General features: G+C 73.4%; 52 protein-coding genes and 2 tRNA genes (2 of these 54 running past the window's edge). 33 read left to right on the top strand and 21 right to left on the bottom strand.

Annotated features, from left to right (window positions below):
- The 3 genes from M8C11_RS22000 to M8C11_RS21990 form a co-directional block, all read right to left on the bottom strand.
- Positions 1-1,451, bottom strand: partial view of a nitrate- and nitrite sensing domain-containing protein gene (locus tag M8C11_RS22000; protein ID WP_252452610.1) — the 5' portion only. It extends 904 nt beyond the left edge of the window; the window shows 1,451 of its 2,355 coding nt (coding positions 1-1,451); it begins with the start codon at positions 1,449-1,451; its stop codon lies beyond the left edge, outside the window.
- A gap of 64 nt (positions 1,452-1,515) precedes the next feature.
- Positions 1,516-2,535: a TAXI family TRAP transporter solute-binding subunit gene (locus M8C11_RS21995; protein ID WP_252452607.1), complete on the bottom strand. Its 1,020-nt coding sequence runs from the start codon at positions 2,533-2,535 to the stop codon at positions 1,516-1,518.
- The gene (locus M8C11_RS21990; protein WP_252452604.1) at positions 2,511-4,817 is read right to left on the bottom strand and encodes a TRAP transporter fused permease subunit; all 2,307 of its coding nucleotides are present in this window, start codon (positions 4,815-4,817) and stop codon (positions 2,511-2,513) included. The genes M8C11_RS21995 and M8C11_RS21990 overlap by 25 nt, the downstream gene beginning before the upstream one ends.
- Before the next feature lie 1,013 nt (positions 4,818-5,830).
- On the opposite strand from M8C11_RS21990, the gene M8C11_RS21985 reads away from it, so the two are divergent.
- From M8C11_RS21985 to M8C11_RS21905, 17 genes are all read left to right on the top strand, one after another.
- A complete protein-coding gene (locus M8C11_RS21985; RefSeq protein WP_252452601.1) occupies positions 5,831-6,913 on the top strand; it encodes a YihY/virulence factor BrkB family protein in 1,083 nt (360 codons plus the stop codon).
- 238 nt (positions 6,914-7,151) lie between these two features.
- Entirely contained in the window at positions 7,152-8,330 is a 1,179-nt protein-coding gene (locus tag M8C11_RS21980; protein WP_252452598.1) for an ROK family protein, read from the top strand.
- A gap of 127 nt (positions 8,331-8,457) precedes the next feature.
- Entirely contained in the window at positions 8,458-10,017 is a 1,560-nt protein-coding gene (locus M8C11_RS21975; RefSeq protein WP_252452596.1) for a sugar ABC transporter ATP-binding protein, read from the top strand.
- A 76-nt stretch (positions 10,018-10,093) separates the two neighbouring features.
- Positions 10,094-11,182 (top strand): ABC transporter permease, encoded by a 1,089-nt coding sequence (locus M8C11_RS21970; protein ID WP_252452594.1) that lies wholly within the window; start codon positions 10,094-10,096, stop codon positions 11,180-11,182.
- 92 nt (positions 11,183-11,274) lie between these two features.
- A complete protein-coding gene (locus M8C11_RS21965; RefSeq protein WP_252452592.1) occupies positions 11,275-12,327 on the top strand; it encodes a substrate-binding domain-containing protein in 1,053 nt (350 codons plus the stop codon).
- A gap of 53 nt (positions 12,328-12,380) precedes the next feature.
- Entirely contained in the window at positions 12,381-13,553 is a 1,173-nt protein-coding gene (locus M8C11_RS21960; RefSeq protein WP_374668897.1) for a Gfo/Idh/MocA family protein, read from the top strand.
- A 210-nt stretch (positions 13,554-13,763) separates the two neighbouring features.
- Positions 13,764-14,912, top strand: coding sequence for an inositol-3-phosphate synthase (locus M8C11_RS21955; RefSeq protein WP_252452587.1), 1,149 nt, complete (start codon positions 13,764-13,766; stop codon positions 14,910-14,912).
- Positions 14,909-15,802 carry an SCO3242 family prenyltransferase gene (locus tag M8C11_RS21950; protein ID WP_252452585.1) on the top strand — a complete coding sequence of 298 codons (894 nt, stop codon included), beginning with the start codon at positions 14,909-14,911 and terminating at the stop codon, positions 15,800-15,802. Before M8C11_RS21955 ends, M8C11_RS21950 begins: the two co-directional genes overlap by 4 nt.
- Positions 15,799-16,692 (top strand): sugar phosphate isomerase/epimerase, encoded by an 894-nt coding sequence (locus M8C11_RS21945; RefSeq protein WP_252452583.1) that lies wholly within the window; start codon positions 15,799-15,801, stop codon positions 16,690-16,692. The genes M8C11_RS21950 and M8C11_RS21945 overlap by 4 nt, the downstream gene beginning before the upstream one ends.
- A 34-nt stretch (positions 16,693-16,726) precedes the next feature.
- On the top strand, positions 16,727-17,332 hold the full coding sequence (locus tag M8C11_RS21940; RefSeq protein ID WP_252452581.1) for an EboA domain-containing protein: 606 nt from the start codon (positions 16,727-16,729) through the stop codon (positions 17,330-17,332).
- A 1-nt stretch (position 17,333) separates the two neighbouring features.
- Positions 17,334-18,185 carry a TatD family hydrolase gene (locus M8C11_RS21935; protein ID WP_252452579.1) on the top strand — a complete coding sequence of 284 codons (852 nt, stop codon included), beginning with the start codon at positions 17,334-17,336 and terminating at the stop codon, positions 18,183-18,185.
- Positions 18,185-19,405 carry a metabolite traffic protein EboE gene (eboE, locus tag M8C11_RS21930; protein ID WP_252452577.1) on the top strand — a complete coding sequence of 407 codons (1,221 nt, stop codon included), beginning with the start codon at positions 18,185-18,187 and terminating at the stop codon, positions 19,403-19,405. The genes M8C11_RS21935 and eboE overlap by 1 nt, the downstream gene beginning before the upstream one ends.
- On the top strand, positions 19,402-20,796 hold the full coding sequence (locus M8C11_RS21925) for an alkaline phosphatase family protein (RefSeq protein WP_252452575.1): 1,395 nt from the start codon (positions 19,402-19,404) through the stop codon (positions 20,794-20,796). Before eboE ends, M8C11_RS21925 begins: the two co-directional genes overlap by 4 nt.
- Positions 20,793-21,860 carry a polyprenyl synthetase family protein gene (locus tag M8C11_RS21920; protein ID WP_252452573.1) on the top strand — a complete coding sequence of 356 codons (1,068 nt, stop codon included), beginning with the start codon at positions 20,793-20,795 and terminating at the stop codon, positions 21,858-21,860. Before M8C11_RS21925 ends, M8C11_RS21920 begins: the two co-directional genes overlap by 4 nt.
- Before the next feature lie 289 nt (positions 21,861-22,149).
- The gene (locus M8C11_RS21915; RefSeq protein ID WP_252452571.1) at positions 22,150-24,987 is read left to right on the top strand and encodes an RICIN domain-containing protein; all 2,838 of its coding nucleotides are present in this window, start codon (positions 22,150-22,152) and stop codon (positions 24,985-24,987) included.
- Positions 24,988-25,004: 17 nt separating this feature from the next.
- Positions 25,005-27,113, top strand: a complete 2,109-nt coding sequence (locus M8C11_RS21910) for a ThuA domain-containing protein (protein ID WP_252452568.1) — start codon at positions 25,005-25,007, stop codon at positions 27,111-27,113.
- A 173-nt stretch (positions 27,114-27,286) separates the two neighbouring features.
- Positions 27,287-28,294, top strand: a complete 1,008-nt coding sequence (locus tag M8C11_RS21905; protein ID WP_252452566.1) for a sugar phosphate isomerase/epimerase — start codon at positions 27,287-27,289, stop codon at positions 28,292-28,294.
- Between the two features lie 130 nt (positions 28,295-28,424).
- On the opposite strand, the gene M8C11_RS21900 is transcribed toward M8C11_RS21905, so the two are convergent.
- Both M8C11_RS21900 and M8C11_RS21895 read right to left on the bottom strand, forming a co-directional pair.
- Positions 28,425-29,609 (bottom strand): ROK family transcriptional regulator, encoded by a 1,185-nt coding sequence (locus M8C11_RS21900; RefSeq protein ID WP_252452564.1) that lies wholly within the window; start codon positions 29,607-29,609, stop codon positions 28,425-28,427.
- A gap of 96 nt (positions 29,610-29,705) precedes the next feature.
- Positions 29,706-30,101 carry a hypothetical protein gene (locus M8C11_RS21895; protein WP_252452562.1) on the bottom strand — a complete coding sequence of 132 codons (396 nt, stop codon included), beginning with the start codon at positions 30,099-30,101 and terminating at the stop codon, positions 29,706-29,708.
- 268 nt (positions 30,102-30,369) lie between these two features.
- Between M8C11_RS21895 and M8C11_RS21890 the strand changes: the two genes are divergently transcribed.
- The 5 genes from M8C11_RS21890 (at position 30,370) to M8C11_RS21870 (ending at position 34,747) form a co-directional block, all read left to right on the top strand.
- A tRNA-Asn gene (locus tag M8C11_RS21890) sits at positions 30,370-30,442 on the top strand.
- Between the two features lie 175 nt (positions 30,443-30,617).
- Positions 30,618-32,753, top strand: coding sequence for an MMPL family transporter (locus M8C11_RS21885; RefSeq protein ID WP_252452560.1), 2,136 nt, complete (start codon positions 30,618-30,620; stop codon positions 32,751-32,753).
- Complete coding sequence (locus M8C11_RS21880; RefSeq protein WP_252452558.1) at positions 32,746-33,981, top strand: NAD(P)/FAD-dependent oxidoreductase; 1,236 nt, start codon at positions 32,746-32,748, stop codon at positions 33,979-33,981. The genes M8C11_RS21885 and M8C11_RS21880 overlap by 8 nt, the downstream gene beginning before the upstream one ends.
- A gap of 120 nt (positions 33,982-34,101) precedes the next feature.
- Positions 34,102-34,178, top strand: a tRNA-Ile gene (locus tag M8C11_RS21875).
- A gap of 206 nt (positions 34,179-34,384) precedes the next feature.
- Positions 34,385-34,747 carry a hypothetical protein gene (locus M8C11_RS21870; protein WP_252452556.1) on the top strand — a complete coding sequence of 121 codons (363 nt, stop codon included), beginning with the start codon at positions 34,385-34,387 and terminating at the stop codon, positions 34,745-34,747.
- Here M8C11_RS21870 and M8C11_RS21865 read toward each other — a convergent pair.
- Both M8C11_RS21865 and M8C11_RS21860 read right to left on the bottom strand, forming a co-directional pair.
- Positions 34,744-35,418 carry an HAD family hydrolase gene (locus M8C11_RS21865; protein WP_252452554.1) on the bottom strand — a complete coding sequence of 225 codons (675 nt, stop codon included), beginning with the start codon at positions 35,416-35,418 and terminating at the stop codon, positions 34,744-34,746. The two genes, M8C11_RS21870 and M8C11_RS21865, sit on opposite strands and share 4 nt — an antisense overlap.
- A 164-nt stretch (positions 35,419-35,582) precedes the next feature.
- Complete coding sequence (locus M8C11_RS21860; protein ID WP_252452552.1) at positions 35,583-36,374, bottom strand: aminoglycoside N(3)-acetyltransferase; 792 nt, start codon at positions 36,372-36,374, stop codon at positions 35,583-35,585.
- Positions 36,375-36,510: 136 nt separating this feature from the next.
- Here M8C11_RS21860 and M8C11_RS21855 point away from each other — a divergent pair, with 136 nt between their 5' ends.
- Positions 36,511-37,017, top strand: coding sequence for a SigE family RNA polymerase sigma factor (locus M8C11_RS21855; protein WP_252452550.1), 507 nt, complete (start codon positions 36,511-36,513; stop codon positions 37,015-37,017).
- A gap of 175 nt (positions 37,018-37,192) precedes the next feature.
- Here M8C11_RS21855 and M8C11_RS21850 read toward each other — a convergent pair whose 3' ends face one another.
- Positions 37,193-37,462 carry a hypothetical protein gene (locus M8C11_RS21850; protein ID WP_252452547.1) on the bottom strand — a complete coding sequence of 90 codons (270 nt, stop codon included), beginning with the start codon at positions 37,460-37,462 and terminating at the stop codon, positions 37,193-37,195.
- Between the two features lie 226 nt (positions 37,463-37,688).
- Positions 37,689-38,123, bottom strand: a complete 435-nt coding sequence (locus tag M8C11_RS21845) for a hypothetical protein (protein ID WP_252452544.1) — start codon at positions 38,121-38,123, stop codon at positions 37,689-37,691.
- Positions 38,124-38,187: 64 nt separating this feature from the next.
- Between M8C11_RS21845 and M8C11_RS21840 the strand changes: the two genes are divergently transcribed.
- Entirely contained in the window at positions 38,188-38,772 is a 585-nt protein-coding gene (locus tag M8C11_RS21840) for a GNAT family N-acetyltransferase (protein ID WP_252452541.1), read from the top strand.
- Positions 38,773-38,777: 5 nt separating this feature from the next.
- On the opposite strand, the gene M8C11_RS21835 is transcribed toward M8C11_RS21840, so the two are convergent.
- A complete protein-coding gene (locus M8C11_RS21835) occupies positions 38,778-39,965 on the bottom strand; it encodes an aromatic acid exporter family protein (protein ID WP_252452538.1) in 1,188 nt (395 codons plus the stop codon).
- A 50-nt stretch (positions 39,966-40,015) separates the two neighbouring features.
- Positions 40,016-40,483, bottom strand: a complete 468-nt coding sequence (locus M8C11_RS21830; protein WP_252452535.1) for an SRPBCC family protein — start codon at positions 40,481-40,483, stop codon at positions 40,016-40,018.
- A 183-nt stretch (positions 40,484-40,666) separates the two neighbouring features.
- On the opposite strand from M8C11_RS21830, the gene M8C11_RS21825 reads away from it, so the two are divergent.
- Entirely contained in the window at positions 40,667-41,437 is a 771-nt protein-coding gene (locus M8C11_RS21825) for a GNAT family N-acetyltransferase (protein WP_252452533.1), read from the top strand.
- Between the two features lie 27 nt (positions 41,438-41,464).
- On the opposite strand, the gene M8C11_RS21820 is transcribed toward M8C11_RS21825, so the two are convergent.
- Positions 41,465-42,157, bottom strand: coding sequence for a hypothetical protein (locus tag M8C11_RS21820; RefSeq protein WP_374668881.1), 693 nt, complete (start codon positions 42,155-42,157; stop codon positions 41,465-41,467).
- Between the two features lie 50 nt (positions 42,158-42,207).
- On the opposite strand from M8C11_RS21820, the gene M8C11_RS21815 reads away from it, so the two are divergent.
- Entirely contained in the window at positions 42,208-45,348 is a 3,141-nt protein-coding gene (locus M8C11_RS21815; protein WP_252452531.1) for a BTAD domain-containing putative transcriptional regulator, read from the top strand.
- Between the two features lie 36 nt (positions 45,349-45,384).
- Here the strand turns inward: M8C11_RS21815 and M8C11_RS21810 are convergent, their stop codons facing one another.
- Complete coding sequence (locus M8C11_RS21810) at positions 45,385-46,212, bottom strand: ABC transporter permease (protein WP_252452530.1); 828 nt, start codon at positions 46,210-46,212, stop codon at positions 45,385-45,387.
- On the bottom strand, positions 46,209-47,165 hold the full coding sequence (locus M8C11_RS21805) for an ATP-binding cassette domain-containing protein (RefSeq protein WP_252452528.1): 957 nt from the start codon (positions 47,163-47,165) through the stop codon (positions 46,209-46,211). The genes M8C11_RS21810 and M8C11_RS21805 overlap by 4 nt, the downstream gene beginning before the upstream one ends.
- Before the next feature lie 132 nt (positions 47,166-47,297).
- Between M8C11_RS21805 and M8C11_RS21800 the strand changes: the two genes are divergently transcribed.
- Entirely contained in the window at positions 47,298-47,675 is a 378-nt protein-coding gene (locus M8C11_RS21800) for a hypothetical protein (RefSeq protein WP_252452650.1), read from the top strand.
- A gap of 47 nt (positions 47,676-47,722) precedes the next feature.
- Positions 47,723-48,280, top strand: coding sequence for a Uma2 family endonuclease (locus M8C11_RS21795; protein WP_252452526.1), 558 nt, complete (start codon positions 47,723-47,725; stop codon positions 48,278-48,280).
- Between the two features lie 20 nt (positions 48,281-48,300).
- Here M8C11_RS21795 and M8C11_RS21790 read toward each other — a convergent pair whose 3' ends face one another.
- Together M8C11_RS21790 and M8C11_RS21785 are read right to left on the bottom strand one after the other, a co-directional pair.
- Positions 48,301-48,822, bottom strand: a complete 522-nt coding sequence (locus M8C11_RS21790) for an SRPBCC family protein (protein ID WP_252452524.1) — start codon at positions 48,820-48,822, stop codon at positions 48,301-48,303.
- A 3-nt stretch (positions 48,823-48,825) separates the two neighbouring features.
- Positions 48,826-49,134: a metalloregulator ArsR/SmtB family transcription factor gene (locus tag M8C11_RS21785; protein ID WP_252452521.1), complete on the bottom strand. Its 309-nt coding sequence runs from the start codon at positions 49,132-49,134 to the stop codon at positions 48,826-48,828.
- Between the two features lie 87 nt (positions 49,135-49,221).
- Between M8C11_RS21785 and M8C11_RS21780 the strand changes: the two genes are divergently transcribed.
- Positions 49,222-50,151: an LLM class F420-dependent oxidoreductase gene (locus M8C11_RS21780; protein WP_252452518.1), complete on the top strand. Its 930-nt coding sequence runs from the start codon at positions 49,222-49,224 to the stop codon at positions 50,149-50,151.
- 213 nt (positions 50,152-50,364) lie between these two features.
- On the opposite strand, the gene M8C11_RS21775 is transcribed toward M8C11_RS21780, so the two are convergent.
- On the bottom strand, positions 50,365-50,778 hold the full coding sequence (locus tag M8C11_RS21775) for a hypothetical protein (protein ID WP_252452515.1): 414 nt from the start codon (positions 50,776-50,778) through the stop codon (positions 50,365-50,367).
- A 67-nt stretch (positions 50,779-50,845) separates the two neighbouring features.
- Here M8C11_RS21775 and M8C11_RS21770 point away from each other — a divergent pair, with 67 nt between their 5' ends.
- On the top strand, positions 50,846-52,072 hold the full coding sequence (locus M8C11_RS21770) for an FAD-binding protein (RefSeq protein ID WP_305884555.1): 1,227 nt from the start codon (positions 50,846-50,848) through the stop codon (positions 52,070-52,072).
- 58 nt (positions 52,073-52,130) lie between these two features.
- Here M8C11_RS21770 and M8C11_RS21765 read toward each other — a convergent pair whose 3' ends face one another.
- From M8C11_RS21765 to M8C11_RS21755, 3 genes are all read right to left on the bottom strand, one after another.
- Positions 52,131-53,270: a site-2 protease family protein gene (locus M8C11_RS21765; RefSeq protein WP_252452509.1), complete on the bottom strand. Its 1,140-nt coding sequence runs from the start codon at positions 53,268-53,270 to the stop codon at positions 52,131-52,133.
- A gap of 83 nt (positions 53,271-53,353) precedes the next feature.
- Positions 53,354-53,560: a DUF397 domain-containing protein gene (locus tag M8C11_RS21760; RefSeq protein ID WP_252452506.1), complete on the bottom strand. Its 207-nt coding sequence runs from the start codon at positions 53,558-53,560 to the stop codon at positions 53,354-53,356.
- Between the two features lie 13 nt (positions 53,561-53,573).
- A complete protein-coding gene (locus tag M8C11_RS21755; protein ID WP_252452503.1) occupies positions 53,574-54,410 on the bottom strand; it encodes a helix-turn-helix transcriptional regulator in 837 nt (278 codons plus the stop codon).
- 273 nt (positions 54,411-54,683) lie between these two features.
- On the opposite strand from M8C11_RS21755, the gene M8C11_RS21750 reads away from it, so the two are divergent.
- Together M8C11_RS21750 and M8C11_RS21745 are read left to right on the top strand one after the other, a co-directional pair.
- Positions 54,684-54,998: a DivIVA domain-containing protein gene (locus tag M8C11_RS21750; RefSeq protein WP_252452500.1), complete on the top strand. Its 315-nt coding sequence runs from the start codon at positions 54,684-54,686 to the stop codon at positions 54,996-54,998.
- The gene (locus M8C11_RS21745) at positions 54,995-55,249 is read left to right on the top strand and encodes a hypothetical protein (RefSeq protein WP_013287870.1); all 255 of its coding nucleotides are present in this window, start codon (positions 54,995-54,997) and stop codon (positions 55,247-55,249) included. Before M8C11_RS21750 ends, M8C11_RS21745 begins: the two co-directional genes overlap by 4 nt.
- 13 nt (positions 55,250-55,262) lie before the next feature.
- Here M8C11_RS21745 and M8C11_RS21740 read toward each other — a convergent pair whose 3' ends face one another.
- Positions 55,263-56,114, bottom strand: a complete 852-nt coding sequence (locus tag M8C11_RS21740) for an alpha/beta hydrolase (RefSeq protein ID WP_252452497.1) — start codon at positions 56,112-56,114, stop codon at positions 55,263-55,265.
- Positions 56,115-56,254: 140 nt separating this feature from the next.
- Between M8C11_RS21740 and M8C11_RS21735 the strand changes: the two genes are divergently transcribed.
- Positions 56,255-56,662, top strand: partial view of an SDR family NAD(P)-dependent oxidoreductase gene (locus M8C11_RS21735; protein WP_252452495.1) — the 5' portion only. Its footprint extends 336 nt past the window's final position; 408 of the gene's 744 nt are visible here — the first part of the coding sequence; it begins with the start codon at positions 56,255-56,257; the stop codon falls past the right edge of the window.

Below are 56,662 nucleotides of genomic sequence, written 5' to 3'. Positions count from 1 at the left end.
ACCAGCAGGTTCTCGCCGTTGCGGCGCAACCGGGCGGCGAGGTGGTCCAGCGCGAACAGACGGGCCAGCGCGTCCGGGTCGGTCTCCTCGCGCTCGAAGTCGTCGAGCAGCCGCAGCTGCCGGGTGATGAGCGTACGGATGCGCCGGGCCAGCGCCTCCGCCATCCGGGTCACGTCCAGCCGCAACTCGGCCTGCTGCCCGGCCAGCCGCAACGCCGCCCGGTTCACCGTGTCGAACGCCTCGGCGACCTGCGCCACCTCGTCCCGGCCCCGGCGGATCCCGTCGGTCATCCGGGTCGCCGGGCCCTCCGCCGGGGCCCGCTCACCCGCCGCGATCGCGGTGATCCGCTCCGGCAGTTCCCGGTTGGCCATGGTGAGCGCGGCCACCCGCAACCGGCGCAACCGGCGGCTGGTGCGGACCGCCAGCAGCACGGCGGTGACGAGCGAGCCGAGCGCGACTGTGCTCGTCGCCCCGGCGGTGAGCACCGCACGCAGCCGGGCCGCCCCGGCCAGGTCAGCCGCGTCCCGGTCCAGCCCGTCGGTCAGGTCCCGGCCGAGCAGGTTGTACCGGCGGATCGCGCCGCTCTGCGCCACGTACCAGGCGTCACCGTCGGTCTTCACCGTGCCCGGCGCGCCGTCGGAGTCGAGCACGGCGTCACGTATCCGGCGGGCAGTGGTCACGTCGGTGCCGTCGACCAGCCGGTACCAGGCCCTGTTCGCCGGTGCGGAGGCGATCCGCAGGAACTCGGCCTGCCGCTGCTCCCGGGCACCCCGCAGCCGGCCCAGCCGGGCCAGTTCGCCACTCTGCAGTCCACCCCGGACGAACACCGCCCGCAGCAGGTCGCGCTCCAGGGCGGACAGGTGCTCCTGGGCGGCCACCGCGGCCACCTCGCGCGCCTGGTTGGCCAGCTCGGCGTCGCGGAGCTGGCTCGGCAGCGCGTCCGCGACCGCGAGCAGCGACTCCACCAGCGACACGTACGCCGGGTCGCCGCGCTCACCGGCCAGCGCCAGGTCCCGGGTCGGCGCGAGCTGCTCCAGGCGCCCCCGCGCGTCGTCCAGCACCCCGGCCAGATTCGGCGCGGCCCGGCGCGCGTCACCCTGCGCCGAGCGGTAGCGGTCCACCGCCGTGTCCACCCGGCGGCGCTGCGCGTCCACGAGCGGGCGGCCGGACGTACCGCCGCGCTGGCGCAACGCGGCCGTCTCGCCCAGTTCGCGCTCCAGCTCGTGCACCAGCCGTACGGTGGCGGTGGCGGTGCCGGCCAGCACGCGGGCCCGGTCGGCGTCGGCGGACGCGTCGAGCGCGGCGTCGGTCTGCGCCGCCCCCAGCACGACCAGGCCGGCGGTGGCCACCAGGATCGGCGCCAGCAGTTGGACGCGGACCGAGCGGAGGCGTCCGGTGCGGTCCGCGGAGCGGTGATGCCGGCGTACGCGGGCCGGGTGGGGCAGCGGCACGGGGGTCTCCGGGTCGGGTCGGTGGGCCGGGCCCGGACGCGCGTCCGGGCCCGGCCCGTTCGGGTCAGCTCGCGCCGAGGTCGCTCAGCGCCCGCTCCGCGCCCCGGTGCAGCGGCACCGGATCGGTCTTGCGGGCGTTGCCCAGCTCGATGCCCTTCGCCGCCGGGTTCGCCTGGGCCAGGGCATCCTTCTTGTCAAAGACCGTCCGGGTGATCGCGCATGCCACGTCGGCGTCGAGGTTGTCCCGCACCAGCAGCACGTTCGGCACCACGATGGTGGGCACGTCGGCCGGGGTCCGGTAGACGTCCTTGCCGATGGTGCCCGCCTGGTACGCCGGGTTCAGCTCGGCCATCTTCGGCAGCAGCGGGCTGATGTCGACGAACTTCACCTTGTCGCCGGACGTGGTGAACAGGTCGGTGACCCCGCCGGTCGGCACGCCGCCGGACCAGAAGAAGCCGTCGATGCTGCCGTCCTTCATGCCGTCGACGGTCTTGGTGAGGTCCAGCCGCTGCGCCTGGATGTCCTTGGCCGGGTCCAGCCCGGCGGCGGTGAGCAGCCGGTTGGCGATGACCTCGGTACCGGACTTGGGCGAGCCGGTGGAGATCTTCTTGCCCTTCATGTCGGCCACCGACGTGATCCCCGCGTCGGCGCGGACCACCACCTGCGTGTAGTTGTCGTAGATCCGGGCCAGCGCCTTGACCGGCTGCGGCGCGGTGAAGCTCCCCTTGCCCTGCACCGCGTTGACAGCGGTGTCGAACAGCGAGAACGCCACGTCGTACTGGCCGGCGACGAGCTGCTCCACGTTCTGCACCGAGGCGCCGGTCTCGGCGGCCGTCCCGGTGAGCTTCCCGTCGGTGGTCTTGCTCAGCTCACCGGCGAGCGCGTTGCCGACCACGTAGTAGACGCCCGTGGCGTTGCCGGTGGCGATGCCGACCCGGGTGTCCTTGGTGACCTTGCAGCTGACCTCGCGGGCGGCGTCGTCCTTCGCCGCGCCGTCCTGACGGCCCCCGCAGCCGGCGGCACCGGCGGCGACCAGGACGAGTGCCCCGACACCCGCCACTATCCTCGCGTCGATCCGTCCCACTCTCTCTCCTCCCCAAGGTCCACGGATTCTTCGACCGCCGGGCGGCCGGCGTGCCCGGCGGCGCCACGTCGGACGTACACGCCCGCGACCGCGAGCGCGGCGAGCGCCGCGCCGATCGCCATGGGCAGCGGTTCCAGCCAGAGCAGCACCAGCCCGGCGATCGCGCCGACGATCCGCTCCGGCACGCCGGCCGGGCCCACACCCGGCAGCCAGCCGCCGGCCGCGACCGCCAGCACTGCCACGCCCAGCGCCGACACCAGGGCGGCCGTGACGATCCGCCCGGGCCCGCCGATGCCGAGCAGCCCGAGACCGGTCGGCGTGATCACGAAGGCCAGCGGGATCAGGTACGCCGGCAGCGCGTACCGCAGGGTCTGCCACATGGTCGGCACCAGCCGGCCGCCGGTGACGGCGGCGGCGGCGACCGCGGCCAGCGCGGTCGGCGGCGAGACCTCGGACAGCACCGCGAAGTAGAAGACGAACATGGCCGCGGCGGGCGCCTCGACCCCCAGGTTGAGCAGCGCCGGGCCGATGATCACCCAGCCGATGACGAACGAGGCGGTGACCGGCACCGCGAGACCGAGCAGGCTCAGCGCGACGGCGGCGAGCACCGCGGTCAGCGCCAGCACCACGGCCGGCTCCGAGCTGACCGCCTGCGCGCCGTCGATCAGCAGCGCGGCGGCCTGCGGCCCGAGACCGGTCTTCGTGGTGGTGGCGGTGATGATGCCGGCCGCGGCGCAGACGGCGCTCACCGCGAGCACCCCGCGTACGCCGTCGCGCAGCGCCGCCACCAGCCGGGCCGGCGTGAGGCGGTGCCGGCGGTCCAGGAAGGACAGCACGGCCGCGATCGCGGTGGCGATGACCACCGCGCGCATCGCCGACGCGCCGAGCGCCAGCACCACGATGATCACGAAGAGCGAGAGGAAGTGGTAGCCGAAGCGGGCCAGCAGCCGCCACGCCGAGCCGGTGTCGATGACCACCGGCCGCACGCCGGAGCGCCGGGCGTCGATCTCGACGGAGAGCAGGATGCCCAGGTAGTAGAGGATCGTCGGCACCGTGGCCCAGCCGAGCACCTGGAGGTACGACACGCCCAGGTACTCGGCGATGATGAACGCGGCGGCGCCGAGCGTCGGCGGCGACAGGATCGCCCCCACACCCGCGGCGGCGAGCATGCCGCCCGCCCGTTCGGCCGGGTAGCCGGCACGGCGCAGGATCGGCCAGGTCACCGCGCCGATGCTGACGGTGGTGGCGGCGCCGGAGCCGGAGACGGTGCCGAGCAGGAAACCCGAGGCGACGGCGGTGCGCCCGGCGGCCGTCCGGGAGCGGCGGAACGCGGCGGCGGACAGCTCCACGAAGAACCGGCCCGCGCCGGACAGGTCGAGCACCGCGCCGTAGATCGTGAACAGCACGATGTACGAGGCGGCCACGTCCAGCGGGGTGCCGTAGAAGCCGCTGTCGGAGTTGTAGAACGCGTCGACGAGCTGCCCGAAGTCGAGCCCCGCGTGCGCCACCGGCCAGGCCTGCGGCAGCAGCCCGCCGTAGTAGCCGTACCCCAGGAACAGCACGCAGACCGCCGGCAGGATCCACCCGGTGGTGCGCCGGCAGGCCTCCAGCAGCAGGAGCAGCAGCCCGGTGCCGAACGCCACGTCCAGCGGATCCAGCAGGCCCTGCCGGTCGAGGAAGGCGTCGTACCCGCCGCCACCGGCGCCGATCGTGACCGGCAGCACCGGGTAGAGGCAGACCACGAGCGCCGCGAGGGCCAGCAGCCAGTCCACCGGCGTGGGCCCGCGCCGGTGGTCCGCGTCGGCCGCCGTGCGCCGCAGCCGCACCCCCGAGGGGTACGCGAGGAACACCACCGGCAGTACGCCGGCCAGGAAGAAGATCAGGTAGTACTTGCTGCCCTGGGCCAGCGGGAAGAACACCTGCCAGAGCGTCAGCAGCCCGACCGCGACGGTGATGCCGGTGAAGAGGACACCGACCGGTCCGGAGAGCACCCGTCCCGGCTTCTCCTCCTCGAACCGGGCGGCCAGTTCGCGGGCGTCCTGGTGGGCCTGTTCCGGGGTCGGCTCCCTGTGGCTCCCGGTCTCGCCCGAAGCGTGGGTCTCGCTGTCGTCCGGGGTCCGGGCCCCGCCCCGGGTGCGTTGCTCGTCCGGAGTGTGGCGTTCGTCTGCCGGGTGGTGGTCGGCTCGGCTGTGGTGGAGCGTCTCGCCCGGCCCGTCGTCGGCCCACTCGGGTCCGCCGACGCTTCCCTCGTCCGGCGGCAGCGACACCACCTCGGCGTCCACGTCGGACCCCGGTCGTCCGCCGGACGGCGGCCGGGGTTTGGGGGGATTCGCGTCGGAGGGGCGAACGGGCGGCACGAGGGGGCACGATACGCGAATAGCGCGCAGGTTGGGAACATTGCCGATCGTGATTGCAATGAGTGACGGATTGGAGGTTCGCTCACTCGTGTCACATATTTCTTGAAACTGTTTCGCGATGTCGGGAGGCGGTCTCGCTCGGCTCTCTCACGATATCGCTTACAACGATGAAGATGGGTGCGCCCGGGATGCTTGTCGTCACGCAACGTGTCCATTGAGGCGGGTGTGTCTTCCGTGGCGGCTCGCGCGCGCGGTGCTCGTCGCACCGGCTCGCGCCGGGTTGCGCGCGCTCGTACCGCCACGATCGTCCCGGGCGGGAAATGTCCGGGGAGCGTGTCCGCCGTCTCGCATTTCCACGGTCGACGCCACTTCACCGAGGTGGTGGGATCGGAACACGCCCGCGTCGCCACTTCGGCGCGTCGCCTATTGGCCACGCCTCGCTCGCGCGCCTGCCCCCGGACGGTCGGTGGTCGATTACTTGATGAGTGGAACACCATGGGTGCCTCCGGCCCTGTTTGACACCCATGGAGTTCCACTCGTCGTGACGGTCGTCGAGATGTCGGCGATCGGCGGTCCCGGCGAACGACGGCTCGCCGAGTGCTCGGGCGGGAGCGCGGTAGTGCGCCGACGGGAGCGTTGCCCTCGCCTCCTTTGCTCTGCATCCATCGGCGCACCTGGTTACGGAGCGTGTCTGTCGCGCGCGTGGCTGCAGAGCAAAGGCGGCGAGGGGTGGAAGGTGCCGACGGAGAGGGTGGCGGCAGAGCGCGGGCAGTGGAGCGCGGGCAGCGGCGACACCGGTGAGTGCGGGCGGAAGGCGACGGCAGGGCGTGGGCGGGAACCGGCCGGCGGCGGCCGGGTGGTCGGTTTGCGGGTGCGGTGGTTATCGCTGCCCTCGTCAGGGCATGTCGTGCGGGACGACATGACGACGAGGAGGTGCCATGGCCGCCCGCGACGACGCCCACGACGTCCACGACGACACCCGCGACGACGCCCTCGCTGCGCGCGACGACGTCCCCGCTGGGCAGGACCGGCCCGGCGGGCGGAAGCGCACCGGGCCGGTGGGGCCGGACGACGGGCCGGACAGCCCGGCCGACCTGTCGGCCACCGGCTGGATGGCGACCCTCAAGCGGACCGTCCGGGAGTTCCAGGACGACAGCCTGACCGACTGGGCCGCCGCGCTCACCTACTACGGGGTGCTCTCCATCTTCCCGGGCGTACTGGTGCTGATCTCGCTGCTCGGCCTGCTCGGCGACCGGGCCACCGAGGGGGTGCGGGACACCGTCGGGCAGGCGGTGCCGGAGGAGAACATCCGCCGCATCATCGAGAGCGCGATCGACCAGGCCGGCCAGTCCGGCGGGCTGGCGAGCATCGCGGCGATCGTCGGTCTGGTGGCGGCGTTCTGGTCGGCCTCCGGCTACGTCGCCGCGTTCATGCGCGCCTCCAACAGCATCTACGACGTGCCGGAGGGACGGCCGATCTGGAAGACGCTGCCGGTACGCCTCGGCGTGACCGCAGTGATCGGCGTGATGCTGCTGATCAGCGCCGTGATCGTGGTGTTCACCGGTGGGCTGGCCGAGCAGGCCGGAAACGCGATCGGGCTCGGCGAGACCGCCGTGACGGTGTGGAACATCGCCAAGTGGCCGGTGCTGCTGGTGCTGGTGAGCCTGATGTTCGCGATCCTCTACTGGGCCTCGCCGAACGCCCGGCACGGCGGTTTCCGCTGGGTCAGCCCCGGTGGCGTGCTCGCGGTGGTGCTCTGGCTGGTGGTGTCCGGCCTGTTCGCGCTCTACGTCAGCAACTTCGGCTCGTACAACAAGACGTACGGCGCGGTGGCCGGCGTGATCATCTTCCTGGTGTGGCTGTGGCTGAGCAACGTCGCCATCCTGTTGGGCGCGGAGTTCGACGCCGAGCTGGAGCGCAGCCGCGCCATCGCCGCCGGGCACCCGGCCGACGAGGAGCCCTACGTCGAGCTGCGCGACGACCGCAAGCTGCGCAAGAAGGGCCGCGCGCCCTCCCGCTGACCCGGGAACGCGTCCGATCCCGAGAAACGCACCGAGAACGCGCCGCCCCGCCCGGAAGAACCCCGGGCAGGGCGGCGCGTTTTCATGATCCGCAACTCGCTTTTGTTCGTATGGACAAAAGTTTGCATCAGACGTGCCGAAGCTATGGACATGCGGCCCGGAAGGCTCCTACTGTGTCGGACACAACACACATCGCCGTCGTCGATGTGACGGACTTCCGATGCGGAGGTGACTGCCGGTGCGGACGGTCGACCCCCTGCACGTACGGCTTCTGCGGCTGCTCCGGGACGAGGGCGCGGTGTCCCGCGCCGAACTCGGCGACCGGCTCCAGATGCCCCGCCCGCGCCTGCTCGCCGAGCTGGAACGCCTCGTCTCCCTCGGGTACGTCGCCGAGGCCGGGCTCGCCGCCTCCCGTGGCGGCCGGCGTTCCACACTCGTCGAGCTGAGCCCGCACCTGCGGTTCGCCGCCGTCGACCTGGGCGCCAGCTCGATCGACGTGGAGGTGGTCAACGGCAGGCTGGAGACGGTGGCCGCCTACACCGAGGTCGCCGACATCCGCTCCGGCCCGAAGGTGACGCTCCAGCGGGTGAACGAGCTGCTGCACAAGGCCAAGGTGGACGGCGCGTACGAGCGGCTCGACGCGGTGGGCATCGGCGTTCCGGGGCCGGTGAGCTTCCGCGACGGCGTGCCGGTCTCCCCGCCGATCATGCCGGGGTGGGACCGGTTCCCGGTCCGCGAGCTGCTCACCCGCGAGCACGGCTGCCCGGCCGTGGTCGACAACGACGTCAACATCATGGCGATCGGGGAGCGGCACGGCGGCGTGGCCCACTCCGTCGACGACTTCCTGTTCATCAAGATCGGCACCGGCATCGGCTGCGGCATCTACCTGCACGGCGAGGTCTATCGCGGCACCGACGGCTGCGCCGGGGACATCGGCCACATCCAGGTCGACCCGAACGGTCCGATGTGCAGCTGCGGCAACGTCGGCTGCCTGGAGGCCGTGTTCAGCGGCGCCGCGCTGGCCCGGGAGGCGACAGTCGCGGCCCGCACCGAGGTGTCCCCGGCGCTGGCCGAGCGACTGGCGGCCCGGGGCGTGGTGACCGCGCTCGACGTGGCGCAGGGGGCGATCGAGGGGGACGTCACCTGCATCCAGCTCATCCGCGACGGCGGCCGGCGGGTCGGCAGCGTGCTGGCCGGACTGGTCAGCTTCACCAACCCCTCGATGATCGTCATCGGCGGCGGGCTCGCCCAGCTCGGCCACATCCTGCTCGCCGAGATCCGCAGCGTGGTCTACCGCCGCTCGCTGCCGCTGGCCACCGGCAACCTGCCGGTCGTCCTGTCCGAGCTGGGCCCGCGCGCCGGCGTCGCCGGCGCCGCCGTGCTGGCGAGTGACCTCGCGTTCGGGGAGGCAGCGTGAGCGCGAGGAGTGAGCCGGTCCTGCGAGCCCCGCAGTCGCGAACGAGGGCGGGCTCGGCGAGCGCGAGGAGTGAGCCGGTCCTGCGAGCCCCGCAGTCGCGAACGAAGGGCGGTGCAGCGTGAGCGAGATGGGAGAACCACTGGTCGAGGCGCCCGCCGACGCCGTCGCGGGCGAGGTGGTCCTGCGCCTCACCGACGTGGTCAAGACGTTCCCGGGGGTACGCGCGCTCGACGGCGTGCAACTGGAGGTGCGGGCCGGCGAGGTGCACTGCCTGTTGGGGCAGAACGGCGCCGGCAAGTCCACGCTCATCAAGGTGCTGGCCGGGGTGCACCGGCCGGACTCCGGCGAGGTCGTCTGGCGGGGCGAGGCGGCGTCGTTCGCCGATCCGCAGGCCGCCATGCGCGCCGGCATCGCCACCATCTACCAGGAACTCGACCTGGTCGACGACCTGTCGGTGGCGGAGAACGCGTTCCTCGGCCACGAGCCGCGCCGGTTCGGCTTCGTCCGGCGCGGGCACATGGCCCGGCGTACGCGGCAGATCCTGGCCCGGCTCGGCCACCCGGAGATCCCGCCGGGACGGCTGGTGCGGCACCTGCCCGCGGCTGGCAAGCAGATCGTCAGCATGGCCCGGGCGCTGTCCCACGAGGCCCGGCTGATCATCATGGACGAGCCGAGCGCGGTGCTGGCCCACGACGAGGTGGCGAACCTGTTCCGGATCATCCGGGAACTCACCGCGCAGGGCATCGCGGTCATCTACATCTCACACCGGCTGGAGGAGATCCGCGAGATCGGCGACCGGGTCACCGTACTCAAGGACGGCCGGACCACGGCGGCGAGCCTGCCGGCCCGCGAGACGCCGACCCGCGACCTGGTCGCCCGGATGACCGGGCGGACCATCGAGTACGTCTTCCCGCAGCGCCCGGCCGACCACGGGGGTGGCGCGGAACTGCTGCGGGTGGATGGGCTGACCCGGCACGGCGAGTTCGCCGACGTCTCGCTCGGGGTCCGGGCGGGGGAGATCGTCGGCATCGCCGGGCTGGTCGGTTCCGGCCGCTCGGAGCTGCTGGAGACCATCTTCGGCGCGCGCCGGGCGCACGCCGGGACGGTCCGGGTGGACGGCCGCGCGTTGCGGCCCGGCAGTGTGGGCGCGGCGGTACGGGCCGGGATGGGCATGGCGCCGGAGGAGCGCAAGAGCCAGGCGCTGCTGCTGGGCGAGCCGATCTACCGCAACGTCACGCTCGCCACGTTCAGCCGGTACGCCCGCCTGGGCTTCACCGACGCCGGACGGGAACGCGCCGAGGCGGACCGGATCGCCGCGTCGCTGGAGCTGCGGCCCCGGGACGTACGGCGGCCGGTGCGCACGCTGTCCGGCGGCAACCAGCAGAAGGTGGTGGTCGGCCGGTGGCTGCTCGGGGACACCCGGCTGCTGCTGCTCGACGAGCCGACCCGGGGCGTGGACGTGGGCGCCCGCGCCGAGCTGTACCAGGTGATCCGCGATCTGGCCGCCCGTGGCGTCGGGGTGCTGCTGGTCTCCAGCGAGGTGCCCGAGGTGCTGGGCCTGGCCGACCGGGTGCTGGTGATGCGGGAGGGCCGGGTGGTCCGCGAGGCCCCGGCCGGCGAACTGGACGAGAACACCGTGCTCGACCTCGTCATGGCGGGGTCCCTCATGGAAGGCGCACCGGCATGAGCGAGCGACAGCGAGCGAATCATCGACACAGCGCCGGAGAGTCTCGTGCCGGCGCCGCGCGAAGCGGGGCGGCGGCATGAGCGACGTAACCGAATCCGCCCTGCCCGCGCAGTCGCCGCCGGTGGAGCGGGCGGAGACCGCCAAGGTCGGCGCGCCGGCGAAGCTCTCCTGGTGGCGCGGCGACAGCGGGGAGGGCGTCAAGCGCAACCTCGGCCTGCTCGCCACGCTGGTCGTGCTCGTGGTCATCGGCATCCTGACCCGCCCCGACCTCTACGGTGACCCGAACTGGGTGTGGGGCAACACGCTCACCATCCTCAAGCTCGCCTCGGTGGTCGGCGTGGTCACCGTCGGCATGACCTTCGTGATCATCGGCGGTGGCATCGACCTGTCGGTCGGCGCGATCGTCGCGCTCGCCGGGGTCTGGTGCACCACTGTCGCCACGCAGAGCTACGGCGCGGGCGGCATGATCTTCACGGCGCTCACCGTCGGGCTCGCCGTCGGCGTGGTGAACGGGCTGCTCGTCTCGTACGGCCGGCTGGTGCCGTTCATCGCCACGCTCGCCATGCTCGTCGCCGCCCGAGGTTTGGCGGCGGAGATCTCCGACAAGCAGACCCAGGTGTCGGGCAACACGTTCATCAACGGCATCGCCAGCACGAACGTGCTCGGCATCCCGCTGCTGGTCTACATCCTGGTGGCGGTGGTGGCGGCCGGCTGGGTGCTGTTGAACCGGACCACGTTCGGCCGCCGTACGGTGGCGGTCGGCGGCAACCCGGAGGCGGCCCGGCTGGCCGGCATCAACGTCCGCCGGCACACCGTGATGCTCTACGCGCTGTCCGGTCTGTGCTGCGGCATCGCCGCGGTCATGCTGACCGCGCAGGCCACCTCCGCGCAGGCGGCGATGGCCAACCTCTACGAGCTGGACGCGATCGCCGCCGCGATCATCGGCGGCACGCTGCTCAGCGGCGGGCGGGGCACGATCATCGGCTCCCTGCTCGGGGTGATCATCTTCTCCACGATCACCAACCTGTTCGCCATCAACAACCTCTCCGCCGAGGCCCAGAACATGGTCAAGGGCGGCATCATCGTCGCCGCCGTCCTGGTCCAGCAGGTGCAGTTCGGCAGCCTCACCCAGTTCCTAGCCCGCAACCGGGCCACCACCACCTGACCCCACCGCGCACATCCCGGCTGCCGTCGTACCGACTGCGGTCCGGCCCGCCACACCCGAAACCACCCCACCACCTCATCCCAGGAGGCGTCATGAGAACACCGCGCCATGACCTGTCCCGCCGCCGGCTGCTCTTCGGCGGGGCCGCCGTCTCCGCCGGGGTGCTGCTCGCCGGCTGCACCAGCAACGAGCAGAACCCGACCGAGGCGCAGACCAAGGCGGCCGGTTCCGGCGCCAACACCGAGCCGGGCAAGAAGGTGAGCATCGGCTTCTCCGCCCCCGCCGCCGACCACGGCTGGATCGCCGCCATCACCAACAACGCCAAGGCGCAGGCCGGGGCGTACCAGGACGTGGAGCTGAAGTCGGTCGAGGCCGGCGCGGACGCGGCGGCCCAGCGGGCGGCGCTGTCCACGCTGATCTCGCAGAAGCCCGACGTGATCGTGCTGCTGCCGCACGACGGCAAGGAACTCAACGCGTTCGGCCTGGAGGCGATGAAGGCCGGCATCCCGGTGGTCAACCTGGACCGGGCCTTCCCGGACGCGCGCGCCTACCGGCTGCAGATCAAGGGCGACAACTACGGCATGGGCGTGGCCGCCGCCACCTACATCGCCGAGCAGCTCAAGGCCAAGGGCGTGAGCAACCCGGTGATCGGCGAGATCCCCGGCATCGAGTCGCTGGAGCTGACCCAGGAACGGTCCAAGGGGTTCGCCGACACGCTCGCCTCGTACGGGTTCAAGGTCGCCAACCGGCGGCCGGCGGAGTTCACTGTCGACTCCGGGCAGCAGGCCGCCACCGGGCTGTTCCAGGCGCTGCCGAAGATCGACGCGGTCTGGAACCACGACGACGACCAGGGCATCGGCGTGCTCGCGGCGGTCAACCAGGCCAACCGCAAGGAATTCATCATGGTCGGCGGCGCCGGCTCCAAGAAGGCCATGGAGGACATCACCGCCGACAACACCGTCCTCAAGGCCACAGTCACCTACAGCCCCTCGATGGCCTCCTCGGCCATCTCCCTGGCCCGCCTGATCGGCCAGGGCAAGGGCATGTCCGACCTGGTCGAACTCCAGGTACCGAAGGAGATCGTGCTCGCCTCCGAGACGATCACCAAGGAGAACGCGAGCGACTACCTGAAGCTCGGGTTCTGACACACGGGGGGAGACCCACCTTGTCCAGTCACGACAGCATCCTGCGCGTCGGCATGGTCGGCTACGCGTTCATGGGCGCCGCGCACTCCCAGGCGTGGCGCACCGTGAACCGGGTGTTCGACCTGCCGGCGCGGGTGCGGATGGCGCTCGTCTGCGGCCGGGACGAACCGAAGGTGGCCGAGGCCGCCGACCGGCTCGGCTGGGACGGCTACACCACCGACTGGCGGCGGCTCGTCGAGTCCGACGAGATCGACGTGGTCGACATCTGCACGCCGGGGGACAGCCACCGCGAGATCGCACTCGCCGCGCTCGCCGCGGGCAAGCACGTGCTGTGCGAGAAGCCGCTCGCGAACAGCGTCGCCGAGGCCCGGGAGATGACCGAGGCCGCGGCCCGGGCCCGCGAGTCCGGGGTACGCGCGATGTGCGGCTTCAACTACCGGCGGGTGCCCGCTGTCGCCCTGATGCGGCAGTTGGTGGCCGACGGGCGGATCGGCGAGATCCGGCACGTCCGGGCGACCTACCTCCAGGACTGGATCGTCGACCCGCAGTTCCCGCTGGTGTGGCGGTTGCAGAAGGACAGGGCGGGCTCCGGCGCGCTCGGTGACATCGGCGCGCACATCATCGACCTGACCCAGTACGTCACGGGTCAGCTCGTCAGCGGCGTCAGCGCGCTCACCGAGACGTTCGTGCGGCAGCGGCCGCTCGTCGCCGGGTCGAGCGGCCTCGCCGCGCAGGCCGACGGCAACGGCAGCGCGACGGGTCAGGTGACTGTGGACGACGCGGCGGTGTTCGTGGCCAGGCTCGACGGGGGAGCGCTGGCCACGTACGAGGCGACCCGGTTCGCCACCGGCCGCAAGAACGCCCTGCGGGTCGAGATCAACGGCTCGCGCGGCAGCGTCGTGTTCGACCTGGAACGCCTCAACGAACTGGAGTTCCTGGACGCCACCCGGCCCGCCGCCGAGCAGGGCTTCAGCCGGATCCTGGTGACCGAGCCGGACCACCCGTACCTGGGTGCGTGGTGGCCGCCCGGCCACATCATCGGCTACGAGCACTCCTTCACCCACCAGGCGCGCGACTTCGTCGAGGCGGTCGCCACCGGCGCCGACCCGGCACCGTCGTTCGCCGACGCGCTTCAGGTCCAGCTCGTGCTCGACGCGGTGACCCGCTCGGCCGAACGGGCCGCCTGGACGGAGGTGGAGCCCGCTCTGGCCGAAGCTTCCGCCTGACCCGAGGCGGCCCCTGCGGGGTCCGCCGACACTCACCGGCGCCGGCCGGCGAGGGCCCGCCGCGGTTGCGCCCCGCGGCGGGGACGAGGCCGGCTCCGGGGAGCGTGCCGCCGGTGTCCGCCGGCACGACCAGTACGGCCCTCCGGTGCGGCCGGACCGGGATTCCCCGGCCGCACCGGCGGACCGGCCTTACCTGGGGAGGTAGCGCGAATGCGTACGGGTGTCTGGCTGGTGGGTGCGCGCGGCTCGGTCGCCACCACCGCCGTGGTCGGCGGGCTGGCCCTGCGGGCCGGGCTCACCGCGCCGACCGGCTGCGTGACCGAGCTGCCCGACCTGCGCGGGCCTGCCCTGCCGGGCTTCGCCGATCTCGTCTTCGGCGGCCACGACGTGGTCGCCACCCCGCTCACCAAACGCGCCGAGGCGCTGGCCGCCGCCGGGGTGCTGCCCGCCCGGCTGGCCGACGCGGTGGCACCGGACCTGGCCGCCGTCGAGGCGGCCCTGCGTCCCGCACCGACCGAGGGCGACCAGGGCGAGCGGATCGCCACTGTGGTCCGTGACCTGACCGGGTTCCGGGACCGGCACGGGCTGGACCGGGTGGTGGTGGTCAACGTCGCCGCCACCGAGCCGGCGCCCGTCCCGCACCCGGTCCACCACGACCTGGCCGCGCTGCGGGACGCGCTGACCGGCCCGGCCGACGTGCTGCCGCCCAGCTCCGGATACGCGTACGCGGCGTTCACCGCAGGCTGCCCGTACGTGGACTTCACCCCGTCGACCGGTGCCCGGCTGCCCGCCCTGGCCGCGCTCGCCGCCGAACACGCGCTGCCGTACGCCGGGCACGACGGCAAGACCGGCGAGACACTGCTCAAGTCGGTGCTCGCGCCGATGTTCGCGATGCGGCACCTGGCCGTGCGCTCCTGGTCCGGCACGAACCTGCTCGGCGGCGGCGACGGCGCCACGCTCGCCGACCCGGCCGCCAACGCCGCGAAGGTGGGCAGCAAGCAGCGGGTGCTCGCCGAGACGCTCGGCTACCTGCCGCAGGGCCACACCCGGATCGAGTACGTCGAGGAACTGGGCGACTTCAAGACGGCCTGGGACCTGGTCACGTTCGCCGGTTTCCTGGGCACCGGGATGCGGATGGAGTTCACCTGGCACGGCTGCGACTCCGCGCTGGCCGCGCCGCTCGTGCTGGACCTGGCCCGGCTCACCGCCGCCGCGCACGCCGCCGGCCGCCACGGCCCGCTGACCGAGCTGGCGTTCTTCTTCAAGGATCCGCTCGGCGTGACCGGCCACGCGCTCGGCGACCAGTGGACGGTGCTGCGGGACTTCGTCGCCGGCCTGCACGCCCGGGTGACGCCGTGACCCGCCTGGCCGACCTGGCCGAGCTGGTCCGGGCGCCCGCCGCGCTCTCCGTACCGGGGGATGTGCTCTCCGGCGCGGCGGCCGCCGGTGCGCTCGGCCCGCGCACACCGGCCCTGGCCGGCGCGTCGGTGCTGCTCTACTGGGCCGGAATGGCCGCCAACGACTGGGCCGACCGGCGGCTGGACGCGGTCGAGCGGCCGGAGCGGCCGATCCCGTCCGGCCGGGTGCGCCCGTCCGTCGCACTCGGCGTCGCGTCCGGCCTGACCGCCGCCGGGCTCGCCGTCGCCACCGCCGCCGGGGGCCGCCGCGCGGCAGCGGTCGCGCTCCCACTCGCCGCGACGATCTGGGGGTACGACCTACGGGCGAAGAACACCGCGGCCGGCCCGGCGGTGATGGCCGCGTGCCGAGGGCTGGACGTGCTGCTCGGCGCGTCCGGCGGGCGGGTGGTCCGCGCGCTGCCGGCCGCGCTCACCGTCGCGGCGCACACCTGGACCGTGACCGCGCTGTCCCGCCGCGAGGTCACCGGCGCGGACCGGCGTCTGCCCGGCCTCACACTGGCCGGCACCGCCCTGATCGCGCTCGCCACCCCGGCCCGGCCCACGCCACCCGCCACCGGCCGCAGCGGTTCCAGCCGCGCCGCCCGGCTCGGTGACCTCGTGCCGGCGGTCCTCGCGGCCGGATACGCCACCCGCTACGGCCGGGCCCAGGCGCGGGTGCTCGCCGACCCGTCACCGGCCCGGGTCCGCGCCGCCGTGGGCGCCGGGATCACCGGGCTGCCCGCGTTGCAGGGCGCGCTGACCGCCCGCGCCGGGGCCCGGATGCTCGGCCTCGCCGTGGCCGGCGCCGCCCCGCTCGGCCGCCGCCTGGCCCGACTGATCTCACCGACATGACCGCCGCGCCCACCCGGACCGCCGCCGGCCCACTGTCCGGACCGGGCGCGCTGCGCTTCGGGTACGGCACCAACGGCTTCGCCAACCACCGGCTCGGCGACGCGCTGGCGGTGATCGCCGACCTCGGGTACGTGGGCGTCGCGCTCACCCTCGACCACGACCACCTGGACCCGTTCGCTCCCGGCCTGGCCCGCCGGGTCGCCGCCGTACGCCGCCGGCTGGACGCGCTCGGGCTCGCAGTGGTGGTCGAGACCGGCGCCCGGTACCTGCTCGACCCGAGGCACAAGCACGCGCCGACGCTGCTGCACGACGACCCGGCACGGCGGGTGGAGTTCCTGCGCCGGGCCGTCCGGATCGGCGCCGACCTGGGCGCGGAGGCGGTCTCCTTCTGGGCCGGCGTACGCCCGCCCGGCGTACCACCCGACGTCGCGGCCGACCGCCTGGTCGCGGGCTGCGCGACGGTGTGCGCCGAGGCGGCGGAGGCGGGCGTGCCGCTGGGCTTCGAGCCGGAGCCGGGCATGCTCGTCGAGGACGTCGCCGGGTGGTGGCGGCTGCGCGAGGCGCTCGGCGCGCCGCCCGGCTTCGGCATCACGCTCGACATCGGCCACTGCCGCTGCCTGGAGCCGCTGCCGGTGCCGCAGTGCGTGACCGAGGTCGCCGAGCACCTGGTCAACGTGCAGATCGACGACATGCGCCGGGGTGTGCACGAGCACCTGGAGTTCGGCACCGGCGAGATCGACTTCCCGCCGGTGCTGCGTGCCCTGGCCGACGCCGGCTACCGCGGGCTGGTGGCGGTGGAGCTGCCCCGGCACTCGCACGCGGCCCCGGCCGTCGCCGCCCGCTCACTGGACTTCCTGCGCACCGCCGCCTCGCGCGGCGAGGGGCGGTGACCCACCACCTTCCACCCGGCAGAGGGGAGACGGCATGACACCCGACCGACTGCGCGCCGCGCTTCGGGGCGTACCCGATCCGCAGTGGCTGGACGCGGCGCTGCGCCGCGTCGCGACCGAACCCACGGCCGTCGAGCGGTTCTTCGCCGCCGCCGCCCGGCGGTGCGGTCGCGGGCCGCTGCCCGACCTGCCCGGCTGGACGGCCGACGACGCGGCGCGGGCGCTGCTGCTGACCGCGCTGCCGAACGGCCACGCCGTCGCCGCCGAGACCCTGTACCGGCAGGGCGACGCCGCCGAGAGACGTGCGGTGCTGCGCGCGCTGCCGCTGCTGCCGATCGGCGCGGAGTGCGTGCCGCTGCTGCACGACGCGATCCGCACCAACGACACCCGGCTGGTCGCCGGCGCGCTCGGCCCGTACGCCCGGCACCTGGAGCAGGCGACCTGGCGGCAGGCGGTGCTCAAGTGCGTGTTCACCGGCGTGCCGCTGGCGGTGGTCGACGGCCTGGCCGACCGCGCCGACGGCGAGCTGGCCCGGATGCTCGCCGCGTTCGCCGCCGAACGGCACGCCGCCGGCCGCGACATGCCCGCCGACGCGACCGACCTGCTGCGCCGGCTGACCATCCCCACCACGGAGGCGTGACATGCGCATCTTCGACCCGCACATCCACATGACGTCCCGCACCACGGACGACTACGAGCGGATGGCCGCCGCCGGGGTCCGCGCGGTGGTCGAGCCGGCGTTCTGGCTGGGCCAGCCGCGCACCAGCGTGGACAGCTTCGTGGACTACTTCGACTCGCTGATCGGGTGGGAGCCGTTCCGGGCCGGCCAGTTCGGCATCCGGCACCACGCCACTGTGGCGCTGAACCCGAAGGAGGCGAACGACCCGCGCTGCCGGCCGGTGCTCGACCTGCTGCCCCGCTACCTGGACAAGGACGGCGTGGTGGCGGTCGGCGAGATCGGCTACGACGCGATGACGCCGGCCGAGGACGCCGCGCTGGCCGGGCAGCTCGCCCTGGCCGTCGCGCACGACCTGCCCGCGCTGGTGCACACGCCGCACCGGGACAAGGCGCGCGGCGTCGAGCGGACGCTCGCGGTGGTCGCCGAGTCGGGCATCCCGCCCGGGCGGGTGCTGGTCGACCACCTCAACGAGGTGACAGTGGAGCTGGTCCGGGACACCGGCTGCTGGCTGGGCTTCTCCATCTATCCGGAGACGAAGATGTCGCCGCCGCGCATGGTGGAGCTGCTGAAGCGGTACGGCACCGAGCGGATGCTGGTGAACTCGGCCGCCGACTGGGGCCGGTCGGACCCGCTGCTGACCCGGGCCACCGGGGAGGCGATGCTGCTGGCCGGGTTCGACGCCGACGACGTGGACCGGGTGCTGTGGCGCAACCCGGTGGAGTTCTACGGCCAGTCCGGCCGGCTCGACCTGACCGACCTGGAGGCGAGCGACCCCACCTTCGCCGGCAACTCGATCGTGCGCGGGGTGCAGTGATGCGGCTGCGTCACGCCGACGGCACGACCGTCCACCTCGGCTACTGCACGAACGTGCACCCGGCCGAGGACCTGCCGGGCGTCGTCGCGCAGCTCGACACGTACGCGGTCGCGGTGCGCCGGACGCTCGGCGCCGACCGGCTCGGGCTCGGCCTCTGGCTGGCCGCGCCGGTGGCCGCCGCGCTCGCCGCCGACCCGGCGGCCCGCCGGCGGCTGCGCCACGAGCTGACCGTACGCGGGCTGGAGGTGGTCACGCTCAACGGCTTCCCGTACGCCGCGTTCCAGGCCCCGGTGGTCAAGGGCGCGGTGTACCACCCGGACTGGACCACGCCGCAGCGGTCGGCGTACACGCTGGACCTGGCCCGGGTGCTCGCGGATCTGCTGCCCGACGACGCCGTACAAGGCTCGATCTCGACGCTGCCGCTGGCCTGGCGCAGCCCGTGGGATTCCGGGCGGGCCGCCACCGCCCGGCGCCGGCTGGACGCGCTGGCCGAGGGGCTGGCCGCCGTGCAGCGGGACACCGGCCGGGTGATCCGGGTCGGCTTCGAACCGGAACCGGGCTGTCTGGTGGAGTCGACGGGACAAGCACGCGAGGTATTCTCAGACATGGATACCGACCGGCTCGGGATCTGCCTGGATCTCGCGCACCTGGCGTGTGCCTGGGAGCGGCCGGCGGATGCCCTGGCCGGGCTGCGTGCCGCCGGGCTGCCGGTGGTCAAGGTCCAGGTGTCGGCCGCGATCGAGGCGCCCGACCCGGCCGGGGCGAGCGAGGCGCTGCGCCGGTTCGTCGAACCGAGGTTCCTGCACCAGACCCGGGCCGCCGGAGTGTGCGGCGCCGCCGATCCGGCCGATCCGGCGTACGCGGCCGACGACCTCGACGCCGCACTCGACGCGCGGCTGCCCGGGGCGTGGCGCGTGCACTACCACGTGCCGTTGCACGCCCCGCCCGAGCCGCCGCTGCGCTCCACGGTGCCGGTGCTGCGCGAGGCGCTCGCCGCGTTGTTCACCGGCCCGGTCGCCGGCTGCGACCACCTCGACGTCGAGACGTACACCTGGGGGGTGCTGCCGGAGGCGCGGCGGCCGCGCGGCGACGCGGAGCTGGCCGCCGGCATCGCCGCCGAGCTGGCGTTCGCCCGCGACGAGCTGACCGCGCTCGGCCTGGCCGACGGCGGCGGGGTGGGCGCTCCGGGTCCGCGGGCGGCGGAAGGCGTCCCCTCGTGATCCGGCGGCTGGTGGTGCTCGACGTGGTCGGGCTGACGCCGCGTCTGCTGGCGCACATGCCGCGGCTGCGCGCGGTGGCCGAGGCCGGGTTCGCCGCCGAGCTCGGCACCGTGCTGCCGGCGGTGACCTGCTCGGCGCAGTCCACCTTCCTCACCGGCGAGCTGCCCGCCGGGCACGGCGTGGTGGGCAACGGCTGGTACTTCCGCGACCTGGGCGAGGTGCTGCTGTGGCGGCAGCACAACGGGCTCGTCGGCGGCGAGAAGGTGTGGCAGGCGGCCCGCCGCGTCGAGCCGGGCTACCGGGTGGCGAACGTCTGCTGGTGGTACGCGATGGGCGCGGACGTGGACTGGACGGTCACGCCGCGCCCGGTCTACCACGCCGACGGCCGCAAGGAGCCGGACTGCTGGACCGACCCGCCCGAGCTGCGGGACACGCTCACCGACGCGCTCGGCACGTTCCCGCTGTTCAGCTACTGGGGTCCGGGCGCCGGGCTGCCGTCCTCGGCGTGGATCAGCCGGGCGGCGCAGCGGATCCTCGCCGACCACGCCCCCGACCTGACCCTCGTCTACCTGCCGCACCTGGACTACGACCTGCAACGCTTCGGCCCGTCCGACCCGCGAGCGGCGGCCGCGGCGGCCGAGCTGGACGCCGTGCTCGGTCCGCTGCTCGACGCCGCGCGCGAGCAGGGAGCCACCCTGGTGGCGTTGTCCGAGTACGGCATCACCGACGTGTCCCGCCCGGTGGACGTGAACCGGGTGCTGCGCGGCGAAGGGCTGTTGCGGGTCTACACCCAGGCCGGGATGGAATACCTCGACCCGTGGACGTCGCGGGCGTTCGCGGTGGCCGACCACCAGGTGGCGCACGTCTACGTCAGGGAACCGGCGGACGTGCCGGCCGTGGCGAAGCTCTGCGCCGCGCTGCCGGGCGTGGCCGAGGTGCTGGACGCCGCCGGGCAGGCCGGGTACGGCCTGGACCACCCGCGCTCGGGTGAGCTGGTGCTGGTGGCCGAGCCGGACGCCTGGTTCACGTACTACTACTGGCTCGACGACGCGCGGGCGCCCGACTTCGCCCGGCTGGTCGAGATCCACCGCAAGCCCGGCTACGACCCGGCCGAGCTGTTCTTCGACCCGGCCGCGCCGGGCGCGGCGAAGCGCCGGGCGGCGGTGGCGCTGGCCCGCAAGAAGCTCGGGCTGCGCTACCTCATGAACGTGGTGGGGCTGGACGCGGGCGCGCGGGCGGTGCGTGGTTCACACGGGCGCCTGCCCGCCGACCCGGCGGACGGCCCGGTGCTGCTCTGCTCCGACCGGGCCGCGATCCGGCCCCGGGTGGAGGCCACTGATGTGAAGGCGTTGCTGCTCGAAGTCGCCGGACTGGCCTGGGAGGCACCATGACCGTAACCGTCGCACCGACCGACCCGGCCCTGCTGCGGGGCCGCTTCGACGCCGCGCTCGCCGCGTTCCTGGACGCGAGAGAGCCGGGTCGGCCGGACGACGGTACGGGGGCCGTCCACACCGCTCTACGCTGGTTCGTCCTGGCCGGCGGCAAGCGGATGCGCCCACTGTTCTGCTACTGGGGCTGGCGGGGGTTCGGCGGCCCGGACGCCCCGGCGATCGTGGTCGCCGCGGCGTCGCTGGAGTTGTTCCACGCGTTCGCACTGATCCACGACGACATCGTGGACCGCAGCGACCGCCGCCGGGGCGCGCCGACGCTGCACCGGTTCTTCGCCGACCTGCACGCCCGCTGCGGCTGGCAGGGCGACTCGGCGGCGTACGGCCGGCAGGCGGCGGTGCTCTGCGGCGACCTGTGCGCCACCTGGTCGGCCGAGATGTTCCACGGGTGCGGGTTGCCGCCCGAGCGGCTGCGCCGGGGGCAGATGCTGCTGTCCCGGATGCGCTCGGAGGTGATCGCGGGGGAGTACCTGGACGTGGTCGGGGCGGCCGGGGACGGCACGGTGGCGAGCGCGCTCACCGTGGTACGGCTGAAGACGGCCCGCTACACGGTGACCCGTCCGGTGCAGATCGGCGCCGCGCTCGCCGGCGCCTCGCCGGAGGAGGTGGCCGCGCTGGCCGGGTTCGGCGACCCGCTCGGTGACGCGTTCCAGCTCCGCGACGACCTGCTCGGCGTCTTCGGCGACCCGTCCGTGACCGGCAAGTCCAACCTGGACGACCTGCGGGAGGGCAAGCCGACGGTGCTGCTGGCGCTGGCCCGGGCGTCCGCCTCCCCGGCCGGCGCGGCCCGGCTGGGGGAGCTGGTCGGTGATCCCGGCCTCGACCAGGCGGGCGCGGCCGAGGTGCGGGGCATCGTCGAGGAGTCCGGCGCCCGGGAGGCGGTCGAGCGGATGATCCGCACCCGGGCCGACGCCGCACTGGTCGCACTGGACGCGCTGCCGCTGGCGGAGCCGGCGCGACGGGTGCTGGCGGCGCTCGCGCAGCGGGCGGTCGACCGCCACGAATGACACCCACTTTTGTCGCTGAGCGGCGAAAGTCAAAGCCGATCGATCAGAAGCTATGGACAGGCTGATCGAAAGGTTTTAATGTCGTGCACAGCACAACGCTGTTTCGCCGAGGTGATCGCCCCGCACCAGATCGCCCCGCACCGCCCGCCTCGGCGAGGTGACCTCCGGTCCTGGCCGGAGGTCGCGGCCCGCCGACCTCCCGGCGGGCCGGCGCAGCATCCCCCTGCTCGGCATCCGGCGCGACGCGCGCCCGGTCCTGGCTGCGCGCGTCAGGAAGGGACAGCACAGCATGTCCAGCCACCCCCACCACCCCCGTGCCCGGCGACCGATCGCCGCTGCCGCAGCGCTGCTGCTCGCGGCCACCGCCGGCACCGTCACAGTGGCCGCGGCGTCCGTCCCGGCGTCCGCCCACCCGATCCCGGCGAGCGACTTCCAGCAGGTCGAACTCGCCCGCGGTGTCGCCGAGACCGGCGAACCGATGTCGCTCGCGGTGCTGCCCGACCGGTCGGTCCTGCACACCGCCCGCAACGGCACGCTGCGCCGCACCGACGCGGCCGGCGCCACCACGGTCGTCGGCACGCTGCCGGTCTACACCCACGACGAGGAGGGGCTCCAGGGCGTCGGCGTCGACCCCGGGTTCGCCTCCAACCGGCAAATCTACCTCTACTACGCCCCGCCGCTGTCCACCCCGGCCGGGGACGCCCCCGCCACCGGCAGCGACTTCTCCGCCTGGCAGGGCGTCAACCGGCTGTCCCGGTTCACGCTCAACGCCGACTTCACGCTCAACCAGGCCAGCAGGGTCGACGTGCTCGACGTACCGGCCGACCGGGGGCTGTGCTGCCACGTCGGCGGCGACATCGACTTCGACGCCGCCGGCAACCTCTACCTGTCCACCGGCGACGACACCAACCCGTTCGACTCCGCCGGCTACGCGCCGATCGACGAGCGCACCAACCGCAACCCCGGGTACGACGCGCAGCGCAGCGCCGGCAACACCAACGACCTGCGGGGCAAGATCCTGCGGATCAAGGTGAACGCCAACGGCACGTACTCGATCCCGGCCGGCAACCTCTTCGCGCCCGGCACCGCGCGGACCCGCCCGGAGATCTACGCGATGGGCTTCCGCAACCCGTTCCGGATCAGCGTCGACAAGGCCACCGGCGTCGTCTACGTGGGCGACTACGGGCCGGACGCCGGCACCACCACCGCCCGCGGCCCGTCCGGGCAGGTCGAGTTCAACCGGGTCACCGGGCCCGGCAACTACGGCTGGCCGTACTGCACCGGCACCAACACGGCCGCCGAGACGTACGCCGAGTGGGACTTCGCCACCGGCACCGCCGGCCCGAAGTTCAACTGCACCGGCGGGCCGACGAACAACTCGTTCCGCAACACCGGCCTGACCACGCTGCCTGCGGCGAAGCCGTCCTGGATCCGCTACGCCGGTGACGCCGGCAGCCCGCCCGAGTTCGGCGGCGGCTCCGAGTCGCCGATGGGCGGCCCGGTCTACCGGTACGACGCGGCGAACCCGTCCACCACGAAGTTCCCGCAGTCCTTCGACGGGCAGTTCTTCGCCACCGAGTTCGGCCGGGGCTGGATCAAGCCGATCCACGTCAACGCGGACGGCTCACCCGGCACCATCGACAGCTTCCCGTGGACCGGCAAGCAGGTGATGGACTCGGCGTTCGGCCCGGACGGCGCGTACTACGTGCTCGACTACGGCACCGGCTACTTCAACGGCGACGCCAACTCGGCGCTGTACCGATTCGACTACCTGGGCGGCGCCAACCGCGCCCCGGTGGCCCGCGCCGCCGCCGACCGGACCTCCGGCGCCGCGCCGCTCACCGTGGCGTTCTCCTCGGCCGGCTCGTCCGACCCGGAGGGCGGCGCGCTGACGTACGCTTGGACGTTCGGCGACGGCGGCACCTCCACCGCGGCGAACCCGTCGCACACCTACACCGCCAACGGCAGGTACACCGCCACGCTCACCGTCCGCGACCCGCAGGGCGCCACCGGCACCGCCAGCGTGACGGTCACGGTGGGCAACACCGCGCCGACGGTGGTGATCGAGACGCCCGGCAACGGCAAGCTGTTCTCCTTCGGCGACACGGTGCCGTTCCGGATCACCGTCACCGACCCGGAGGACGCCACGATCGACTGCACGAAGGTCAAGATGACCTACGTGCTCGGCCACGACCAGCACGGCCACCAGATCACCTCGGCGACCGGCTGCACCGGCTCGATCGCCGTACCCGTCGACGGTGAGCACGACGACGCGGCGAACATCTTCGCCGTCTTCGACGCCGAGTACACCGACTCCGGCGGCCTCACCACCCACACCCAGCACACGCTCCAGCCCCGGCACCGGCAGGCCGAGCACTTCAGGACGTCGTCCGGGATCAACACGTTCGACAAGGCCACCGCCGAGGGCGGCAAGACCGTCGGCGACATCCAGAACGGCGACTGGATCGCGTTCCAGCCGTACCTGCTGGCCGACGCCACCGGGTTCTCCGCCCGGGTCTCGTCCGCCGGGGCCGGCGGCACGCTTCAGGTGCGGGCCGGCTCGGCCACCGGCACCGTGCTCGGCTCGGCCACCGTCCCGGTCACCGGCGCCTGGGACACGTTCACCACAGTCACCGGCACGATCACCGGTCCGCCGGCCGGCACCACCACGCTCTACCTGACGTTCGCCGGCGGCACCGGGGCGCTCTACGACCTGGACGCGTTCACGCTCACCACGTCGGCCGTCCGCACCGGCCCGGTCAAGGGCCTGGCCGGAAAGTGCCTGGACGTCCGCAACGCCGCCACCGCCGACGGCACCCAGATCCAGCTCTACACCTGCAACGGCACGACGGCGCAGTCGTGGACCGTGACGCCGAACGCCACAGTGAAGGCGCTCGGCAAGTGCCTGGACGTGTCCGGCGGCGCCAGCGCGGACGGCACGAAGATCCAGCTCTACACGTGCAACGGCACCGGGGCGCAGAACTGGTCGGCGCAGGTCGACGGGACGCTGCGCAACCCGCAGTCGGGCAAGTGCCTGGACGTGTCCGGCAACAACTCGGCCGACGGCACGGCGGTGCACCTGTGGACGTGCACCGGCGCGGCGAACCAGCGCTGGACCCTGCCGTGAGGATGAAGGAGAACCCGATGAAACTCGTGCGTACCGCACTGGGGGCGGTGACCGCCGTCCTCGCCACCATCGCCTGCACCGTCCCCGCGAGCCCGGCCGCCGCCGCCGACGCCCCCTACGACGTGCTCGTCTTCTCCAAGACCGCCGGCTTCCGCCACGACTCCATCGCGGTCGGCACACAGGCTGTGCGCGAGCTGGGCGCGGCGAACAACTTCACAGTCACCGCGACCGAGGACGCCGCCCAGTTCACCACCGCCAACCTGGCCCGCTTCGAGGCGGTGATCTTCCTCAACACCACGGGGGACGTCCTCAACGCCAGCCAGCAGTCGGCGTTCGAGGCGTACATCGGCGCCGGCGGCGGGTACGTCGGCGTGCACTCCGCCGCCGACACCGAGTACGACTGGCCGTTCTACGGCAACCTGGTCGGCGCCTGGTTCGCCTCCCACCCGGCCATCCAGCCGGCCGTCGTGAAGGTGGAGGACCGGGCGCACGCGGCCACCGCGCACCTGCCGCAGCGGTGGAACCGCACCGACGAGTGGTACGACTACCGCACCAACGCCCGGTCCACCGCGCACGTGCTGGCCAGCCTGGACGAGTCCACGTACTCCGGTGGCTCGATGGGCGGCGACCACCCGCACGCCTGGTGCAAGACGTACAGCGGCGGCCGGTCCTTCTACACCGGCGGCGGCCACACCCAGGCGTCGTACTCCGACGCGGCGTTCCGTTCGCACCTGCTCGGCGGCATCCGCTACGCGGCCGGGCGCACGAAGGCCGACTGCCGGCCGGAGACCGGCTACACCGCGCTCTACAACGGCGGCACCACCGGCTGGTCGCAGGCCGGGCCGGGCAGCTTCACCAACGCCGACGCCACGCTCACCTCGGTCGGCGGCATGGGCCTCTACTGGTACAGCGCGAAGCAGTTCACCAACTACTCGCTGAAGCTGGACTGGCGGCTGGCCGGTGACGACAACTCCGGCGTGTTCGTCGGCTTCCCGCCGTCGAGCGACCCGAACTCGGCGGTGAACAACGGCTACGAGATCCAGATCGACCCCACCGACGCGGCCGACCGGACCACCGGCGCGATCTACGGTTTCAAGTCCGCCGACCTGGCGGCCCGGGACGCGGCGCTCAACCCGGCGGGGGAGTGGAACACCTACGAGATCCTGGTCGAGGGAGAGCGGCTCCAGGTCTTCCTCAACGGCGTACGCGTCAACGACTTCACCAACACCGACCCGGTGCGGTCACTCGCCGGGCACGTCGGCATCCAGAACCACGGAACCGGCGACGACGCGTCGTTCCGCAACATCCGGATCAAGGAACTCGGCGGCACGCCGCCGCCGACCGGCAACACCACGGTCCAGGCCGAGGCGTTCGGTTCGGCCAGCGGCGTCAGCGCGTACCCCAAGGCCGGCGCCAACGGCGGCCAGACCCTGGGGTACGTGGACCCGGGCGACTGGGCCGCGTACCCGGGGCTGGACCTGACCGGTGTGACGTCGCTGCGCGCCCGGGTGGTCTCCGGTGGGCCGGGCGGCACGCTCCAGGTGCGGACCGGCTCGCCGACCGGCCCGGTGCTCGGCCAGGTGGCGGTGCCGAACACCGGTGGCTGGACCACGTTCGCCGATGTGAGCACCGCGCTCACCGGCGTGCCGTCCGGTACGCAGACGGTGCACCTGACGTTCACCGGCAGCGGCTCCGGGCTGTTCGACGTCGACGACTTCACGCTGGTCCGCTCGACCGGCACCGGCGGTACGGGCCCGGTCAAGGGCCTGGCCGGCAAGTGCCTGGACGTGCGCAGCGGATCGTCGGCGGACGGAACCCAGATCCAGCTCTACACCTGCAACGGCTCGACGGCGCAGTCGTGGACGGTGACGCCGAACGGGCCGGTGAAGGCGCTCGGCAAGTGCCTGGACGTGTCCGGCGGCGGTAGCGCGGACGGCACGAAGATCCAGCTCTACACGTGTAACGGCACGGGCGCGCAGAACTGGTCGGCGCAGGCCGACGGGACGGTACGCAACCCGCAGTCGGGCAAGTGCCTGGACGTGTCCGGCAACAACTCGGCCGACGGCACGGCGGTGCACCTGTGGACGTGCACCGGCGCGGCGAACCAGCGCTGGACCCTGCCCTGACGGAGGCCATAGAGTGGAGGCGGCGACCGCGAGGTGGCCGGTGACCCGGCGGGAGGCGCAACCCGCCCGGGAGCAGACGCTCCGGCGTCCACCGGTTCCCACGCGCCGCCGCCTCCGGTCGTCCTCGCCCCGGTCCGCGACGGAATCCCCCATCACCACAGGGGAGAAGGACAATGGCGCGACCCATCACGCTCTTCACCGGCCAGTGGGCCGATCTGCCGTTCGACGAGGTCTGCCGGCTCGCCGCCGAGTGGGGCTACGACGGGCTGGAGATCGCCTGCTGGGGCGACCACTTCGAGGTGGACAAGGCGCTCGCCGACGACTCGTACGTGGAGCGCAAGCGGGCCACCCTCGCCAAGCACAACCTCCAGGTGTTCGCCGTCTCCAACCACCTGGTCGGGCAGGCCGTCTGCGACCACCCGATCGACGAGCGGCACCAGGACATCCTGCCGGCCCGGATCTGGGGCGACGGCGAGCCGGAGGGCGTGCGGCAGCGGGCCGCCGAGGAGATCAAGGACACCGCGCGGGCGGCGGCGAAGCTCGGCGTGAACACCGTCGTCGGCTTCACCGGCTCGTCCATCTGGCACACGGTGGCGATGTTCCCGCCGGTGCCGCCGGCCATGATCGAGCGCGGCTACCAGGACTTCGCCGACCGGTGGAACCCGATCCTGGACGTGTTCGACGAGGTGGGTGTGCGGTTCGCGCACGAGGTGCACCCCAGCGAGATCGCCTACGACTACTGGACCACGAAGCGCACGCTGGAGGCGATCGGGCACCGGGAGGCGTTCGGGCTCAACTGGGATCCGTCGCACTTCGTCTGGCAGGAGCTGGACCCGGTGAACTTCATCTTCGACTTCGCCGACCGGATCTACCACGTGGACTGCAAGGACGCGAAGGTCCGTACCGGGGACGGGCGGCGCGGCCGGCTCTCCTCCCACCTGCCCTGGGCCGACATGCGGCGCGGCTGGGACTTCGTCTCCACCGGTCACGGCGACGTGCCGTGGGAGGACTGCTTCCGGGCGCTCAACGCGATCGGCTACGACGGCCCGATCTCGGTCGAGTGGGAGGACGCCGGCATGGACCGCCTGGTCGGCGCGCCGGAGGCGCTCCAGTTCGTCCGCCGCCTGGCGTTCGACGCCCCGTCGGCGGCCTTCGACGCCGCCTTCAGCACCCGAGACTGACCCACCCCCGCCCTGCCCTCCCCGCCCCCGCGATCTTGCAATTGCGGCCCTCCCAAAACGGGTGTAACCGACATCCCGTGGGCCGCAAGTGCAAGATCGGCGGCGCGGAGGGCGGGGGAGGGGGCGAGGGCTAGCGGGCGGCGTAGGTCTGGGTGCTGACCAGGTGGGCCGCGCCGATCAGGCCCGCGGTGTCGCCCAGGTCGGACAGGACGATCGGCATGCTGCCGGTCGCCAGCGGCGTGGAGCGCCGGTAGACCACGCCCCGGATCTCGGCGAGCAGGACCGGCCCGATCCCGGCCGGCGCGCCGCCGATGATCACGATGGCCGGGTTGACGAAGCTGACCAGCCCGACCAGCACCCGCCCGAGCCGGCGGGCGGCGTCGCGCACGAGCGTCTGCGCCGCCGGGTCGCCCTCGGTGGCCGCCGCGGCCACGTCGGCCACCGACAGCGTCCCGGCCGCGGCCAGCCGGTCCGCCAGCGCTGTCGAGCGCCCGGCCCGCGCGGCGGTCACCGCCTCCCGCACCAGTGCGACATCCCCGCAGTACGCCTCGACGCACCCGTTGTTGCCGCAGCCGCACAGCGGCCCGTCCTCGGTGAGCTGGAAATGGCCGATGTCGCCGGCCCCGCTGGCCGCGCCCCGGTACAGCGCGCCGGCGAGCACCAGCCCGCAGCCGATCGCCTCGCCCAGCTTGACGTAGAGGAAGTCGTCGAACGGACGGCCGGTGCCGGCGTGCCGTTCGCCGAGGGCCATCGCGTTGGCGTCGTTGTCCACCTGCACCGGGCAGCCCAGCTCCGCGGCGAGCGTGTCGCGTACCGGGAAGCGGTGCCAGCCGGGCAGGGCCGGCGCGGAGACCGGCGAGCCGTCGCGGACCTCGACCGGCGCGGGCAGCGCGACGCCGACGCCGGTGAGCGACGTCAGTCCCGCCTCGACGCGCAGCTTGCCGAGCAGTTCGACGATGCGCCCGACCACCACGTCCGGGCCGAGCCGGACGTCCACCGGCTCGTCGTGCCGGGCGAGCGGGTTCAGTTCGCCGTCGGTGAGCGCGACCCGCAGGAGACCGTCGCCGACGAGCACCGCGCCGAACCGGACCTGCGCGCCGACGCGCAACAGCGACGACCGGCGGCCACCCCGCGACGCGGCCGGCCCGGCGCTCTCCACCAGGCCGAGCGTGGTCAGCCGGTCCACCTCGGCGGCGAACCGGGCCCGGGGCAGGCCGAGGAGGTCGGCCAGCTCGACCCGGGAGCGTGGGCCGTCGTCGCGCAGCAGGCGCAGCAGCCGCGCCTGATCCGCCGTCTCCGGTCCGACCATCGGCATGTGGTCACCTCCCCACCGAGAATGTGCCACATCCGTGCCCGCGCACACGGGAGCGGGCCGGTCACCCGGAGGTGACCGGCCCGCTGTCCGCTTGCGTCAGAGCGTGTTGCCGGTGGACGGCTTGCTGCTCGTGCCGGTCGTGGTCGACCCGGTGGAGCTGGTCGAGCCGGTCGAGCCCGTGCCGTTGGCGCTGCGGCTGCCGACCGCGGCCGGCGTACCGGCGAACGGCTTGTCGGCGTCGGTCATGCCCTGCTTGCCGCCGTTGCCGGTGGCGAGCTTCTCACCGATCTTGGTCTGCCCCAGCTTGTCCTTGCCCTCCGAGTAGAGCCGGTTCGCCTGGGCCTGCGCGACCCCGGCCGCCTCCTGGACGGTCGGGTGGTCGAGCACCTTGCGCCCGCGGACCACCAGCTCCTCGTACTTCTCCCGGCCGGCACGGGCGCCCAGGACGAATCCCGCAGCCAGCCCGCCAAGAAACATGATCTTTCCGCGCATGGCGGCTCCTTCCGTACCTGACGCTCTCGCCGGTCTCCGCCAGCTCGGCGGAATGACCGTCTCGCGCCTGCGTTCTCTGTCGACGGCTAACTACCCATCCTGCTCTCCGCTCATGCCTCCCTGTGCCGAGATGACGATTTGTCCGTAATCCTGGCGCGTCCGCCGGTCCGGTCCTCCTCCGGTAACCCCCTGGCGCACCACCCCCCGATGTCCTGTACTCTTGTCCCCGTCGCACGGAGCGGAGAGATCCGAACCGGGCGGTGCACGGTCCCCTGTAGCTCAATTGGCAGAGCAGCCGGCTGTTAACCGGCAGGTTATTGGTTCGAGTCCAATCGGGGGAGCTTCGCTCCACGTCACGCCCGTCGGCATCGCCGGCGGGCGTTCGTCGTTCCCGCGCCCCTGCGACGCCCGGCTGCCCGGTTTCCACCCGCGAGTCCTCGTTCGCCCGGCAGGATGGTCGGCGTCGACTTAGACTCCCGCTGCGTCGATTGATGCGTCGATTCGAGGACGGTGGAGATGGCCGCAGGACGCAGCCGCTGGACCGCGACGCTGATCGCGGTGGCGGTGGTGCTCGGCTGGCTGATCGTCGGCGGCATCGCCGGCCCCTACTCCGGCAAGCTCGGCGAGGTCTCCACCAACGACAACGCCTCCTTCCTGCCGGCCGACGCCGAGGCCACCCGGGCGCAGGACCTGGCCGCCGGATTCGTCGACCGGGAGACCACCCCGGCACTCGTGGTCTACGAACGGCCCGGCGGCCTCACCCCGGCCGACCAGCAGCGGATCCAGGCCGACGCGGCCCGCTTCGCCGAGGTGCCGGGCGTGGTCGGCCCGCTCCCGCCACCGGTCGTCAGCCAGGACAAGCAGGCCGCCCAGGTGATCGTGCCGATCGACAGCGCCGAGGGCGAACAGATCCGGTCCGTGGTGGAACGCCTGCGCGACATCGCCGGCCCGGACCGCGACGGGCTCACCGTCGACGTGGCCGGACCGGCCGGGCTGCTCGGCGACCTGATCGAGGTGTTCAGCGCGATCGACGGGCCGCTGCTGCTGGTCACGCTCACAGTGGTGCTGGTCATCCTGCTCGTCGTCTACCGCAGCCCGGTCCTCTGGATCTTCCCGCTGCTGGCCGCCGGGATGTCGTACTCGCTCGCCGCCGTCTTCGTCTACCTGCTCGCCGACCACGACATCGTCAAGCTCAACGGGCAGGCACAGGGCATCCTCACCGTGCTCGTCTTCGGCGCCGGCACCGACTACGCGCTGCTGCTCATCGCCCGCTACCGGGAGGAACTGCACCGGCACGAGCGCCCCTGGGACGCGATGCGGACCGCCTGGAAGGGCGCCGCCCCCGCCATCGTCGCCTCCGGCGCCACGGTCATCGTCAGCCTGCTCTGCCTGCTGCTGTCCAGCCTCAACTCCAACCGCGCGCTCGGCCCGGTCAGCGCCGTCGGCATCGCCGCCACGCTGCTGGTGATGCTCACGTTCCTGCCCGCGCTGCTGGTCCTCGGCGGCCGCTGGGCGTTCTGGCCCCGGCGACCCCGGTACGACCAGGCCGACCCGCGTACCGAGCACGGCATCTGGGGGCGGATCGCCGGCTTCGTGGCGCGCCGCGCGCGTACCGTCTGGGTCGTCACCGCCGTGGTGCTCGCCGCCCTCGCGATCGGGGTGACCCAGCTCGGCGCCACCACGCTCGGCCAGTCCCAGCTGTTCACCCAGCGCACCGACTCGGTCGCCGGGCAGGAGGTCATCGACAGGCACTTCGCGGCCGGCACCGGCAGCCCCGCCACCATCTTCACCACCCAGGCCACCGCCCGGCAGGTCGCCCAGGTGGCGCAGGGCGTGCCGGGCGTCGCCTCGGTGCTGCCGCTCGGCCAGCGGGGCGAGAACGCGCCGCCCGACCCGGACGCGCCCCCCAAGGTGGTCGACGGGCGGGTCCAGCTCGACGTCACGCTCGCCGACCCGCCGGACAGCAACGGCGCCGAGCGGACCATCCGCGACCTGCGCGAGGCGGTGCACCGGGTACCCGGCGCCGACGCGGTGGTCGGCGGCTTCACCGCGATCAACGTGGACACCGCCGACGCCTCGGTACGCGACCGCGACGTCATCATCCCGGTGGTGCTGCTGGTCATCGCGGTCATCCTGGCCCTGCTGCTGCGCGCCCTCGTCGCACCGGTGCTGCTGATCGCCACCGTGGTGCTGTCGTTCCTGGCCACGCTGGGCCTGTGCGCGCTGCTGTTCCGGTACGTCTTCGACTTCCCCGGGGTCGACCAGTCCTTCCCGCTGTTCGCGTTCGTGTTCCTGGTCGCGCTCGGCATCGACTACAACATCTTCCTGATGAGCCGGGTCCGCGAGGAGTCGGTCCGCCGCGGCACCCGCGCCGGTGTGCTCGCCGGACTGGCCGTCACCGGCGGCGTCATCACCTCCGCCGGCATCGTGCTCGCCGCCACGTTCTCCGCGCTCGCCGTCCTGCCGCTCGTGGTGCTCGTCGAGCTGGGCGTGGCGGTCGCCGTCGGCGTACTGCTCGACACCGTCGTGGTCCGCTCGTTGCTGGTGCCCGCGCTCGCGTACGACATCGGGCCGAAGGTCTGGTGGCCGGGCCGGTTGTCGCGGTCGCACCGCGAGGGCGACCGGGCCGGGGCGGGGGTGGACCGTGGCTGACACGGACGTGGTGGTCGTCGGCGGCGGCCTGGCCGGTCTCGCCGCCGCCCGGCGGCTGCACCGCGCGGGCGTGCCGTGGCGGCTGCTGGAGGCGGGCGACCGGCTCGGCGGGCGGGTCGCCACCGACCGCGTCGACGGGTTCCTGCTCGACCGGGGCTTCCAGGTGCTCAACACCGCGTACCCGCGGCTCACCGGCCTGGTCGACGTCGGCACTCTCACGATGGGCTGGTTCACCTCCGGCGTGCTGGTCCGTCGTGGCGACCGGCTGGAACGCCTGGTCAACCCGCTGCGCGAACCCACCGGAGCGCCCGGCACGCTCACCTCGGCCATCGGGTCGCTGACCGACCGGTTGCGGTTCGCCGCGCTCGCCGCCGGCTACGCCACGGTGCCGGTCGGGCGGCTGCTGGACACGCCCGAGACCAGCGCCGAGAAGGCGCTGCGCCGGGCCGGCCTCTCCGACGCGATCATCGAGGAACTGCTCCGGCCGTTCCTGTCCGGCGTGCTGCTCGACCGCGAGCTGGCCACCTCCAGCCACGTGCTCGCGGTCGTCATGCGCTCCTTCGCCCGCGGCCGGATCGGCCTGCCGGCCGACGGGATGCAGGCGCTGCCGAGGGCGCTCGCCGCGCCCCTGCCCGCCGAGCTGATCGAGCTGAACACCCCGGTCACCGAGGTCGCGCCCGGCCGGATCCGCACCCCGTCCGGCGAGATCACCTGCCGCGCCGTCGTGGTCGCTGTCGACCCGCCCGCGGCGGCCACGCTGCTGCCGGGGCTGCCGAGGGTACGCATGCACGCGTACACCACCTACTACCACCGCACCGACACGGCGCCGCTGGACGAGCCGATCCTGCTGCTCGACGGCGACCGGCGCGAACTCGTCGCCAACACGGTGGTGGTGAGCCGGGCCGCGCCCACGTACGCGCCGGACGGCGAACACCTGATCGCCACCTCGGTGGTCGGCCCGCAGGCCCCACCCGAACCGGTGATCCGGCGCGAACTGGACCGACTCTACGGCCGCCCCACCGCCGACTGGACCCACCTCACCACAGTCGCCGTGCCGGACGCGCTACCCGCCGCACCGCCGCCACAGGGCCGGCTGCGCAAACCGGTGGCGCTCGGCGACGGCCTGTACGTGGCCGGCGACCACCGCGACAGCCCGTCCATCCAGGGCGCGCTCGCCAGCGGGTGGCGAGCGGTCGGCGCGGTCCTCGCGGAGTTGCGGCGCGGGTGAGCCATCGGCGGGTAGCGCGTTGTTATCCTCGCGTTGCCCATCGTGCTGTCGCGGCCGTGTTTCCGCCCGGTAGGTGGTGGTCCGCGCAACGATCGGCGGGTTACGATCCGGCGCGGTCACGGGGCGGTAGCTCAGCCGGTTAGAGCAGGGGACTCATAATCCCTCGGTCGCGGGTTCGAACCCCGCCCGCCCCACCAATTGTTTTCCCTGGTCGGCCCTGCTGCCGGCGGTCGGGGGTCGATCGCCCCGAGGTCTGGTCCGATGCTCGACCAGGAAGCGGGGGAGCGGCACCGACCGGCGTTGGTGCGTCTTTTTCTGATCCCAAGGCCGCAGGTTCGACTCCTGGCCAGGCACACAGGTACTTCCCTTCGGACATCAAGGGCGGTTGATACACTCCGCGCCCATGGAGAAGCGCTACGCCGTAGCCGTCCTGGCCCTCGCAACGCTTCTCGCCGGCTGCACCAGCGATGCGTCACAGGACGAGCAGATGGAGTACCTACGCACGATGGCTCAGCGTGGGGCCGAGCTGCATGCCGTGGAGAAGAGCCGGCCATCGGGATCCCCCGGCGACGCGGAAGAGTGCTCCGACTCCTACGAGAATATCTACGGTGGACTCAACGGCCACGACGCGCCCCACGTCGGGAACCACGACGAAAAAGTCGCCTTGGTGAAGGAAGGCCGGCGTCTGTTCATGGAGAGCTGTATGAGCGGCACGCCGTCGTCGGCACAAGGAGCTTCACGTGAGCCCCGGCGACAGAACTCCTAGGACGGAAGCTGGGCAAGCCTGAGCACGTGTTCGAAGCCGCGTTTCTGCGCGGGCGAATCCACCATCGGCAGGATCAGCGCTGGTATGCCGGCGGAAACCGATCCGCCGTCGCCGGCGGGATGATCACCGACCATCAGGGTCTGGCCCGGTGTGGCATGGAGGGCTCCGAGGGCGGCGCCCCAGATGCGAGGGTCCGGTTTGACGAAGCCGACCTCGTAGGACAATACGAACGCATCGACGTGGCCGTCGAGTCCGTGCCGCGCGAAGCATTTGCGGATGTCCCAGCCGACGTTGCTGACGACGCCGATGCGAACACCGCTGTCGCGCAATGCGGACAGGGTGGCGACGGTGTCGGCGTACGGCTCGATCGCTTCGGCGTGGGTTTCGTGCAAGACCGATGCCAGCGCCCGGTCCACCCCAGGAATCTGTTCCAGCACGGCGCGGATCGCCCGATCCCAGACTCGCGGATCCAGATCTCGGGCGATGTGGGCCGGATCCGTGGCCGTCTCCCGCAACAGTTCCGCGAAGTCGCCGGCAATGCGGTGCGGCTCGCCGGCAGCCAATGTCCGGTCGATCGATGCCGCCGCGTTGCCCACCCAGCGCTCCGAGTCCCTGGCGAACAGAGTCCAGGCGAAGTCGAACAGTACCGTCGTCACGGGCTCGGCGGTCATCGCATCACCCTAGATCAATACGATGAGTTCTGTGGGCCGCGGCCCGTCGTTCCCGGTGCCTTCGCAATGTTGATCATGGAGTAATGGCACCTCACAAAAGCCGCGTGCGGGACATCCGAGGCGCCACAACTCCAAGATCGGCGCAAAGCCCGCCGCAGGCGCGGTCAACGCGCGCGGTTCGCGGCCATCCAGGCGGTGGCGAAGTCGACCAGCGCACGCTGGGACATCAGCCGGGCCGTCGCGCCGCCCACCCGGCCGGTCGTCGTGGCGCCTGTCGCCTCGAAGTCGGCGCCCAGCCAGTGGAAGTCGTCCTCGTCGGTGACGACATCGGTCCACGTGGTCCACCGGGACGTCCCGTCCGGCAGCCGTACCGCCGAGCCCGTCACCGCCCGCGGCGGCGAAGCCTGCCGCCATTCCGCCAGGTGCAGCGAGGTGTTGGAGCTGTGGTCGCAGCCGAGCAGCAGCACCTTGCCGTCGAGCCGGTACACCGCGCCCAGCGGGGAGTGTTCGCCCAGCGCGTCGTCGAGGCGGTGGCCCTCGACGATGTCGGCGGCGTGCGCGCCGAGCGCGGCGAAGGACACCTGCGGGTGGTCGCTGCGGCGGGCGCCCGGCCAGGTGCGTACCGACTCGGCGATCGCGCCCATCCACCGGCTCGGCGTGCGGGCCGGGTCGAAGCCGGGCGTCTGTTCGCGGATGACTGGCCACCACGCCTCGGGTACGGGCGGATGCCGCCACCCGGCCGGGTCCGTGTTGTCCGGCGTGTGCGTCGGCACGACGAGGGTGCCCTCCGGGCTGAGTGCGTCGAGCAGTGCCCGGACCACCGCCTCGGTGCCACCGGCGACGAACCCGAGGCTCCGGTACGACGAGTGCAGCAGCAGGACGTCACCCGGGACGATGCCGAGCGTGCGCAGGTCGTACGCGAGCGAGCTGACGGTGTGCGGTGCGGCCTGGTCCACGCGGCGCAGTGTAGGCGGGGCCGAGCCTGCACCGGGGACGGTGCCTGCGCCCGCGGAAACCGATTCGCCGATCTCGGGATAGCGGCGGGGTCCCCGCGCGTCTGTCACTGGTGAACGAGGAGACGAGGGTGGTGCGGTGGACGAGGACGAGCGGGCGGTGCTGGCCGAGTTCGTGGCGAGCCGTGCGCCGGCGCTGATACGGGTCGCCTACCTGCTCACCGGTGATCGAAGCAGCGCCGAGGATCTGTTCCAGTCGGCGCTGTCGAAGATCATTCCGAAGTGGCGGAGCCTTCGGCACGCCGACCCGGAGGGCTACCTGCGTGCCGTCATGTACCGGGAGCAGGTGAGCTGGTGGCGGCGGTTGCGTCGTTGTCGGGAGTCACCGGTCGGCGTGCACGAGCCGGTGGTGGCCGACCCGGCCGGCGGTACGGATCTGCGGCTGGCGTTGCGGGCGGCGCTGTGGCAACTGCCACCGGCGCAGCGCACCGTCGTGGTCCTGCGCTACTACGAGGACCTGCCGGAGGCCCAGGTCGCCGAACTGCTGGGCTGCTCGGTCGGCACGGTGCGCAGCCGGACCCACCGCGCGGTCACCCGACTGCGTCAGATCCTGCCGGACAGCGAGCTTCTGGAGATGCAGCGGTGAGTGATCCGTTCGAAGGCCTGCTCCGCTCCACCCTCACCGACATAGCCGAGGAGGCACCGACTGTGCGGGACTCATTGACCAGGGCGGAACGGCGTGCGCGCAGCCGTCGACGCAACACGGTGGCGGCAGGCGCGGCGGGCATCCTGGCGGTGCTCGTGATCGGGGCGCCGTTCGCCTACGCCAGCCGGGGCGACGACGCGGTGATCTCGCCGCAGCCGGGCACGAGCGTCCCCCAGCCGGACCGGAGCGAGCCCGTTCCGGCCCCGCCGGGCGTGGCGTCGCCCGTGCCGATCAGCCCGGAGGACCCGACCAGGCCGGACAGTGCGGTTCCGGCACCGCCGGGCGTGGCGTCGCCGGTCCCGGCGGCACCGGGTATGCCGTCGCCCGTTCCGGCCCGGCCGGGCGTGGCGTCGCCTGTCCCGGCCGACCCGGCGGACCCGAGCATGCCGGCCAGTCCGGTCCCGGCTCCGCAGGACACGCGGTCGGACGACCCCGCCGGCCCGCCGCCGAGTCCCGTCAGGCGCTGATCGACGCGCACCGGCCCCCCCGAGCCGGTGCGAGGGCTGGGCCCGCCCCGACTGTGGTGGGTCCGGCCCGTCCGCGCATGTCGCGGCCGGCCCATCGGGTACGCGCAGCCGAGCCGGCCGAGCGGGAGCCCGGCGAGGACCGCGTCACTCCCACGGCGGGGGATGCCGGTTCAGGTAGTCGCGGGCGCGGGGGAGCGGATCACCCCAGTACTGGTGTGGCATGCGGTGATGCTGGACCTGGCAGAACGTGGCCAGGTCGTCGACGATCGCGATCCGGTCCAGTGGACGCCTTTCGAACTCCCGGTTGGCGGCGAGCAGGTCCGCCTCCGGGTTCCACCCGGCGTGGTCGAACGTCCAGCCCGCCCAGGTCGCGTACACGTGGAAGACCTGGCTCTGGCCCGCGAACCGCAGCCCCGCGAGGCCGATCGGCCGGTCCGGGTAGGTGTCCCGGCACACCCAGGCCAGGATGTGGCAGGCCCCGGCGGCGAAGAACGGCTGGTCGGCGCGCTCCCAGGCGAGTCGCTGGTCGGCCCGTTCCCGTGGCGTACGCCGGAAGACGCCCGCCGCGGTCACCGCCATGGCTCGCACACTAGCGACACCAGGTCACTTGACACCAAGGGCGGATGGCGATGGAGAGTCGGGCATGAGCTTTCCGCTGTCGACGCCATCCGCCGTTCCCGCCGGCACGCTCACCACCGGTCCGCAACCCACGCTGTCCACGGCCGACGGCCTGTTCCTGCGCCCCTGGGAGGACGGGGACGCACCGGCTGTGCTGGCCGCGTACCAGGATCCGGAGATCCGCCGCTGGCACACCCGCCGGCCCGCGTCGCCGGAGCAGGTCCTCCAGTGGTTCGCCCACTCCCGTCGATCGTGGCAGGAGGAGATGGGCGCGAGCTGGGCGGTGACGCGCGACGGCGCGGTGGTGGGCCGCATGGCGTTGGGCGGCTTCAACCTCGACGACGGCGAGGCCGGGTGCGCGTACTGGGTGGTTCCGGCCGCCCGCGGCACGGGAGTGGCCTCCGGGGCGTTGCGGGCGCTGAGCGCGTGGGCACTCGGCGAGGGCCGGCTGCACCGGCTCTGGCTGGACCACTCCACCCGCAACGTCGCGTCGTGCCGGGTGGCGGTCAAGGCCGGGTTCCGGCTGGAGGGCACCAAACGCAGCGCGGCCGTGCACGACGACGGGCGGCACGACATGCACCTGCACGCCCGCGTCCGTGGGGACGACTGACCGGGTCACGACTGCGCGGCTGCCACCTCCCGGATGCGCCGCAGCGCCTCCTCCCGGTCCATCCCGGTCGCCTGGAGGACGTCGCTCGCGGCGGTCCGGACCTGCCCCACGATCACCGTGCCGGACAGCCCGGTCCCGGCCAGCTCCGCGCGCGTCGCCGCCGCCACCGCGCGCAGCGCGTGGCGGCGGGCGTCCTCCGGGCCCTGGTCCGCGAGAACCTCCTCCTGTACGGCGTGCACCGCCGCGCCGAGCGCCTCCACGGCGTCCGGCAGGCTCTCCGGGATCGGCTCCCCGTCCTCGATCAGCACGACTGCCCGCCGCGCCAGTACGCGGGTGTTCCAGACCGCCTGGTCCACGTCCGGCGCGCCGAGCTGGTAGTGCCGGACCGAACGCCGCCTCGGCCAGCGCGCCGGGGCGAGGTCGACCGTCTCCTTCGCGCCGCCGAAGACGTCCCAGAACCGGCCCAGGTCCGCGCCGATCGCCTGCGACCGGCTCAACGCCTGGTCGGCCAGGTCGTGGTCACGTCGCCGCAGCGCGGCAGCGGTCGCCGCGAGCTGGCCGGCGAGCTGCCGCAGCGTCGGCGCTGCCACCCGCCGCACGACCCGCAGCGGGTTGATCGGCACCAGCAGCAACGTCACCACCAGTCCCACGCCGCCGCCGATCAGCGCGTCGACGAAGCGGGGGAACTCCAGCGTGTGCCGGGAGGAGGAGAGCGCGCCGAGCAGCACCGCCGTACCGCTGGCGTTGCCCACGATCCCGCCCCGCGTACTCAATGCCAGCGCGACCAGCACGGACGCCGCGACGATCACGCCGGTCTGCCACACGCCGGCGCCGACGGCCCCGATCAGCAGGTCCGACACGATGATGCCGAGCGTCACCCCGGCGAGCAGTTCGACGGTGTTGGAGAGGCGCCGTCCGAACGACGAGGTGATCACCGCGACCGCGGCGGCCGGGGCGAAGATCGGGCTCGGCATCCCGGTGAGCCAGCGCGCGACGGCCCAGGCCAGCGCCGCCGCCAGCCCGGCCTGCACGGCGAGTACCGACTTGATCCGCAGCTGTTGCATCCGGTCCCGCCCGGCGGCCCGGCCGCGCTCGTTCACGCGCTCCCACGCCTCGTCGAACCGTTCCGCGTCCAGGCCGGCGCGCCGCGACGACCCCCGCCGGCCGCCGCGACCCTCCCGCTGCCCGGTCACCGCCGGCGGCTACCCGCAAAACCCGCCGCCAATCCCGGCGTCCGTCGTGGTCAGCCGCCCGATTCGAGGTACGCGGCCAGGTGCGCCAGCGAGGACGCGATGCCCTCCTCGTGCACCGCCTGGTCGATTCCCGGCGGCACGCCGGTGGCGGTGACCGTCACCTCGGTGCCGTCGCCGGCCGCCGCGAGGTGCCAGGTCATGGTCATGGTGCCCGCGTACGCCGGGTCGTCGGCCTGGAACACGGCGGTCTGCACGACCCGGTGCGCCGGTACGAGTTCGGCGAACCCGACGTCGACCACGTCGGTGGCGTCCGACGTCTTGCCGGGGTTGCCGGTCGGGTCGAGATAGGTGAGCACCATCCGGAACCCGCCACCCGGGCGCGGATCCCACCGCTCGATCCGCCCGCGCATCCCGTCCGGCGGCAACCACGCCTCCAGGGCGCCCCGGTCCACGAGCGCGTCATAGACGGCCGCCGGAGTGGCGCCGATCGTCCGCCCGCCCCGATCGATCCTGCTCACCCCCCAACCCTAGGCCCGCGCCCTCCCCGCCGCGGGTGCACTCGTCGATCTTGGAGTTGTGGCAGTGGACGAATGCCACCGAGGAGGGCGATCCGGGCGCCACAAGTCCAAGATCGGCGGGAGGCGGCACCGGGGCGCGGCACCGGGGCGCGGCACCGGGGCGCGGCCGGTACGCTGCCGCGAATGCCGGTACGCCCGCACCCCGACGCCCCTGACGACTCGCTGCTGCTCGGTGACGACGGCGTCCCGCTGGCCCGGATGCGGCTGCGGGACGACGACGGCACGGCGGTCGCGTCCGGCGTCCGGCCGCTGCCCGAGGCGCCGCTCACCCGGCTCGTCGCGCAGGTGCGGCGCGACCTGGCCGGGCACCGGCTCGAGACGGCGGACGAGGCGCTGGCGGCGGCACTGGTGGCCGACGGGCTGGAGCTGAGCCGGGCCGCCACGGACATGCGGCACGACCTGATCGACGTGCCCGAACCGGTGGCGCTGCCGGACGGCTGGTCGCTCGGCGCACCCGGCTGGGACGACGACCTCGCCGCAGGGCTGGACGCGGCCTACGGCCCGGACCACCCGGACGGCCGCTGGCAGCCGAGCGACACCGACGAGGTACGGGCCATGTTCGACACCGGCGAGCCGGTTCCGCCCCTGGTGCCCGCCTCGGCCCGGCTGGTCGACCCGGACGGCCGCAGCGCCGGGCACGTGCTGTGCGCCGGGCCGGTGCCGTGGACCGACGACGACTGCGTCTGGATCCTGAATCTGGGCGTCGCGCCCCGCGCACAGCGCCGCGGGTTCGGCCGGGCGCTGCTCGTCCACGCGTTGCGCGGCGGGCGCGAGGCGGGCCTGCCGTCCGTCGGCCTGTCGGTGGTCGACGGCAACCCGGCCCGCCGCATGTACGACGCCGCCGGCTTCCGCGTCCTCACCCGGGTGCTCACGGTCCGCATCCCCGACGCGTAGCCGTCCGATCGTCGACTCGGTGAACCTTCAGGCGCCGGTGAGCAGGAGGCGGTGCTCGGACCAGAGCCAGCGCAGGTAGTCGCGCAGCCGTTCCGGGGTGGCGATCCAACCCTGAGCGGGATAGCGGAGCAGCCGGCTGACCTCACCGGCCACCAGGTCGTACCCGGCCACGCCGGTCTCCGGCACCGGGGCGTCCGGTGCGACAGCCACGGGCAGCGGGACCATCGGGATCCGCAGGCCGGCGTCGTCGCAGGCCCGCAGCACGGTGAGGTAGACCCGGACCAGGTGGTACGGCGAGACAACGACCGCGACGCTGCCGACGCCCAGCGCCCGCACCTGCTCCACGATCCACGCGGCCTGCCGTCCGGTGCCGGTGACCGGCTCGGCCTGGAGCACGACTCCGTCGGTCCGGCGCAGCCCGAGCCCGCGCAACCGGTCCAGCGTGAGCGGGCGGTAGGTCCGTTCGGCCGAATCGGTGTTCGCCACCAGCAGGTGCCGCAGTGCCGGGCCGGTCTCCCAGGCGCGGATCGCCTCGGTGAGGCGCCAGTCCTCGCCCTGGCCGGTGGGCACCACGAGCGCGTCCACCCGCTCGGCGGCGCGGTGGGGGAGCGTGAGGACCATCGTGACCGCCTCCAGCACCGCCAGGAGCCGGTCGGCGGGGACGTCCGCGAACGCCTCGGCCGGCACGAGCCGTGGCAGCGGGCGGGACACACTCGTCACGCCCGCGATCTTGCCACCTTCGGGTCGACGGGGGATGAGAGAGTGGCACGGTGCGGGTGGGGATCCTCGGGCCGCTTGAGGTCCGCGACGGCGACCGGCTCGTCGACGTCGCCGGGGCGCGGCTGCGGGCCCTGCTGATCCGCCTCGCCCTGGACCCGGGCCGGCCGGTGAGCGTACCCGCGCTGGCCGAGGCGCTCTGGGGCGACGAGCCGCCGACCGACACCGCCAACGCCGTGCAGACGCTCGTGTCCCGGCTGCGCCGGGCGGTGCCCGGGCTCGGCGTACGCAGCAGCCCGGCCGGCTACCGGCTCGACCTCGACCCGGACGACGTCGACGCCGGGCGGTTCGAGCGGCTGGCCCGGCAGGGGCGGGCGGCGCTGCGCGACGGGGACGCGGCGACGGCGCGGACGGCGTTGCGCGACGCGCTCGCGCTGTGGCGAGGGCCGGCGCTGGCCGAGGTCGCCGACGCGCCGTACGCGGCGGCAGCGGTGGCGCGGCTGGTGGAGCTGCGGCTCACCGCGCAGGAGGACCGGATCGAGGCGGAGCTGCGGACCGGGCGGCCCGAGCTGGTCGTCGCCGAGCTGGGGGAGCTGACCGCCGCGCATCCGCTGCGGGAGCGGCTGGCCGAACTGCACCTGCGCACGCTCGCCGCGGCCGGGCGGCCCGCCGAGGCGCTCGCCGCGTACGAGCGGATCCGGCAGCGGCTCGCCGACGAGCTGGGCGTGGACCCGTCGCCGCAGCTGCGGGCCGCGCACCTGGAACTGCTGCGCGGCGAGGCGGTCCCGCAGCAGCCGGCGCCCGCGCGGCGGGGCAACCTGCGGTCGGCGCTCACCACGTTCGTCGGGCGCGACGAGGACCTGGCCCGGCTCACCGGGCTGCTCGCCGGCAATCGGCTGGTGACCCTGCTCGGGCCGGGCGGAGCGGGCAAGACACGGCTGGCGAGCGTCGCGGCGGGCCGGCTGGCGGACGGCGTACCCGGCGGGGCCTGGCTGGTCGAGCTGGCGCCGATCACCGATCCGGCGGACGTGCCCCGGGCCGTGCTCGACACGCTCGGCCGCCGGGACCGGACGCTGGAACCGGTACGCCCACCGGCCCGCGACACGCTAGGCCGCCTGGTGGAGACGATCGCCACCGACGAGACGCTGATCGTGCTGGACAACTGCGAACACGTCGTCGAGGCGGCCGCCCGGCTTGCCGAGGAACTGCTCGGGCACTGCCCGGGACTGCGCGTCCTGGCCACCTCCCGGGAGCCGCTGGGCATCGTCGGTGAGGTGCTGGAGCCCGTACCGCCGTTGCGCCTGCCACCGGCGGACGCGACGCCGGGCGACGCGCTCGCGTACCCGTCGGTGCAGTTGCTGCGCGACCGGGCCGCGGCCGTGCGGGCCGGGTTCGCGGTGACCGGCGACAACGTGGCGGCCGTGGTGGAGATCTGCCGGCGGCTCGACGGCCTGCCGCTGGCCATCGAACTCGCCGCGGCGCGGCTGCGGACGCTGTCGCCGCGGCAGGTCGCGGCCGGGCTGGACGACCGGTTCCGGCTGCTGACCGGCGGCAGCCGCACCGCGCTGCCCCGGCACCGGACGCTGCGGGCGGTGGTGGACTGGAGCTGGGGGCTGCTCACCGACGACGAGCGACGGCTCGCGGAACGGCTCGCGGTCTTCCCGGCGTCGGTCACCGCCGACTCGGCGGCCGGCGTCGCCGGCCCGGCCGCCGCCGCGCTGCTCGACGCGCTCGTCGACAAGTCGCTGCTCCAGGTGGTCGGCGACGGGCGGTTCCGGATGCTGGAGACCATCCGGGAGTACGGGTTGGAACGGCTCGCCGCCGCCGGAGCGGTGGCCGGTGCGCGGGCCGCGCACGCGGCGTACTTCCGGGAGCTGGTCCGGACCGCGGAGCCGCACCTGCGGACCGCCGGTCAACTGCCGTGGCTGCGGCTGCTGGAGGCGGAACGGGAGAACGTCGTCGGCGCGCTGCACTACGCCTGCGACGCCGGTGACGCCGACACCGCGCTGCGGATCGGCGCGGGGCTCGCGTTGCCGCTGGTGATCTGGGGCGACGACGGCGGCATCGGCGGTGACGTGCTGGCCCGGGCGCTGGCGCTGCCCGGCCCGGCCCCGGCGGAGGAGCGGGCGGTGGTGCTCGCCATCCGGATCGGTTCGGAGCTGGCACGCGGCGAGCAGGGGCCGACGCCGGAGCAGATCGCCGAGCTGACCACGACCCTGCGAACGGCCGAGGGGACCAAGCACCCGATCGTGGGGCTGCTCGCACCGATGCTGTCGATCTTCGGCGACGACACGGCGGCCGGGATCGCGGCGATCGACCGGGCGCGCGGGCACCCCGACCCGTGGACCGACGGCACGCTGCTGGGGATACGCGGCAAGTTCAAGGAGAACGACGGCGACGCCGAGGGCATGCTCCGCGACCTGACCGACGCCGCCGCGGAGCTGCGCGCGGTCGGCGAGCGGATGAGCCTGTCGCACGTGCTCAGCGAGTACGCGGACGCGCTCACCAAACGCGGCGACTTCGACGCGGCGACCGCGGCACTGGAGGAGTCGGTGCGGCTGGCCCGGGAACTCAACCCGGCCTCCGAGCCGGGCTTCCAGCTCATCTGGCTCGCCGCCATCCGCGCCCGCGCCGGTGACGTGGCCGGCGCCAAGGCCGAACTGCGCCGGTTCGTGACCGGCCGGGACGGCGGGGACGGCGCGTTCGGGCTGATGATGCTCGGCAGCATCGCCCGCTCCGACGGCTCGCTGGACGAAGCCGACGAGTGTCTCGCCGAGGCGATGCGCCGCCAGGCCGATACGCCGCTTGTCGCCCCGCAGTTCCGCGGCCTGCTGCTGGCCGAGATGGGCCACCTGGCGCTGGCCCGCGATGACCTGGCGGGTGCGCGCCGGCACCTCGACGAGGCGACCACGCGGGCCCTCGCCGCCCGGGACATGCCGGTGATCGCGATCGTCACTGTCGGCTGGGTGGCGCTGGCGGCGGCGGAGGGCCGGTACGAGCGGGCCGCCGAACTGCTCGGCGTCTCCGACTCGCTGCGCGGCCGGCCGGACCGGTCCAACCCGGACGCGCAGCGGCTCGCCGAGCGGCTGCGCGCCGAGCTGGGCGAGGAGGGCTACGCCGCCGCGTACGGCCGGGGTAACGGCCTGAGCCGGGCCGACGCCCTCGCGTTCGTGGGCGGCGACCCGGCTCGGTGATCGTCGTGCCGCGCGGTCAGGTGCGGCGCGGGCGGGTCAGGCGCGGCGGCGGTAGGCGCGGACCGCGAGCGGCGCGAAGACCGCGATGATCGCCACGGTCCAGAGCAGCGACCGCGTCACCGGCCCGGCCACCGGGCCGCCGACCATCAGGCCCCGGCCCGCCTCCATCACGTCGGCCACCGGGTTGACCCCCACCCACCACTGCAACCAGCCGGGCAGCGTGTCCGTCGGCACCATCATGTTGGTGCCGAAGGTCAGCGGGAACAGCAGCAGGAACGCCGTGCCCTGCACCGCGCCCGGGCTGCGCATCAGCACCCCGAGCAGGACGCCGATCCAGCTCACCGCGAACGCGAACGCGATGGTCAGCAGGCAGGCGGCGAGCGCGGACAGCGGGTCGGTGCCGATCCGGAAGCCGAGCGCGTACCCGAATCCCAGCAGCACCACGATGGAGACCACGAACCGGACCAGGTCGCCGACCACCGAGCCGACGAGCGGCGCGGACCGGGCGATCGGCAGGCTGCGGAACCTGTCGAAGACGCCCTTCTCGACGTCGGTGTTGAGGCTGACGCCTGTCGCGATGGATGCGAACAGCACGGTCTGCACCATGATCGCGGGCAGCAGGAACTGGAGGTACTCGTGCTGCGAGCCGGCGACCGCGCCGCCGAGCAGGTAGACGAAGATCAGCACGAAGACGATCGGCTGGAGCGTGACGTCCAGCAGTTGCTCCGGGGTCCGGATCGTCTTGATCAGGCTGCGCCCGGCGAGCGCGAGACTGTGCCGGGCCATGCCGAACGGGCGGCCGGCGGCGTGGGCGGTGCCGGCCCGGGACGGCGTCGCCGCCGCCGTACGAGTGGTCGTGGTCATGCCGCCACCTCCGTGGTCTCCTCGGCGCCGTGGCCGGTCAACGTGAAGAACACCTCGTCGAGGCTGGGCAGCCGCAGCGCCAGCTCCACCACCCCGATGCCGGCGTCGTCGAGCCGGCGGACCACAGTGGTGAACGTGGCGTCGCTGTCCACCGGCACGGTGAGCAGGCCCGGCCGGGGCAGCTCCGGATCCGCCCCGGTGCTGGCACGCAGGATCTCGGCGACCGCGCCGATCCGGCCCGGATCGGTCGGCCGGACCACGATCGTCTGACTGCCGGCGATCCGCTTCAGCTCGCCGGGCGTACCGTGCGCGATCACGCGGCCGTGGTCGATCACCGAGATCTCGTCGGCGAGCGCGTCGGCCTCGTCCAGGTACTGCGTGGTCAGCAGCACCGTCGACCCGTCGTCGACCAGGGAGCGGACCACGCCCCACATCTCCTCCCGCTTGGCCGGGTCCAGGCCGGTCGTCGGCTCGTCCAGGTAGATCACCTCCGGCCGACCGACCAGGCTCGCGGCCAGGTCGAGGCGGCGGCGCATGCCACCGGAGTACGTCTTGGCCGGGCGCCCGGCCGCGTCGGTCAGGCCGAACCAGGCGAGCAGCTCCGCCGCCCGCGCCCGCGCCTCGCGGCGGTTCAGGTCGAGCAGCCGGCCGATCAGCACCAGGTTCTGCGTGCCGGTCAGGTCCTCGTCGACCGAGGCGTACTGGCCGGTCAGCCCGATCAGCCGCCGTACCTGGGCGGCGTCGGTGACCACGTCGTGGCCGCCGACGGTGGCGCGCCCCTCGTCCGGGCGCAACAGTGTGGCGAGGATCCGCACCGCTGTGGTCTTGCCGGCGCCGTTGGGCCCCAGCACCCCCAGCACGGTCCCCCGGCGTGCGGCGAGGTCGATCCCGGCCAGCGCGGTCGTCGTACCGAACCGCTTGACCAGGCCCTCTGCCTCGAATGCGTAACTCATGACGCCGACGATGGCCGGGGTCGCTGGCACCGGGCGCACACGCCGCGCACACCGCCGTGTGCGCGGCGGCGGAATCGAGTACGCGTGCTCATTCGCCCAGGCCGCCGGCCGGGCAGGATCGAAGGCGTGACGATGAGACGTACGCTGCTCGGCGGTCTGCTCCTGGCGCTGGCCACGGCCGGTGCCTGGGTGGCCTGGCTGAGCTGGGAGTCCGGCTGGACCGTGGACCCGCAGACCGGCGACATGAGCGGGCCGTACGCGGTCTGGCAGGTCGCCGCCGCGGTGCTGAGCCTGGCCGCGCTGGCCGCGGTCGGCGGCTGGTGGCTGAACATCTGGCTGGTGGCCACGGTGATGACAGTGGCGTTCACCGTCCCATGGGCGGTGCACGCCGCCTCGACCGACGACACCGGCCTGTGGGCGGTCGGTGCGGCGCTGGTGGCCATCGGCACGACCATCGGGACGACGCTGGTCGGCGGCGCCGCCGGGTGGCTGCGCCGCCGGACCGGATGACGGGCCGGATGCCGCAGCTACGCCTACTGCTGCCATAGGATGGCGTCATGAGCGCTGAGGCAGTCGGCATGCACATGCCCGCCGTCGTGACGCTCGACGACGTGGCGACGATGAATGCCGCCGACCCGAACGGTCACCGCTACGAGACCAGCCCCGAGGGGGTTCTGTCGGTCATGCCGCCGCCCGACTCGGAGCACGCCATCATCGCGAGCCGGATCTTCGCCTGGCTGATCATGGCGGGCTGGCCTGCCGAGCAGGTGCTCCAGGCCGTCGGCGTGCGGGTGCCGGGGCCCAACGGGGACGGTGGCCGGATCCCCGACATCACGGTGTGGCGGAAGCCGCCCAGCCGTCGCGTCTGGTCCGCCGTGGCCGACCTGGTGCTGGTGGTCGAGATCGTCTCGCCCGGCTCGGAGACCATGGACTCGGTGACGAAGGCCCGGGAGTACGCCTCGGCCGGCATCCCGCGTTACTGGGTCGTGGAGCGGGACGGCGCGCAGACCGTCACGCTCCACGAACTCGGCGGTGATGGCCGGTACGCCGAGCACGCTCGGATGCCGCTCGCCTGGTTGCTGCAGACCGCGCCCGCCGACCACCTCGACGGGTAGGGCCGCCGTACCGGCAGGCGTCAGTCGCGGTTCAGGCGTTCGGCGTACGCGTCGCGCAGCTCCGCCCAGCCGAAGTCCTTCGCCTCCGCGCCCCGGATCGGGCCGACCGGGTCGCCGTCGAGCAGATGGGCGGCGACGTCGAGGCAGAGGTGCCAGCCGGCGGCCGTCATCGGTGCGAGGTCGGGCCGGCCGACCCGGTGCCGCAGCGTGAGCGTGGTGCCGTCGGCGGTCGCGGTCAGCTCCCAGCGGAGCAGGTCGTCGCCCCACGCGTACTCCAGCAGGTGCGGCCGGTCCGCGCGCAGCACCCGGGCGGGCGCCGGGTGGGTCTGGTCGCCGTCGACGGTGCTGAGCACGGCGTCACCGGTGCGGCCCAGGTCGCGGTCGGCCAGGAACGGCGCCCACGCGGCGAGCTGATCCGGGTCGGTGAGCGCGGTCCACACCTTCTCCGGCGGGTGCCGCAGCTCGCGGACGAAGACCAGTTCGTTCTCGGGTGTCAGCTTCACCCGGGCGAGCGGGCCGGGACGGAACGTGTCGCGGTCCATCTGTCACTCCTGACTGTCGAGATGGCGTTCCAGGGCGTCGAGGTGCGCGGTCCACATCGACCGGTACGGCCCGAGCCAGTTGTCCACTGCTCGTAGCGGTGCCACGTCGACCCGGTAGATCCGCCGCTGCGCGGCCGTACGGCAGGTGACCAGGCCGGCGTCGCGGAGCACCCGCAGGTGCTTGGAGACCGCCGGCTGGCTCATGCCCAGCGCGTCCACCAGCTCGCCCACGCTGCTCTCCGCCCGCCGGAGCCGGTCGAGGATGCGGCGCCGGGAGGGCTCGGCCAGCACGGTGAAGGCGTCGACGGTCACCCAGGTAATATGCCTTATCAGTTATATGCCTGGCAAGGAATGACGGGTCGCGCTACCCCGGCCCGGCCGGCTCCATATGCTCGGGGGATGGAACTGCGGATCTTCACCGAGCCCCAGCAGGGCGCCACATACGACCAGCTCCTCGCCGTGGCCCGCCGCGCGGAGGAGACCGGCTTCGCCGCGTTCTTCCGCTCCGACCACTACCTGAAGATGGGCTCGGTGAGCGGTGATCCCGGCCCGACCGACGCCTGGACCACGCTCGCCGGCCTGGCCCGCGACACCACCCGGATCCGGCTCGGCACACTGATGACCGCCGCCACGTTCCGGCTGCCCGGCCCGCTGGCGATCACCGTGGCGCAGGTCGACCAGATGAGCGGCGGCCGGGTCGAGCTGGGCATCGGCACCGGCTGGTACGCCGAGGAGCACTCCGCGTACGGCATCCCGTTCCCGGCGCTGGGGGAGCGGTTCGACCGGCTGGAGGAGCAGCTCGCCGTCATCACCGGGCTCTGGTCCACCCCGGCCGGCTCCACGTTCGACTTCCCCGGCACGTACTACCCGGTCAGCGACTCGCCAGCGCTGCCCAAGCCGGTGCAACGCCCCCGCCCCCCGATCCTGCTCGGCGGCATGGGACCGAAGCGCACGCCCCGCCTCGCCGCCCGGTACGCCGACGAGTTCAACCTGCCGTTCGCCTCGGTCGAGGACACCGTGGCGCAGTTCGGGCGGGTACGCGACGCCTGCGCCGAGATCGACCGTGATCCGTCCACGATGACCTGGTCCAACGCGCTCGTGCTCTGCTGCGGCCGCAACGAGGCCGAGGTGAAGCGCCGCGCCGAGGCGATCGGCCGTGAACCCGACGAGCTGCGCGCGAACGGTGCCGCCGGTACGCCCGCCGAGGTGGTCGACACGATCGGCCGGTACGCCGAGGCGGGCAGCTCGCGCGCCTACCTCCAGGTGCTCGACCTGAGCGACCTGGACCACCTGGAGCTGGTGGCCGCCGAGGTGATGCCCCAGCTCTGACCCGGCCCCCCGCCCGCCGCTCGACCGTCCCCATCGATCTTGGAGTTGTGGCACCTGACAAGCCTCGCTTGAGCGACAATCCGGGCGCCACAACTCCAAGATCGACGAGCTGGGGCGGGCTGGGGCGGGCTGGGGCGGGCTGGGGCGGGCTGGGGCGAGCTGGGGCGGGCTGGGGCGGGCTGGGGCGGGGCGTGAGGGTGGGCGGCGGACGGGTCAGCTTGTTGTGGCGCGGCGGACGGTGTCCAGGCGGCCGTCGCGGTCGCTGTCCAGGTACGTCACGTCGGGCACGCCGTCGCCGTCCAGGTCGACCTGCACCACGTCGGCCACGCCGTCGCCGTCGAGGTCGGTCACCACCTCGACGGAACCGTCCAGGTGCCGGGTCACGATCGACCGGGCCGCCCCCTGGCGCGGCGGCGGCCCCGGGTGGGGCACCGGGGCCGGCTCGGGCTCCGGCGTGGGCCCCGGCACCGGCGCGGTCGCGACGGGCACCACGCCCACAGCGGCGGGCGCCACGCCCACAGCGGCAGGCGGCATCTCCGCAGCGTCGGGGTCCACGCCGGTCGGGTCGATCTCCTCCTCCGACGGGTACACGTCGCCGCGGAGGCTCGGGTCGCGGTAGCTGCTCATCCCGCCAGGATTCCCGCCGAGTGGCCGGGGCAACCCTGCCGGCGCATGATGGCGCATGATGCAGCGCATGACGGACACCAACTGGGCCGGAAACGTCAGCTGGTCCGCGCGTACCCGATCGCGGCCGACCTCGACCGACGAGCTGCGCCGGCTGGTCGCGGAGGCCGACCTGGTCCGGGCCGTCGGCACCGGCCACTCGTTCAACCGGCTCGGCGACACCACCGGCACCCAGATCGCGCTGGACGGCCTGCCGCCCACCGTCGCGCTCGACCCCGACCGCGGCACCGCCACCGTCGCGGCCGGCGTCCGCTACGGCGACCTGGCCACCACGATCCAGGCCCAGGGGTACGCGCTGGCGAACCTCGCCTCGCTGCCGCACATCTCGGTGGCCGGCTCGGTCGCCACCGCCACGCACGGCTCCGGCGCGCGGAACCGCAACCTCGCCGCCGCCGTCGCCGCGCTGGAACTGGTCACCGCCGACGGCGACGTGATCACCGTCGACCGGGCCGACCCGCGGTTCGCCGGGCTGGTGGTCAACCTGGGCGCGCTGGGCGTGGTCACCCGGCTCACGCTCGACGTGGTGCCCACGTACGCGGTGCGCCAGCACGTCCGGCTCGGCCTGCCCCGCGCGGCGCTGGACGAGGCGCTCGACGCCGCGTACAGCGTCAGCGTCTTCACCTCGTGGCGTTCGGAGCGTTTCGACCAGGTGTGGGTGAAGCAGTACGCCGACCAGGCGCCGCCGCCCGCCGACTGGCTGGACACGGTGGCGGCCGACTCGCCCCGGCACCCGGTGCCCGGCATGTCGCCGGAGCACTGCACCGCGCAGCTCGGTGAGCCGGGGCCGTGGCACGAGCGGCTGCCACACTTCCGGCTCGGCTTCACCCCGAGCAGCGGCGACGAGTTGCAGTCCGAGTGGCACGTGGCCCGCGCCGACGCGGCGGCGGCGCTCGCCGCGCTCGACCCGGTCGCCGATCGGATCGCCGCCGTGCTCCAGATCTGTGAGCTGCGGACGGTCGCCGCCGACGAGCTTTGGCTGAGCCCGAACTACCGGCGCGACTCGCTGGCGCTGCACTTCACCTGGATCGGCGACCCGGTGGCGGTGGCGCCGGTGCTGGCCGAGGTGGAGGAGCGGCTCGCCCCGTTCGCGCCGCGCCCGCACTGGGGGAAGCTGTTCGAGCGCGATCCCGCCGGCGCGTACCCCCGCCACGCCGACTTCGCCGCGCTGCTGCGCGAGTTCGACCCGAAGGGGAAGTTCCGCACCGTCGAGATGGACCGCTACTTCCCCCGGGTCTGACGGCGCTGGGCATGCGCTCCCGGCCCTCGCTTCGCTCGGTGCGGTCACCCATGCGGGGTTACCGCCCGGCGGGCGTCTGCTGGCGCAGGCTGCCGCGCTGCACCGCCCGGCTGATGTCGCTGGGCGAGACGATGCCGACCAGCTGGTCGTCGATCACCACGAGCGCCCGGCCGTCGGTGCACTCGTTGAGCCGGGGCAGCAGGTCGGTGAGCTGCTCCTCCGGGCGGGCGAGCACCAGCTCGTCCGCCCGGCAGGACACCTCGGCCAGCGTGGTCGAGGCGCGGCGGTCCGCCGCGATGCCGCGTACCCGATCGAGCGTGACCAGGCCGACCGGCCTGCCGTCGACGGTCAGTGGGAGCGCGGAGTGCCGGTACGCGAAGAGGTAGTGGTCGACGAAGTCGGCCACGGTGAGGTCGCCGGACGCCGTCTGCGGCTGCGGCGTCATCACGTCGCCCACCCGGATGCCGCGCAGCGCGTCGCCCATCCGTGCGGCGCGTTCCTCCTGGCCGGCGGCGCCGAGCAGGAACCAGCCGATCAGCGCCAGCCACAGCCCGCCGAACCCGGCGCCGGTGAAGAACCGCCACAGCCCCAGCCCGATCAGCACCACACCGAGCACCCACCCCGCACGCGCCGCCACCACCGACGCCTTGGTCCGGTCGCCGGTGAACTTCCAGACCGCCGCGCGCAGCAGCCGCCCGCCGTCCAGCGGGGCGGCCGGCAGCACGTTGAAGATCGCCAGCAGCACATTGATGCCGGCCAGCCAGGACAGCGCGCCCAGCAGCAGCCCGTCGCCGTAGCTCACGGCCACCACCACCGCGATCGCGGCGAAGACCAGCCCGATGATCAGGCTGACCAGCGGCCCGACCCCGGCGATCCGCAGTTCGGCGCCCGGGTCCTTCGCCTCGCCCTTCAGCTCGGCCACGCCGCCGAACAGCCACAGCGTGATGCCCTCGACCTCGATGCCGTTGCGCTTGGCGACCACCGCGTGCGCCACCTCGTGGGCGAGCAGGCCGAGGAAGAAGACCACGGCGGCGGCCAGCCCGGCCGCGACGTAGGCGACGGGCGAGTGACCGGGGTACGAAGCCGGGAACAGGCTCGCCGACAGCGCCCACGCGATCAGCACGAAGATGACCAGGACACTCCAGTTGACGCCGACCGGTACGCCCGCGATCCGACCCAGACGGAAACTCGCCCTCATGTTCCCGTCATACCCGGCGGACCCACCCGCACACCAGGGCCGGGTGGCATCTCACAGGGCACCAGGGCAGAGCCATCAGGGCGTCAGCGGCGGAACGACCGCTGTTTGACGCTCGCGATGAAGGTCGACCAGGCTGCCTGGTCGAAGGCGAGGGCCGGACCGGCGGGGTCCTTGCTGTCGCGTAGCCCGACCACGCCGGGCAGGCCGTCGGCGACTTCGACGCAGTCGCCGGAGCCGTTGCTGCGGGTGCTCTTGCGCCAGGTCACCGTCGCCTGGTTGGCCTCTTCCACCCGCGCCGTCCTCTCACAGCTCGTCGATCGCCCCCAGGATGAGGTCGCGCGACTCCCGAGCGCCGGCCGCCGTGGCGACCAGGTGCTCGAAGACGCGGCTGTACTCCCTGACCTGTTGGCCTTCGAGATAGAGGCTACCCGCGCGGGTCTCGACGTAGACGACCCCCGGATCGGCCGGCTCGGGGAAGGTCAGCACGCTGAAGGCGCTGCCCATCGACCCGTACTCGCCCGCGCCGAAGGTCAGGATCTGGATGGTGCGGCCGGGTCGGTCCGCCTCCTCGGCCAGTCGCCGCAACTGCGCCGCGAACAGCTCCGCACCGCCGACCGGCCGCCGTAGTGCTGCCTCGTCCAGCACCACCCAGAGCTTCGGCGGAGTCTCGGTGTCCTGTCGGCGCATGCGCAACTCCACCCGCCGGTCCACCTCGTCGCTTGGGGCGTCTGGGTGCTCGGCGCGGATGACCGCGCGGGCGTAGTCGGCGGTCTGGAGTAGACCCGGAATCAGTTGTGGCTGGAACGCGCGGATCTCGGACGCCTCGGCTTCCAGCCCGACGTAGACCTCGAACCAGTCCGGCAGCACGTCGTCGTACGCCTGCCACCAGCCGCGCTTGCGGGCGTCGCGCGCGACCTGGACGAGGGCGTCCACCTCGTCGCCCTCCACGCCGTACAGCTCAAGGAGACCACGGGCGACCGGCGGCATGACGGATACCTGGGCGTTCTCGATGCGGCTGATCGCCGACTTCGATATGCCCACCTCCTTGGCGGCCTGGTCGGCGGTCATGCCGGTCTGCTCACGGAGGCGACGAAGGGCGGCGGCCAGGCGTCGACGTCGGACGGTCGGGCTTCCAGTCATGCCGGTCAGTGTGGCGGAATCGGACGAGCATCGCAACGACACTCTCCCGAATCGGGAGTTGCATAAAGGGTGCGGTTCGCTGCACGATGAGTGAGTGGCCGGATCGGCTGGGTTACTGGGCTTGCCGACCTGGGCCACGTGTTGTGCCCTGCTGACGTACTGCCGGTCGAAGGCTGCGGTGGCAGGTGCCGGGGTGGGTCCGCCGGTGCGGGGCGGACCGACGGACCCACCCCTTCCACGGTTCGATCTCGACGGTGAGGGGCAGGTTCTGTCATGCGCGTCTTCCTTCGACGGGTCCGAGGTCGCCGGCGGACGGTCCTCGGATCGACCTGCTACCGCTCGTCCGCCTACCAGCCCCTGCGCCCGTGGCAGGTGCGTGAGCGGAACTTCCGGACGACCCCGCTGGGCCGGCGCGGGCTCGACCCGCAGGAGGTACGGGAGTTCCTCGACCGCGTCGCCGGTGACCTGGCCGCCGTCTACGACGCGCTGGCGCAGAGCCGCCGGGAGACGGACCGGGTCAAGAATGCGCTGCGCCGCTGGCAGTCGGAGCAGGCCCAAGCCCGCAACGAGCGGGGGTACGACAGGTGACCGAGCGCTGGGTGATCCACCTGCCGGTCGTCGTCAACGACCTGCTCTCCGCTCAGCGGCTGGCCCGGGTGGTGGCGCACTGGACCCACGTCCTGCCACAGACCGAGCCCGGCGGCACCACAGTCTCGGCGGAGGACGACCAGAACGTCCGCCACTGGGTGTTCTGCGACCGATTGCTGCCCGGTGGGCAGCGGTGCCTGCTCCGGCCCGGACACGACGGCGAGTGCTCCCGGCGGTTCCGGCCGCGATGAGTGCCCGCCGGGGTCAGCGGCGTCGAGGGGCCTCGGCGACCACCGTCGGGGAGAACTCGTTCGCCGCCTCGACCGCCCACTCCAGCGCGAAGTCCGCCTCCTCCTCCCAGCCCGGTTCGCCGCCGACGAAGTGCGACCGGCCGGGGAACTCCCGGTAGCCGGTGAGCGCCGTCGAACTCCGGTAGAGGTTGGCGATGCTGCTGGCGAGGGTCGCCGGCACCACGTGGTCCTCACCGCCCGCGGTGATCAGCAGCGGGGCGCGGTCGCTGCGCTTCTTGTCGATCTCGGTGGCCGAGTTCGGGTCCAGGTTGGCGAACGCCGCCTCGAACAGCACGTGCCCGGCGCCCGGTACGGCGTAGCGCTCCCAGGCGGCGTCGGACTGCTCCTGGCTGATGGTGTTGCCGAAGGCGTACCGGAAGTCCTCCGGGGTGAACGGCACGGCCCGGTGCCGGTTGGCCGGGTTGTGCAGGATCGAATACCCGGAGCGCAGCGTGCTGGGCGGCAGCTTGAGCACGCCCCGTACCGGCGCGGGGTGCACGGCGACCACCGCCGCGCCGAGGCGCCGGTCCGCCAGCAACTGGGCGACCAGGCCGCCGAACGAGTGGCCCATGATGATCGGCGGACGCGGCAGGCCCCTGATGATCGCCTCGTAGTGGTCGGCGATGTCGGCGATGCGCTGCGCGGCGATCGGCGCCGGGTCGGCCCGCAGCTCCTCCACCTCGCGGTCCATGCCGGGCCAGGCGGGCGTGAGCACCTGGAAGCCGCGCGCGGCGTACCGTTCGGCCCAGTGCTCCCAACTTCGTGAGGTCATCCAGAGGCCGTGGATGAGCACGATCGTGTCGACCCGTCCTGTCGGTGCGCTCATGTCTGGTCTCCCCGTTTCGCCGCTGGACGGCCCGCGCGTACCCGGACTGGGTGCCGGCAATCCTGTCCGATCGAACGGACAGGAAATGGACGGGGCGACCCGGATGATCAGCGTCCTGAGTCGACTGTCAGGATGACGGCATGACGGTCAGACTTGCCGACAGGGTTGCCCTGGTGACGGGCGGGAGCCGGGGGATCGGCGCCGCCGTCGTGCGCCGGCTGGCCGAGGACGGCATCCACGTCGCGTTCACCTACCGCACCGCGGAGGAAAGCGCGAAGTCCGTGGTGGCCGAGATCGAGGCGTACGGCCGGACCGGCCTGGCGATCAATGCGGACAGTACCGACGCGACGGCCGTGGTCGGCGCCGTGGAGCGGACCGTCGCCGAGTTGGGGCGGTTGGACATCCTGGTCAACAACGCCGGGGTGTTCGCGGGTGGGCCGATCGAGTCGGTCAGCCTCGACGCCCTGGACCGGGCGATCGCGGTGAACGTGCGCGGGGTCTACCTCGCCACCCAGGCGGCGGTGCGCCACATGGGTGCGGGTGGGCGG

This window comes from Micromonospora sp. CPM1 (assembly GCF_023896895.1).
GTDB lineage: Bacteria > Actinomycetota > Actinomycetes > Mycobacteriales > Micromonosporaceae > Micromonospora > Micromonospora tulbaghiae.
This window is presented reverse-complemented; position numbering and strand designations above follow the sequence as displayed.

Excerpts from the sequence above, each read along its gene's own strand:
- M8C11_RS21895 (WP_252452562.1), bottom strand. The coding sequence starts at position 30,101 with ATGCGCGGAAAGATCATGTTTCTTGGCGGGCTGGCTGCGGGATTCGTC.
- M8C11_RS21870 (WP_252452556.1), top strand. The coding sequence starts at position 34,385 with ATGGAGAAGCGCTACGCCGTAGCCGTCCTGGCCCTCGCAACGCTTCTC.
- M8C11_RS21940 (WP_252452581.1), top strand. The coding sequence starts at position 16,727 with ATGACACCCGACCGACTGCGCGCCGCGCTTCGGGGCGTACCCGATCCG.
- M8C11_RS21955 (WP_252452587.1), top strand. The coding sequence starts at position 13,764 with ATGCGTACGGGTGTCTGGCTGGTGGGTGCGCGCGGCTCGGTCGCCACC.
- M8C11_RS21960 (WP_374668897.1), top strand. The coding sequence starts at position 12,381 with ATGGTCGGCTACGCGTTCATGGGCGCCGCGCACTCCCAGGCGTGGCGC.
- M8C11_RS21970 (WP_252452594.1), top strand. The coding sequence starts at position 10,094 with ATGAGCGACGTAACCGAATCCGCCCTGCCCGCGCAGTCGCCGCCGGTG.
- M8C11_RS21750 (WP_252452500.1), top strand. The coding sequence starts at position 54,684 with ATGCGCGTCTTCCTTCGACGGGTCCGAGGTCGCCGGCGGACGGTCCTC.
- M8C11_RS21865 (WP_252452554.1), bottom strand. The coding sequence starts at position 35,418 with ATGACCGCCGAGCCCGTGACGACGGTACTGTTCGACTTCGCCTGGACT.
- M8C11_RS21845 (WP_252452544.1), bottom strand. The coding sequence starts at position 38,123 with ATGGCGGTGACCGCGGCGGGCGTCTTCCGGCGTACGCCACGGGAACGG.
- M8C11_RS21965 (WP_252452592.1), top strand. The coding sequence starts at position 11,275 with ATGAGAACACCGCGCCATGACCTGTCCCGCCGCCGGCTGCTCTTCGGC.
- M8C11_RS21790 (WP_252452524.1), bottom strand. The coding sequence starts at position 48,822 with ATGGACCGCGACACGTTCCGTCCCGGCCCGCTCGCCCGGGTGAAGCTG.
- M8C11_RS21765 (WP_252452509.1), bottom strand. The coding sequence starts at position 53,270 with ATGAGGGCGAGTTTCCGTCTGGGTCGGATCGCGGGCGTACCGGTCGGC.
- M8C11_RS21850 (WP_252452547.1), bottom strand. The coding sequence starts at position 37,462 with ATGCTCGGGTCCGCCGGGTCGGCCGGGACAGGCGACGCCACGCCCGGC.
- M8C11_RS21775 (WP_252452515.1), bottom strand. The coding sequence starts at position 50,778 with ATGAGCAGCTACCGCGACCCGAGCCTCCGCGGCGACGTGTACCCGTCG.
- M8C11_RS21840 (WP_252452541.1), top strand. The coding sequence starts at position 38,188 with ATGAGCTTTCCGCTGTCGACGCCATCCGCCGTTCCCGCCGGCACGCTC.
- M8C11_RS21975 (WP_252452596.1), top strand. The coding sequence starts at position 8,458 with ATGGGAGAACCACTGGTCGAGGCGCCCGCCGACGCCGTCGCGGGCGAG.
- M8C11_RS21885 (WP_252452560.1), top strand. The coding sequence starts at position 30,618 with ATGGCCGCAGGACGCAGCCGCTGGACCGCGACGCTGATCGCGGTGGCG.
- M8C11_RS21810 (WP_252452530.1), bottom strand. The coding sequence starts at position 46,212 with ATGACCACGACCACTCGTACGGCGGCGGCGACGCCGTCCCGGGCCGGC.
- M8C11_RS21900 (WP_252452564.1), bottom strand. The coding sequence starts at position 29,609 with ATGCCGATGGTCGGACCGGAGACGGCGGATCAGGCGCGGCTGCTGCGC.
- M8C11_RS21915 (WP_252452571.1), top strand. The coding sequence starts at position 22,150 with ATGTCCAGCCACCCCCACCACCCCCGTGCCCGGCGACCGATCGCCGCT.
- M8C11_RS21910 (WP_252452568.1), top strand. The coding sequence starts at position 25,005 with ATGAAACTCGTGCGTACCGCACTGGGGGCGGTGACCGCCGTCCTCGCC.
- M8C11_RS21945 (WP_252452583.1), top strand. The coding sequence starts at position 15,799 with ATGACCGCCGCGCCCACCCGGACCGCCGCCGGCCCACTGTCCGGACCG.
- M8C11_RS21920 (WP_252452573.1), top strand. The coding sequence starts at position 20,793 with ATGACCGTAACCGTCGCACCGACCGACCCGGCCCTGCTGCGGGGCCGC.
- M8C11_RS21905 (WP_252452566.1), top strand. The coding sequence starts at position 27,287 with ATGGCGCGACCCATCACGCTCTTCACCGGCCAGTGGGCCGATCTGCCG.
- M8C11_RS21985 (WP_252452601.1), top strand. The coding sequence starts at position 5,831 with ATGGCCGCCCGCGACGACGCCCACGACGTCCACGACGACACCCGCGAC.
- M8C11_RS21770 (WP_305884555.1), top strand. The coding sequence starts at position 50,846 with ATGACGGACACCAACTGGGCCGGAAACGTCAGCTGGTCCGCGCGTACC.
- M8C11_RS21780 (WP_252452518.1), top strand. The coding sequence starts at position 49,222 with ATGGAACTGCGGATCTTCACCGAGCCCCAGCAGGGCGCCACATACGAC.
- eboE (WP_252452577.1), top strand. The coding sequence starts at position 18,185 with ATGCGGCTGCGTCACGCCGACGGCACGACCGTCCACCTCGGCTACTGC.
- M8C11_RS21805 (WP_252452528.1), bottom strand. The coding sequence starts at position 47,165 with ATGAGTTACGCATTCGAGGCAGAGGGCCTGGTCAAGCGGTTCGGTACG.
- M8C11_RS21800 (WP_252452650.1), top strand. The coding sequence starts at position 47,298 with ATGAGACGTACGCTGCTCGGCGGTCTGCTCCTGGCGCTGGCCACGGCC.
- M8C11_RS21755 (WP_252452503.1), bottom strand. The coding sequence starts at position 54,410 with ATGACTGGAAGCCCGACCGTCCGACGTCGACGCCTGGCCGCCGCCCTT.
- M8C11_RS21740 (WP_252452497.1), bottom strand. The coding sequence starts at position 56,114 with ATGAGCGCACCGACAGGACGGGTCGACACGATCGTGCTCATCCACGGC.
- M8C11_RS21795 (WP_252452526.1), top strand. The coding sequence starts at position 47,723 with ATGAGCGCTGAGGCAGTCGGCATGCACATGCCCGCCGTCGTGACGCTC.
- M8C11_RS21935 (WP_252452579.1), top strand. The coding sequence starts at position 17,334 with ATGCGCATCTTCGACCCGCACATCCACATGACGTCCCGCACCACGGAC.
- M8C11_RS21825 (WP_252452533.1), top strand. The coding sequence starts at position 40,667 with ATGCCGGTACGCCCGCACCCCGACGCCCCTGACGACTCGCTGCTGCTC.